We start from the raw sequence: 52,088 nt of genomic DNA, 5'->3' as shown, positions 1-52,088 counted from the left end.
GGCTGCGCTTCGCTCCGCCACCATTTTTCCTGTGCTTTTGGCGTTAAGTGCCCAATGTAGTTCGGAGATCTCATGGGAAAAATGAGTGAGCAAACATGGAAAGTCATTCAGGCATTCCAAAAATATATCAAAGGCGATGACTCCGCCATTGACGGCTTTAGCGCGACAGAGATCCGCCGCGCTGATGAAGAGCTTGGCTGGCGCGATAAAGACGCTGGCTGGCGTTTGGCCATGAAAAATCGAATAGATGATTTACTCAAATCAGAAGAAAAAGAGGAAAATCGCAAAGAGCAAAGTCATATTCGAGCATGGCAGGTTGTGGTGGGCATTCTTGCAGCATTATTAGTGGCGGCCGTCTCAGCATGGTTGTTCTAGCACTTAACAAGGTGGTCAAGTTCACTCCGGCCCTGCGGGCCTGCGCGGGACAAATTAAGCTTCGCTCAATTTGCCCCTTACCACGGCGTTATGTGCAAGGATTACACTTGAAGCTAATCAGTATTTTCTTACTTATTATCATTTCTTCATTGGCTCTGGCACATGTTGACACAAAGCTAGTTCCTTCAGATGAGGGTGTTATTTACGATCTGCCGCCAGAATACTCTCCGGCATCTTTTGATTCTGAAGCGCTTAAATTAACCATCGGCGGCAGAACTCTAAAATTCCCGCCTTGCGTGGCAAAGTACTTCGGCGCCCCTAACTCAAAGATAGATATTGCCGCGTCTTGGTATCACGACTCATATGCTCTGCCTCCATATATATTTTTTGATATCTACCCACCAAAAATGGGTTTCAAATATCATTTGCTCTTTAATTTAAATACACTAATGCCTATTGAGTTTCGCATTGATGCAGAGCTCAAGAAAAATGAAACATATATGCATGAACTGGTCATTGATGATGAATGCCAAGTATCTATAAGTGAGGCCATGCAAAGTGGCAAGTAAACACATAACAAGTGCAGCCAACACCGCCCCTATGGGGCTGGACCTCCATTTCGCAGCTTCGCTGCTACATTGCGGCCGTTGCTGCAGTCGTTATAGCTCTACGAGAGAATGGCACCATGGAACTGGTCGTTAAATTTAATTCCCCAGTCGATGGTGGAAGAAAAAATATACCCGACTTGCAGTGTGGCCTTTATAGACCTCACCTCGTAGTCGAGGAACGTCCGAATGATGAATATCTTGGTGTACAGTTTGTAGGTTGTAGAGGGCCCATAGAATTCGGGAAGGAAATTCCTGTAACGGTAAATTTGCCCTATAAAGAAATCGATTATTCAATGCTTCAGCCCGGTGTGTCATTTTTGGTGAAAGAAGGTGGTAAAACGGTAGGTAGTGGCCGCGTTGAAAAGCTATAACAATGCCAGGCAGCAAGGCTCCGGGCCTTAGGCCCTCCGCGGGACGTCTTACTTTATGCACGTTTTGCGCGGTCGCTGCGCTCCCATTTTCGCGCAAATCACGCACAAAGTAAGCCGCCCCTGCTGGCGGCGTTAGTCTAATGAGTATGAAATTTACCCTCTCTATTTTTGCATTTTTTATGTCTGTTTCTAGTTCGGCACTAAGTAGTAATACTTATCATGATCTAGCATTCAATAGCGGTTTCGTTGATATGTCTAGAAGTGACATTGTCAATCGTTTCAAGGATCGGAACGAAGAGTGTCGGGAAAAAATATTGGAAGTTTTTAACGTGGCTTACTTTTTAGACGCTTACTCAGAGGCTTTGAAAGTAAACTTCAATGAGAATGAAGTGTCAGAAATTAGTGAGTTCTATCGGTCTAAACCTGGCAGTTTATTTCGAGGTTTGTCCAAGGGGAGTATAGGTGTAAATGAAATTTCCAATGAGGATCTTCTGGAAATTAGCAAGTTTCTAGATTCAAATTTGGGTATTAAATTTGAAGATTTTTCAAGCGCATACCTACCTAAATTTCTTACTAATCATGCTCTTGAAAAACTAAGTATGCTGAAGTTGGTCGCCTGTAAGCAGGTACACCACTCTGAACACTAGACTAACAAAGCGCAGCAAAGGGACGGCTTACTTTATGCACGTCTTGCGCAGTCGCTACGCTCCTATTTTCGCGCAAAACGTGCATAAAGTAAGCCGCCCCTGTGCGCGGCGTTAGGCATTATGACTAAAAGAATAATCTGTTTTATTTCCGCTACATTTTTGTTGGTGGGGTGCGCGGTCTCCACCAAGAGAATTGCATCTGATTATTCGCGTGACTATTTCTTAGCATCCGATACAAGAGTATGGACAGATTGTGAAATCTGGACTGACTGGTACTCACTGAACTTTGGTGGGCTAGAAAATGTCAACTGCCTAGTTAGCGAACACTACAATTCACCGGCCGTGCTATCGTCGGAGAAACTAGAATCAGACAAGAAACGCATGATTGTTCTCAATAAAGGAAGCTTGGTGCGCATCAAACGCATATTTACAATCGTTCACACAGGCGTGACAAACGCAGAATTAATGATCACTGATTCGGAGTCGGGGAAAACGGAGCGAGTATTTGCAACATATTGGCCTAATGAAAACCCCAATTTGCTTGAAGCAAAGTGAATTGATCATGCCTAACAAGCGCAAGCAGGATGCTCCGGCCCTTCGGGCCTCCGTGGGACGCCAACGCTATGCACGTTTTGTGCGGGTCGCTTCGCTCCCAATTTCGCACAAAACCTGCATAGCATTGGTCGCCCCTGTTGCGGGCGTTAGGCTGCCGATAAGCATCGGCGAAAAAACGAATACATAATGAAAGCGAAAGCTTGTGCATAGAGTAGAAATCACCCAGAAAAATAAAGATTTATCTAACGTTAAGCTGAGTTGGGGGCGTCCGGCTTTCACTGCTGATGATGGCTTGGGGTCACTCGATAGTTTGCACCAAGCGAGTGATGCTATCGTATGCATCGCTGGTTATTTTGACGACAAGCTTACTTCGATAGGTAGTGGAATAATGATCGGCCCAGGCATGGTGTTAACAGCATCTCATGTCTTTGATGAGTTTCCTAAAACTGGGTCAGGCCCTGTCTTGCTTTCATTTTTGACCGATAATAAAGCGCGTGCTTGGCTCCCAACGGGAATAGTCACTTGTTCAGGCCCCAGCAAATATCGACCCGATGACCCAGAATGCAAGATAGTTTCTGACCTTACGATATTATCTTGTGATCTTCATTCAGATGCTCACCTAGCACACCCGCAGTCCCTAGTTCCGTTAGAATTATGTCTTCCATTACCGGGCTCTAGATTATGGGCTGTTGGCTATCGTCATGGCGCCTTTGATGAAGATACAGCTTTGGTATCTCCACTCGTCACTTCTGGTTTGGTCACTAACGTATTCCCCCATGGAAGGGGGGAAAGAATGCCTTCTTCTTGTATTGAGATTGATATGGAGTCTTTAGGAGGAATGAGTGGAGGCCCTGTATTTAATGAAGACGGACGAATAGTCGGCATTGTTTCATCGTCATTTGATGGAGGACCAACTTACGTGACACTTGTCTGGGATGCTATGAGGCTCTCAGTGGAAGGGCTACCACAAGAAATATGGGGGGCGGAGCATTCAGGAATATTGGAAGGGATTGAGCTTGGACTGGTTCGGGTAAAGGGTAGGTTTAAGGCGGGCCAAGGTAGAGATATTACACTGACCCTTTCTGACGCGGAGATGGCTTACTTGGTTCAAAGCGAATGATCGCACTATCAAGCCTAACAATACGCTGTTGTCGGACAATTTTTTCACCGCTTCGCGGCTCCAAAATTGCCGCAAAGCTCTGCGTTATACGGAGTATTAGATATGGCATTTCCAGTTGAAGAGAAATTTGTTGAAATAGCCGAGGCTGAATTGGATGCTAGGTTCCCCGAGTCGTTCAGAAATAAAATGATGAAGCTCAATGGGGGTTGCGTACAGCTTCCAAGTGACGACGAAGTGGATGAGGATGAGGTGGGTTATTATGAACTGAACCCTTTCTATGACACGTCAGACAAGAAAAGCATGAAAAGAACCTGTAATAGTATCGTTCATGAAACAAAAACATATCGTGACGATTACGGGTTACCTCAAAACTTGATTGTCCTCGCTGATGAGGACGGGGACTTGCTCGTATACAAAATTGATGAAACCGGGGAAATTGATCCTAAAGTTTATTGGCGAGATCGTGATACTGAGGATCTGATAATTGTCGCTAATGATTTTAGCGAACTAAAAGAGGACGTATAACAATTGGGTCAACTAGGATTCTCCTTACGTCGTACCCGTTACCCAAAGCGTTATGTGCTGCATCAAAGGAATAGTGATTTGCGAGAAAAACTTAGAGAAAAGATCATTGAAGTATGTGATCAGAAAATTGAGAAAAAAGGCGCGGATGTGGGACTATCCTTCTATGCGTTTTTTAAAAACAAGAACGATCAGCCCGAAGTTATTATGGAAGCAGCCCGGTGGTGGATTGAAACCCATAAATTAGATCATTTCGAAAAGGCCAGCAAAATTAAAGAAATGGTCAAAGCCGGTGTTTAATGTTATCCACCAACCACATAACAAGTTGCTGTTTTCGCCGCTTCGCGGCTGGGACCTCCGTTCCGCTATGCTTCACTTCGGCCCCAAAGCAAGGCGTTATGCTTTTAGGAGAAATCGATGAGCATGACTTACAATGAATTTATAATGAAACTATAGGGCTCAATATATGGTGCGTTTATTTTGGATTCTTTTCTTCATTATAAGTACTACTAGCTGCTCGACGACCCAAGTGAAATTGATTTCGGTTGGGGATATTCTTGATGTTACGGCATTAGAAAATCAACATGGCAAGTTCTTCGAAAATCCTTCTGCTCTAGAATTATTGTTGTACGTAAATGGGATGACTGCAAAGGATGTTGCTCGCGCCAGTATCGAGAAAATCGATTTGCAGTGTTTGACAGAAGGTCGGGTTGCCTATGTCGCTGATATTAGTGGAATGCCCAACATAATTTCCCATCTTGTTGCGGTGCCGCGCATGCGCGATTATCCCTACCCAATTTGGCTGGACTACGACGGTGCGAGCACCAAACAACTACCCGTTAAAGAAGGGAATGTCTCGGTGATAGATATCGAGCAGGGGAAAATTACCAATATGGAGTTTATCTCTGAGGAATCGATACTCACGAAACGCTTGATCAGTCGTTGCGGAAAAGGAATTAATAGAAATTAAAAGGCATAACAAAGCAAGGCAATGGATTCGGTTCGCTATCCACTGCTCGCGGCGTTATGTGCAATCCTGGCCTTAAGAACCAATTGTTAGTGGCAATATTTATGGGTGAAAAGCAGAATAATTTGCTAGTGCTAAGTTACCCAGGGATAGGATTAATACTTGGAGCTGTCATAGGTATTATTTTTGGCCCTGCGATTTTGGTGAAACAACTAAGGGGCTAGTCCTTGGTTCAAGTTTTGGTCTAATGGCAGGTGCGGTAGCATATAATGTCTCGAAGAGAAATGGCGCTGATAAAAATCAATAGCAATACAGTTCATGTGCCACATAACTAGGTCAGGTAGTACGCTCCGGCGCTGCGCGGGACGTCTTACTCTATGCGCTGCGCGCAACAGCAGCGTAGGCCGCCCCTGCTGGCGGCGTTTTATTTTCGCAAAAATTTGAGATTATGCCTCGAATAATATTGATCTCAACATTGATGATAATGGCAGGTGTAAACGTACTCCTCGATTTTCTACGCCACGCCTCTTTTTCAGATATACACACAAATGTTGTTGTTTCTGTCTTAATTGCTGGTTTCGCGACGGGCCTTCCGGCTGGCGTTACCTATCTAATGTCAGACAAAACATTTTTTACACTGGCTGGTATCAATATCTATCGTGCAGCATCTGATCTTGTGCTTGGGGTGGGACTGTTGGCTTGGTTTTATTTATTATTTATACGTGAGCGCCCAGAGTACTATGAGGGAGCGTCACATATGTATGTTGCTACTTGGCCCGCATTGCTTGGCATAATCGCAATAGTTTCGTATATAAGCTGTTTGTTGGCTCAAGGAGCGTACTGGACAATCAAACATAACAAGGTGCTGTAGTCGCTCTGCTGGAGCCTCCGTTCCGCTCCGCGTCACAACGGCGCCTAAACCGAAGTTATGATTCTCACTTATAGAGATGAATATAAAATTTGCATTATTGGGCTTGATTCTTGTTTTTGTGCCGTATGTAACAACTAAGATTATGCTTAAGTTTTGGCCAAAGGCCGGCAAGTTAGGGATCAATCCAAGTGAAGTCAAATGCCCTAAATGCGCTGCAATTCAACCTAAAATTAGAACTCCCCAAAATTTTAGGCAAGCCTTATGGGGTGGCTGGAACTGCGAGACCTGTAAAGCTGAAATGGACAAATACGGAAATCCAATCAACTCATAACAAGATGGCGTTATCGCCTTCGACTGGGATTGCCATTCCGCTGACGCCAAATGCCAGCTCTAATCCACGACATTAGAAATTCATGAACAAAATTATTTTTTTTTCAGAATTCAGTGGTGAGCCTGGTATGGAAGCTGATCGCGTTGCAATTGAAATCGACGGCAAGCCAATCTATGAAGTCTTAGATCCTGAATCAACCAAGCTCAATTATAGTTATATCGAAATTCCACATGATCTTGAGGCTTACTTCATGGGGGATTACTTTCCAGATTGGACGCTACATGGAAATATTCTCGTAGTCTTGGATTGCGCTTGTGGCTATACAGGATGTCGACCCATCGGATGTTCCATAAGTCTATCGGGAGATTCTGTTATTTGGAGTAACTTCATGAATTTGCAAACTGAGGATTGTCTAGAAGGGGCCCCCAGTAAGTTAGAGTTTACTTTTGGGCAATATAAGCAAGCTATAGACGACTTTGAAGTTTCTCACAAGCGGTTTTAGTCGCCGCTAACAGCGCGGCCGGGCGGTCTACGCTAAGCTCCAGCCCCCCTAAACCGAGCGTTATATCGGATTATATTTTTATGAGTAAAAAAGAAGAAGTTAAAGTTCTTGAATCTGTATTAAGAAAATTCACGAATTCCCACCAGCCCATGATTCAAAAATGGTGGTTTCAAATTGTATTGTGGATTGTTTTTTCGTCCTTCATCGCCGTAGGTATCGCACTTTACAAAAATAATTATATATCTGATTTTGTGTATATGATTTGGGTCATGATATCGGGGGCAGCGGTAGGCTTCGCTACATTGCTCAGAGTGTCAGCTCGGCAGTGGCCAATGTTGCTTCCACATATTTCAAAAGTGAGTATTGAGTCACGGTTAAAGGAGCTAAATACATAACAATAGGCCATTATCACCCTTTTGGGTCAAGGGCGGCCTAGCCGCTGTTGCGTATCTCCAATACCGCCCCAAAGCCGGGCGTTATATGGAAACAGAGAAAGAATATTATTATGGCGGTCATTCTAAGAAATATATTGGCAATTGCATTCCTCAGCATGATAGCAGGCTATTCAAACGCCCAGCCGGGGGGCCAAGATAGCTGGGGCGGTTTCACAGAAACCGGGCAAGCATCATATTATGCGGATAGGTTTCAGCACAGGAAGACAGCCAGTGGCGCAATTTATAAACATGAGCTCCATACGGCCGCACATAAAAAGTTACCGTTTGGTTCAAGGGTAAAAGTGACGAACATAAAGAATGGCAAAAGTGTCGTTGTGAAGATCAATGATCGTGGGCCATTTGTCAAAGGTCGCATAATTGATCTCTCAAAAGCTGCGTTCAATAGTATTGGTAGTCCATCATTGGGTTTGCTCAGCGTAAAAATCGAAGTGCTAAGGTAATGCATAATAAGTCGCTCAAGCCGGCGGCACTACCCGCCGCACGTTAACTCGCGCGTTGGTTTCATCATGAGTATGCCCCAGTACATTGAAATAGTAGTTGTTGGAGCAACTGAAGAGAAGCTCAGTGAGATGGTTAAAGGTGCTTCCATGCCAAACGCAGGCATTGCGCCCAAATATCACCTGGTTTCACTTGCTGCTTCGAATGAAGCAACGTATCAATTATTCGCTGATCTGGACTATGATCGCGTTTTGTATTGGATTGCTCTGGATGATGAATCCCTCATTCATTGCAACAGGGCAAACGCAGAGAACTGTAACAGAGAAACGTATGGTCGCGGGTTTTACGACCAATACCTGCCTAATAGTGTTGTTCAGGTCTATAGCAACCAAGAGTTTATTGAAGAAACACATAGAATAGCTGGCGCATTCTGTGCGACGTCATAGCCAAAACCCAATACGTAAAGGCAGCATCGTCCTGCGGGCTGGAAGCGATAAAACGTGCTCCCGCTGTTGGCGCTAGATTCACTAGGAGGAAACGGGATGCCTACATACCCGCTCGAAGGCGGCTGCGATTGTCAGTTTGTTCGGTACCGAATGGAAACCAATCCAATAATCGTTCATTGTTGTCATTGTCGCTGGTGCCAAAGAGAAACGGGCTCATCATTCGCATTGAACGCTATGATCGAAGCGGATCGTATAAATCTATTATGTGGGGATGTTGAGATTGTCGACACACCATCTGCGAGTGGTAACGGCCAGAAGGTTGCCCGGTGCCCCCGATGCCGAATAGCTGTTTGGAGTAATTATTCTGGCGCTGGTCCAGCCGTACGGTTTGTTAAAATTGGTACTCTGGATGATCCTGACACCTTGCCCCCGGACATTCATATCTTCACTGCTTCAAAGCAACCGTGGGTTGTTATTCCGGATGGTGTGCCCGCGGTAGAGGAGTATTATGACCGGGAAAAATACTGGTCAGCAGAGAGTCTCCATAGACGAAAGGCGATCTTATCTGAGGCATAGTCAAGCCAGACGGGTATTCGTTATACGCTGTTTCGCTCGCCTTTTGTTTGCGACGTTATATACAAGACTTACCCGATAGCAAAGGGAAAGCCTGGAGAGCTCGCAGCGCCTTTGGTTTTCTCAGTAAATGGAAGCCTTGCAATAGGCCAATTTGCAATCACTGCTCCATTTTTAGAGGCTGAGATAATTGCAGCATATTCCATGAAAATATGCGGCCCGAGGCTGAAAGAAAGTATCAATATTTAGCAAAGCTGGGCGGTATGCTTGGGGCAGCTAGCCATCGCCGATTGTCCAATGCTGGCGAGGTCAGGGTGAATGTCGAGCTTCCGAACTTGAGGCAAGTAAGTTCTTTGTTGTTGGGCAATGCTCAAAGTCCAACAATCCTTGCGGTTGCTGGGCAAGCGTCGAGCTGGGCATGGTCAATAATGCAATTTGCTCCGACTAGATCTAACCATCACAGGCAGTTTGCGTCGCTAGCGATCATCCTGCTTGATAATTGTCAGCACGATTTCCCCCACGTTCAGTCCCCATTTGCTCAGCTGCGATTGGTTGATCAGTACGTGGTCGGATACCAGATACATACGGTCGTCCACTGAGACTTCGATGGTCTTGCCATTGTAGGGAACTGACAGGCGGTAACGAATAAACATGGCGTTGCCGGACACGTGCACCTTGGCATCGCCGATCACATCACCGGCGGTGGCGATATAACTTTTCACCGCGGGCGCCCCGTTCTCGATGATCGGTATCAGCCGCCAGTCCCGCAATTGGGTTTCGCCGTCATTAAATACGAAGTGTTCGGCGAGCAGGCCCTGCCCATTTTCCCATTCGCCCACGAGTTCTGCATTGAAGGTGCGGGTGACGGCACCGGAGCGGTTCTTGATGATGCCGTGGGCCGTCAGCGGGCCGTTGAAGAAATCTTCTGGCACGAGCATTGGGGTTCTGTCGCGATAGTGTTCAATGCCCGGGCTGCTGCAGGCTGCGAACAGTAGCGTCAGCAGGCCGAATACGAGGGTCCGGGCCCCTGTGATGTAGCGCATGGTGGAATCCTGGTCACTGGCAGTCATCCGAGTATACGTGCGTGCAGGCGGGCTGGATTAGTTTGGTGGGAATGTAGCGCTGCCAGCGCCTTTCAAAAATAATCAGACGCTAGTTGTGAAATCGGGCGTGGAAAAATCCCCTCCAGCTTTGCTTGCCGGGAGGCTTTCAACACGCCCAGTTTAAAGGCTCTTTCAGCTCTGCACACCGAGGAGGGACGCTTCCTCGCCGGGCAGCGGTAGCTGGGGGAGATCCGTTACTGCCAGCATAAGGCCGTCTTTATACAGTTTGGCCGCATGCTCTTTTTCTCCCAGTGCATGCAGTAGGCGCGCCAGCTCTGCGGAGGTGGCGGGATCCGAGCGCAATGTCAGGCTCTTTTCGAAATACTGTCGCGCCTTGCCCCAGAGTTCGTTGCGCAGTGCCAGGCGGCCGAGGCAGGTGAGCAGGTCGGCGTTATCGCCGTATTCCTTCTGCCAGCCGTCGGCGACGGTGAGCTGCGCGGCCGCGTCGGCGCCGGTCAGGCAGCCATAGAGGCGCGCCATATCCGGTCGCCACTCGCGGTTCAGTACCCAGCGCAGGTGTTTTTCCGCTTCCACGTCGTCGCCGATTTCGTGCTGGAGCTGTGCATACAGGCAGCGGAGATCCATATGGCGCTGCCAGCGGCCACTCAAGCCCTGCCAGGTCTCGCGCAGCTTTTCCACATCCCGGCGGCTGGTGGCGTCGCGCAGCTGGTGCTGGTAAACCTCTAGCTCCAGCTGCTGCAGGTCTTCCTCGCGCATGTTGGAGTGTTTTTCCAGTTCCGGCAGCAGTTCGCGCAGCCCGTTCCAGTCGCCCAGGCGGTAGTAGGCCTGTCGCAGCAACTGCAGCAGCGCGGGGTGCTTGGGTTCAACCTGCTTGGCGCGCTCGAGACTGGCAATACATTGCTCGTAATGCTTGTCGAGCAGCTGCATGCGCGCCTGGCTCAGGGCTACGGCCAGTTGTGTGTCTTCGCCGCTGGCCTCGGCCTTGGCCAACAGCTCGTTGGCCTCGTCGCGATAGCCAAGTTCGAAGGCGCTGCGCGCGGCGGCGAGATAATTGATCAGCGGTGCATCGGAGCGCGGTGCACTCTTCAAGAGCTGGCGGCGGGCACGGGCCCAGTTGCCCTCCATAAACTCCACCAGGCCATTGGTCAGGCGGCGGCGCGCGACGCGGGTGCGGCCAAAACGGATACGGCTGACACCGCCTTCGATACCGCGGAACAGGCTGCGCAGCAGCCAGATGGCGAGGAACAGCAGTAATACCGCGAAGGTCACCGCGCCGATCGCAACCCACAGATTCATCTCGATGCGCTTGCCACCCACGGCCAGCAGCATGTAGCCGGGATAGCTGCGGATCATCTCCGTGAGGAATGCGCCGAACAGCAGGAAAGCGATGGCGGAAAAGACGAAGCGCTTCACTGGGGTTCACTCCCCGGTGCATCGTTTGCATCCGGTTCACTGGGCTCCGGGAACTGTACCTGCGGAGTCTCGTTGCCGCTGTTATCCGGGACCGATGACAGGTCGCCGTCGGTTTTATGCAGGCGTTCGATGTAATTGCGCAGGGCGCTCTGCGAGGCGGCGAGGCTGGGCAGGTCGGCTTCGATGGGCTGCTCAGAGAGGTCCTTCAGTTCCCGCGCCAGCACCTCGCGCTGGCGGTTTTCGATACCGTATTCCAGCAGCAACTGCCGGGCCCGGTTGAGAGAGTCCTTGAACACGGTGGAGTCTTCACGCAACAGGGCCAGCTCCGCCTGTTCCATGTTCAGCCGCAGGCTCTGGCGGAAGCGCGCTTCGCTCTGCGGCGACAAGAGCACCGGGTCTATATTGCCGTCGCGGATGCGCACGGAATCGTGCAGGAATTGTGTGAAATTGTTCCAGCTGCGTTTCCAGGGGGAGGCATTGCTGTCCTCCTCGCTCGGCTTTTGTTCGGCAGCCTGCAGTGTCGGCAGGTCGAACTGTGGCTGGATATCGGTGCGCAGCAGTTGCTCTTCCAGCGCGCGCAGGCGCAGGTAGATACCCTCCCGGTCGATATTGTCGACGAGCTTCAGCGCAGTGATATCGCGGGCCAATTGCTGACGCACACCGTAGAGATCCGGCAGGTCCACCTGGCGCACGATATTGTCGACTTCCTCGAGCAGGCCCAGGGCCGCGCGGCTGTCCCGTTCCAGTATCAGGCGTTGGTTGGCCAGTCGCAGCAGGTAGTCAGCCTCGGCCAGTTGCCAGTCTTCGCGGCTGGCATTGCCCAGTTCGCCGAGACGGTTGCCCTGTGCGGTGACACTCCGCTGCAATTGCGCCAGCTGTCCCTGCAGTTCTGCGATGGTGCTGCGCTGCTGGCTCAACTGACCGCGCAGCTCGGTAAGCGCCTGTCGTTGCGCTTCGCTGGCAACGCCGTTTGCCGGCTGTACCGGGGTAGTTGCTGGCGTTTGCGATTGCGTGGGCGGTGCGCCGGCAGTGGGCTGCGCGTTTTCGGTGGGTGTCACTGTGGTCTCCGCGCGCTGGGCGGTGCCGCTATCGCTCCCGACCCCGGGCAGAAAATCCAGATGTCTGGCGAGTGTTGCCTGAACCTGTGGCCAGTTGAACCATACCCAGGCGCCGCCGCCACCGACGATCAGCGCGGCGATGAGCAGCCACAGCCAGCCGCGGCCGCCGCGGGCCGGTTTGGCGACTTTGTCGGTTTTCCCGCCACTCTTCCCGTCACTGCCCTGTGCAGCCTTGGCAAAATTACTTTTGGTCTCGGCCTGCTCGGTGAGCTTGGGCGCGTCTGGCGATTTTCCGGAGTCTTTGGCTTTTTTGTCTGTCATGGGCGTGGAAGCGGCCAGTGGAAAATGTCGTCAAATTATAGCGACTGGCGGCACGCTTTATATGGGGTGTGGCGCGGTTTTGAAAAATTTTACTCGAATCGGGCGGCAAAAGCGGCTCAGGGGAGCGACAGCGCGGTTTCGAGCGCCGCCAGCATGGCGCGATCGCCGGCGTTATCGGCGGCCACCGGCCGCGCGAATGCCAGCGCCGCGGCCTGATCGGCGACGCGCTGGCTGGGGCAGATCAGCGGCAGCTTTCTGAGGGCCTGCAGGCCGCAGGCATCGATACAGCGGGACAGGTTCGCGAGGGTTTCGCCGCTGTGCACGGCAATGGCATCGGCATCGCCGCGGTACTCGGCCAGATGTCGCGCGGCGTCGTCCGGTAGTGCGCGCCGGTATAGCTCGCAATAGTCCACTCGCGCACCGCGCGCGGCCAGAGTGTCGCCGATCAGTGTGCGGCCGCCGCTGCCGCGGAAGATCAGCACCCGCTCGCCGGTGACGCTGTGCAATTCGGCCAGTGCCAGCAGCGCCTCGGAATCCATGGTATCGCCGCCGCTCGTGCAGGGCAGGCCGCGGCTTTCCAGCGCGCGCGCCGTCGCCGCACCGATCGCATAGTAGCGGGGGCCCTGGGGCAACTGTGGCCAGTAATCGTCGAGCCAGTCGCAGCCCAGTTGTACGGCATTCTGGGAGACGAAGATGGCGTGGTCGACCTGGTCGAAATCGAGAATCTGGTTCTTGATTGCCTGCAGCGGTGCACCGCTGTCGATCGGCACGATGGCCAGCATCGGGATGCAGTCCGCCTCGGCACCGCTGCGACGCAGCTGCGCGCACCAGGCCTGCGCCTGGTGCGCGGGCCGGGTGACCAGGATGCGTTTACGGGCGAGGGGCGAGGAGGCCACGGCTCAGAGGGCGGCGAGAATCTTGTCGGCGCCGGAGGACAGCAGTTCCTCGGCCAGCGCAATGCCCATGGCCTCGCCATCGGCTGCGGTGCCGCGGGCTTCGGCGCGGATCAGTTTGTTGCCGTCGGGGCTGCCGACCAGTCCGCGCAGCCACAGCTGGTCGCCGTCCAGTTCGGAATAGCAGCCGATGGGCACCTGGCAGCTGCCATTGAGGCGCTTGACCACGGCGCGCTCGGCCGTCAGGCGTGCGGTGGTGGCGGCGCAGTGCAGTGGTTCGAGCAGAGCTTCCAGCTCCGGATCGCGCCTGCACTCGATGCCCACGGCGCCCTGACCGCCCGCCGGCAGCAGAATTTCCGGGGCGAGGAAGTCGCGAATACGCTCGCGCATCTCCAGGCGCAGCAGGCCGGCAGCGGCGAGAATGATGGCGTCAAATTCTCCCGCGTCGAGTTTGGCCAGGCGCGTGTTGACGTTGCCACGCAGGAACTTCACTTCCAGGTCCGGGCGGCGGGCCAGCACCTGGCACTGGCGGCGCAGGCTGGAGGTACCGACCACGGCTCCCTGCGGCAGCGCGTCTATGTCGGCGTAGTGATTGCTTACAAACGCGTCGCGCGGATCCTCGCGCTCACAGATGACCGGCAGGTGAAGGCCTTCGGGAAATTCCATCGGCACATCTTTCATGGAGTGCACGGCGATATCTGCCTCGTCGTCCAGCATCGCCCGCTCCAGCTCCTTGACGAACAGGCCTTTGCCGCCAACCTTGGCCAGCGGAATATCCAGCAACTGGTCACCGCGGCTGGTGAGCGGCAGCAGCTCGATATCGAGTTGCGGGTGTAGCTGCTGCAGGCGGTCCTTGACGTAGTTGGCCTGCCAGAGGGCGAGTGCGCTTTCGCGGGTCGCGATGCGGATGCGGGAAATGGGCATACAGCGTCGATCGGTTGGGAATTGGGTGGGCAATTCTACCAGAGACACGCGGCGTGCGCGGGCCTCAGCTGGCGGGATGGGCGCGCAGCCAGTCTTCCAGAATGATGCGCGCGGCGATGGAGTCCACCGGGTCCTGCGCATAGTTGCCCCGGTGGCCGCGATCGAAGGCCTCTTCCTTGGCGGCGCGGGTGCTGAGGCGCTCGTCGACAAACTCTACCGGCAGTCCGGTGCGGCCGTGCAGGCGCTGGCCGAACTTGCGTGCGCGCGCGCCGAATTCGCTCTCGCTACCGTCCATGTTCAGTGGCAGGCCTACCAGCAGTGTGTGCGGCTGCCACTCGTCGAGCAGTTTCTGCAGCTGGGTCCAGTCCGGTTGCCCGTCCTTCGCCGGCAATGGCGCCAATTCCCGGGCGGTACCGGTCAGGCTCTGGCCGAACGCGATGCCGATGGAGCGGGTGCCGAAGTCGAAGGCAAGGGCGGTGACGGGCTTGTTTTTGCTCAAAGGGGGCCTCTGAAAAGCGTGACGGACGGGTGGCTGGCGCTGGTACGCCGGAGCGGAGCAAGCGGAGTGTACACGCAGTACATGGGTATTTGGACCGTGCTGGCGCACCGGTAGCCGTCTTACAGAGGCTTCCTAGGCGTGGCCGGCCTGGGAGCCGAGCCCGCTCATATCGATGCCGTGGCGCGCGGCGGCGGTCTGCCAGCGTTTCTGCCACGGTGTGGCGAAGAGGATTTCCGGCTCTGCGGGCAGGGTCAGCCAGGAGTTTTCCGCAAGCTCCTGCTCTAGTTGACCGGCGCCCCAGCCGGAGTAACCCAGGGCCAGCAGGACGTCGTCGGGCCCGCGGCCGGCGGCGAGTGACTCGAGAATGTCCTTGGACGCGGTCAGGCTGATATCCCGGTTGACCTGCATGGTCGAATCGAACAGGGCGCCGGCGCCGTGCAGTACAAAGCCCTGTTCCGGTGCTACCGGTCCACCCAGCAGCACGGTTTCGTCGCTGCGCAGGCTGAAGTCCTCCAGCGACAGCTGGTCGAACACTTCCTTCCAGTGCACTTTGCTCGGCGTGTTGATGACAATGGCCATGGCGCCTTCGCGATTGTGCTCGCAGACAAAGGCGATGGTCTGGTGGAAGCGCGGATCCTGCATGCCGGGCATGGCCAGCAGGAATTGCCCGCGCAGGCTGGAGTGGGTCAGGTCGCTGTCGATATTCGTATGGTGCATACGCCAAGTTTAATGGGATGTGGCAGTTTTGCTGCGGATTAATTGTCAGCCGTTGTCGGGGCGGCCCTCGGCGGCGGTGGAGAAACCGGTCATTTCGAAGCGCCAGGTGCGAATGATCTCCAGGCGATCGGCCTCTTTGCGGATTTCTGCCGGGAAGGGGGCGAATGGGGCCGCGAGACGCACTATCTGCTGGGCGGCGTCATCGAGTACGCGTTCGCCGGAAGACTGCAGAATGACCACGTCTTCAACCGCGCCGGTGGGCAACAGCCGCACCATCATGCGCAGGCTGCCGGTAATCTGTCGTTGCAGGGCCTCTTCGGGGAAATTGTCATTGCCGACCGCTTCCACCTTTTGCCGCCAGGCATGCAGGTAGGCGGCGTCCGCTGAGGCTTTGGTCGCCACTGAGGTCAAGCGGCGCACGCGCGGGCGCTGCGCGATGGTTTGCCGGATCTTGTCGAGGCGCGCCTGCAGGCTCGCGATTTCGGGGTTGGACAGGGGCAGGTCGTTGGGCGCATCGCCGCGCTTTTCCTTCGAGGGCTTGTCTTCGGCGGGCAATTCCGGTGCCTGCTGTGGACTCTGGCCGATCGTTGTCACCAGCTGACGGCGCTGGTCCGCGGGGCGCGCGGAGCGCTGTTGGGGCAGGGGGTTGACCTCGCGAATGGCGGTATCGGCGATTTCGGCGCGCCGGTTGGTCGACAGCTCTTTGGGGGTGTCGGCGCTACCGCTGGCTTGCTGGTTGTGCTGGGCCAGGTAGTCGGCATCCTCCGGCGCCTGGGCCGAGCGGTGCTGCGCCAGGGTCACTTCCAGCGTTGGCGGAGCCTGGTGGCCCTTGGGCGCGGTGAAGGCCACGCCGAATATCACCATGGCGTGAAAGGCGCAGGCGACAAACAGGGCGAACACGAAGCGGTCGTGCTGGGCGGCCTGATGTTGTGAGCTGGCGGTCGGGTTCATTGTTGTTTATTGGTTACTGCTTATATTCCGCTCAGTCCGATCCCTGACTGCGTGCCTGTGTTCCCGCTCTTTCAATTGGCCGGTCCGGGTATGACCCGGGCCGCTCAATTGCGGGTAAAGGGAGGAGTTTACCCTTTTTGCGGCAGTCGGTCTGTGATCGCGCTCATCAGTAGGCCGCCGATATCGGTGCCGTACGCCGCATCGATTTCGCGTACACAGGTGGGGCTGGTCACATTGATTTCGGTCAGATAATCACCGATTACGTCCAGCCCGACAAACAGGAGGCCCTTTTCTTTCAGTGTCGGGGCAACCTGTTCGACGATCCAGCGGTCGCGGTCGTTAAGGGGGCGGGCTTCGCCGCGGCCCCCGGCGGCAAGATTGCCGCGGGTCTCGCCCGCTTCCGGGATGCGGGCGAGGCAATAGGGTACGGCTTCGCCGTCGACGATCAGGATGCGTTTGTCACCGGTTTTGATTTCCGGGATATAGCGCTGGCCCATGATCTGGCGGCGCCCGTTGTCGGTCAGCATTTCCAGAATCGCGCCGAGATTGGCTCCGTCGGCTTTGCAGTGAAAGACGCCGGTACCGCCCATGCCGTCGAGGGGCTTGAAGATTATATCCTTATGGCTGGCGTGGAAGGCACGCAGTTTGACCATATCCTTGCTGACGATCAGCGGCGGGCAGCACTGGGGAAAACTGGTGGCGAAGATTTTCTCGTTGCAGTCGCGCAAAGCCTGCGGCTTGTTGACTACCAGCGTGCCCTCGCGCTCTGCTGCCTCGAGAATATAAGTGGAATAGATGTACTCGTTGTCGAATGGAGGATCGACGCGCATCAGCATGGTGTCGAGTTGCCCGAGCGGCATCTCGGTATCCTCGCCCAGTTCGAACCAGCGCTGTGGATCATCGAATACTTTCAGCGGGCGCGCGCGGCCCATGGCGCGTCCATCTGCCAGGTACAGGTCGCCCTGCTCGAAATAAAACAAATCAAATCCGCTGCGCTGCGCGGCCAGCAGCATTGCCAGCGTAGTGTCTTTCTTGAAACTGATCCGGGTGATGGGATCCATCACCACACCGAGGGAATAACTCATTACCGGTTACCATGCTGGGGTTGAAGCGGACGGCCACTGCAGGCGGTTGTCAGCGGGGTAAGGTAAGAGTTGCCCGGCGGTGGTGCAACCACTTCGCGAGGAAACTGCCTGGCGATTTTATGATCAGTGCACGTTGAGTTTATCTGCAATAGCGAACTTTGCTGACATTTTGTCCAGACGCTGTACGATGGTGCTGTCCGCGCCCCGGCTTCGGTAGATTCACTGGTGCTTCTGTGATAAAAGTTGAATCGTGCGCGACCTTGGCGACAACCGAGGCGCCCAGACCCTGCAAGTGGTTGAAGAAAGGGCACTTCCTACAACTTCCAGCGCAGTGCCCGCAAATAAGTAAACAGGGGATTCAAAAACACTATGGAGCTCAACTGGGAAAGCCTGACAGTGATGGTGATTGACGATAGTAAGACTATCCGTCGCACCGCCGAGACCCTGCTGCAAAAAGCCGGGTGTACGGTGGTTACCGCCACTGACGGTTTCGATGCACTGGCCAAGATTGCCGATACCCGTCCGGACATCATTTTTGTCGATATCATGATGCCGCGGCTGGATGGCTACCAAACCTGCGCACTGATCAAGAACAACAGCGAATTCCGCGCCACGCCCGTTATCATGCTGTCGAGTAAGGACGGTTTGTTCGACAAGGCCAAGGGGCGTGTGGTCGGTTGCGATCAATATCTAACCAAGCCGTTTAGCAAGAGCGAACTGCTCGGTGCAATTTCTGCGCACGCCAAGCCGCATCATGCGGCCTGAGTCAACGGATCACTGTGACTTTGTCGAGGTGACTGGCGTAGAATGAGAAACGCTGTCGGCGGGAGTGCCGGTGGCTCGGCCCGATTGTTCGAAAACCGTACGACCCTGTCGGGGGCAGGCGGCATCGAAAGGCGGGCAAAAAGCAAGGGTGTGCGAGCAAATCCGGACGGATTCCGGCGCTCGCCAAATAGGACAACAAGTTTCCGTGCCGGTTCGCTGAACAGCGGTGTGCGGAAGCCGATACCAAATGTCGCGGGGAACAAATGGCAAGAGTATTAATTGTTGACGACTCGCCAACAGAAACGCACAAGCTGACCACCATTCTGGAAAAAAATGGCCACGCGGTGATTGCCGCCACAAACGGTGAAAACGGTGTCGATGTGGCGCGCGACCAGAAGCCGGATGTGATCCTGATGGATATTGTCATGCCGGGTCTGAATGGCTTCCAGGCGACGCGTCAGCTGAGCAAGAACGGCGATACCAGTGGTATCCCGATTATCATCGTGACGACAAAAGACCAGGATACCGACCGTGTCTGGGGTATGCGCCAGGGTGCGCGTGCCTATCTGACCAAGCCGGTGGAAGAAGGTAAATTGCTCGGCACCATCGAGGAGGTGTTGGCCTAGGCCAGCGACGCTCTCAGTGCCGTCAAAACAGAGTCCCTATCTCGCGCTGGTCGATATCGCCAACCGCGCCAAAGCGCAGGCCGTCGGTCTGCCCGGTCGCCAGGAGGTCAAGCCTTACTGGACCGGCATCGGCTTTTCCCTGCTGGGTCACCGCTTCGTCTCATCGATGGATGAAGTGGTGGAACTGCTCGAAGTGCCACAGTACACCTTTATTCCGGGGGGGCAGCCCTGGGTGCGCGGTGTAGCCAACGTGCGTGGCCGCCTGTTGCCACTGTTTGACCTGGCTGCATTTTTCGGCGGTCACCTCAGTGGGCCACGCCAGCGTCGCCGGGTTCTGGTCGTCGAGTACGACAAGATCTATGCCGGGTTGATTGTCGATGAATTGCACGGAATGCAGCACCTTGCGCTGGAGTATGCGCGGCGGGCACCGGGTGACCTGCTCGAGCCATTTGCGCCGATGGTCAATGGTCAGTTTGAACAGCAGGAGCGTTGGCTGGTGTTCGACATGCAGGCGCTGATCAACGATTTCCAATTCATGGATGCCGCGGCTCACTGAGCGCGGCATTCTGATTTCCCAGTCCGGGAAAATCTTGCGCGCGGCTCTGCCGGCGTGTGAAAAAGCGCACCGGGACAGTGAGGACTGTGTTGGGTCATGCGTTAATAATTGTGGTGATAAAAAGAATTGGCCTGAAGAACAGGTCCGCCAGGAGTAAACTATGAAAACAGGCTCCCAGAGTTCATTTTCCGCGCTGCGCAGCAACCCCGCGGCGTTGTTTATGGGTCTACTGGTACTCGCCACACTGGCGGGGCTGATTGTCAGTATCTACCTGGTGCAGACCCAGGGTGACCGCGATAAGGAATACCTGCAGGAGGTGGCCGAACTGCGCGCCCTTTCCTACCAGGTTGTATCCCACGCCCCGTCGGCGACCGCCGGTGACGAGCAGGCATTCTCCGAACTGCAGAACGTAATCAACCAGATGAGTGAAATCTGGAAGCAGCTGCAGGGTGCGGATCCCAGTACCCGTCGCGCGCTCGATGCCCAGCTGACCAATTACGGGCAGATTTGGCGTCAGGTGCGGGCGCAGGCCGACACCATTCTCGGTAACAAAGACAAGATCATCTTCCTGAACGATGTGGCGAGTACCCTGAACGACTCGCTGCCCGAGCTGCAGGCAGAGCACAACAACATCGTGGAAATCCTGCTGGCCAACAACGCCCCGGCCAACCAGGTAGAGCAGGCCCAGCTGCAGGTATGGCGCGCGGAGCGTATTGGCCGGAACATCGATAAGATGCTGCAGGGCGGCGACGACGCGGAAGCCGCGGCCGACCAGTTCAATACCGACGCGAGCCTGTTCGGTAAAGTGGTTGAAGGCATGAAGAGCGGTGACGTGGTGATGGGTATCTCCCGCGTAACCGATCCTGAGGCCCGTGAGTCCCTCGACGAAATTACCGAGCTGTTTGAGTTTGTAAGCTCCTCAGTGCGGGAAATCTTTGAATCCACCCCGGCCCTGTTCGCTACCCGCCAGGCGGCGGACGGCATCTCCGCTTCCGCGCCGCAGCTGCTGGAAGCCCTGAGCTCCCTGAACGACCGCATTGTTAACCTGTCCGGCGAGCGCCAGCCCAACAACCAGACAATTGCCATCATCGCCGGTGTGTTCGTACTGTTGATCTTCGGCATGATGATCGCAGCCTTCTCCGGTACCCGCCGCAGTCTGAAAGAAGAATCCGATACCAATGAGCGTAACCAGCAGGCGATTATGCAGCTGCTGGACGAACTCGCCGACCTCGCCGACGGTGACCTGACAACCTCGGCCACGGTGACCGAGGCCTTCACCGGTGCGATTGCCGACTCCATCAACTACACCATTGACCAGCTGCGGGTGCTGGTATCGCGGATTAACGGCGCGGCCCAGGAAGTATCCGGCCTGTCGCAGGAAACCCAGCAGACCGCCTTGCACCTGGCCGAGGCCTCCGAGCACCAGGCGCAGGAAATTGCCGGTGCCTCCGCGGCCGTGAATGAAATGGCCGTGACCATTGATCAGGTATCTGCTAACGCCGCCGAATCGGCGCAGGTAGCGGAACGCTCGGTACACATTGCGAGCAACGGTGCCAAGGTGGTACAGAACACCATCAAGGGCATGGATACCATTCGTGAGCAGATTCAGGACACCTCCAAGCGGATCAAACGCCTGGGTGAGTCGTCGCAGGAAATTGGTGACATCGTAAGCCTGATTAACGACATTGCCGACCAGACCAACATCCTCGCCTTGAACGCCGCGATCCAGGCGAGCATGGCCGGTGACGCGGGCCGCGGCTTCGCGGTGGTTGCGGACGAAGTACAGCGCCTCGCGGAACGTTCCGCTGCAGCGACCAAACAGATTGAAGGCCTGGTTAAGGCGATTCAGTCAGACACCAACGAGGCGGTTGTCTCGATGGAGCAGACTACCACCGAGGTGGTGCGCGGTGCCCGCCTGGCCCAGGACGCCGGTGTTGCCCTGGAAGAGATTGAGGGCGTATCCACCAACCTGGCCGCCTTGATTCAGAACATCTCGAACGCCGCCCGCCAGCAGGCTTCGTCCGCGGGTCACATCTCCAATACGATGAACGTGATTCAGGAGATTACCTCGCAGACCTCAGCGGGTACCCAGGCCACGGCCCAGTCCATTGGTAACCTGGCCAAAACCGCCAACGCCCTGCGCGATTCCGTTGCCGGCTTCAAACTGCCGAGCGAAGAGGGCGTGGAAGACAGTGGCGACCTGTACGACGTGGAGCTGCCGGAAATGGGTGACGAAGAGTTCTCGCTGCTCGACGGTGACGAGGCCGATGCACTGGAAGGCCGCGAGGACCGGGCTCTGGCCTGATCCCGCTAGCTCACTGCCCGGCGCCCGACGCGCCGGGCCGATCGCGACGGCTCCGGGTCGCCAACCGACACGGAATCCCGTTGGGCGCTCTCCGACCGGCGCGCGCCCGCGGCATGCACCGGCGTACAGAATGAATTACTGAGGACTTGGCGTGAGTCACGACAATCCGAACTTCCTGGCCCTGGACTGGCTGACGGGTGAAATCAACGAGACACTGGCGCAGGCGCGACAGCACCTGGAAACCTTTGCCTCGGATTCCACTGCTCCCGATAAAAGCCTGCTGGCCAGCTGCCTTGAGCTTATCCACCAGGTGCACGGCAGTCTGCATATGGCGGAGCTCACTGGTGCGGCCATGCTCGCCGAAGAAATGGAGCAGCTGGTGCAGGCGCTCGCTGCCGGCGAGGTGGAAAACAGTGATGAAACGCGCGAATTCCTGATGCGCGCGCTGCTCGAGCTCCCCCTTTACCTGGAGAAAGTTGCTTACCAGCGCCGCGATAATGCGGTGCTGCTGCTTCCGCTTTTGAACGACCTGCGCGCTGTACGCCGCGAACGCCTGATTACCGAAGGTGCACTGTTCGCTCCGGATCTGTCTGCACTCAAAAGTGTCTCCGGCAAGCGCCAACCGCTGACAGCCGACAAGGCCAAGCTCGATGAGCTGGTCGGCAAGTTGCGCAAAATGTATCACGTGGCCGGTGCCGGCCTGATCAGGGATGTGAACAGCGGCGAGAGCCTCGCCTATCTGGTGAAAGTCACCGAAAAGATGTCGCTGTTGTACAGCGGCAGTGTGCGCCAGCCGCTGTGGCAGATTCTCCTGGGCCTGTTCGAGGCTATCGGTGAGCACCGCATCAATGTGATGCCGGCACTGCGCCAGTTGCTGCGCCGTATCGATGTGGAGTTCCGCCTGCTGCAAGGGCGCGGCGCTGCGGTACTGGATGCTGGCCTCGACCGGGACCTGGTGCGTAACCTGCTGTTCTACGTCTACCTCGCCGGCCCCAATGGTCCCCGCTGCAAAGCCCTCTACAAAACCTTCGCGCTGGATCGTGCCGTGCCCGGCACGCCGCGACCGGATACCGAAGATGCGCTGGCCATGGGCCCGGAAGCATTGGGTACCGCCGTAGTCGCCCTGCGCGAAGAGTTGAATACCGTGCGCGAGGCACTGGAGCCCAGTATCGCCGGCGGTGAAAGCCAGCCCCTTAGCGAAACGGCGGGCATTGCCAAACGCCTGGCGGATACGCTCGGCGTCCTCGGCCTGGAAAATCAGCGCACGCGCGCCCGCGGCATCTACGAAAGCCTGCGCGATGCGGCCCGTAGTGACGATGCCGAAAACCTGCTGATGCAGGCGGCCGGTGAACTGGTGCAGCTGGATTCCGCCCTGGCGGCAACGGTTGCCCGCAATAAGCAGGTCGACAGCGAACAGCCCCTGATGGGCGATGCGACTGAAACTGTACTGCGCGAGGCGCGCCTGGGTCTGGAGTCGGTCAAAGAGGCCGTAGTCGAGTACATCGCCAGCCACTGGGATATCAGTTATCTGAACCGCGTGCCGGAGCGGCTGCAGGAAGTCTGTGGTGGCCTCGACATGGTCGGATATCGCCGCGCCGGCGAAATCGTCAGCGCCTGCAGGCGATACATCAATGAATACCTGATCGACGGGGCCGAACAGCCCGAGTGGAAGCTGCTCGACACCCTGGCCGATGCCATTACCAGCGTGGAGTACTACCTCGAGCGCCGCGCCGACGGTATCGAGGACGCCGACATGTTGCTGGCGCTGGCGGAAGACAGTGTTGCGACGCTCGGCTTTGCCGTGACTGGTGACAGTGAGATTGCTGCGGAAGCCACCGAAGATACGCCACAGGTCGAGACCGCAGAAGCCGATGAAGAGATGATCCTCGACGGCTTTGAATTTGCCAGCGAGTCCGATGACGAGCCCGTCGCTGCCGATAGCGAGGAAGAGACCTGGTTTGCCGCAGCCGAACAGAATCGGGAGGCGGACGAACCCAGCGAGCGTGAAGCTGACGTGCCTGTGGCTGCGCCGGTCGAGACTGCGCCGGCCGCTAAGGTGCCCGAAGCTGCACCGGCAACGTTGGCCGACGATGACGACGAGAGCCTGATTGACGACGAGATCATCGAGATTTTCCTCGAGGAAGCAGCCGAGGTCCTCGAAACCATCGGGCAATATTTCCCCGAGTGGGCGGCCAACCTGGCCAACCGCGACGCCCTGGTGGAATTCCGCCGCGGTTTCCACACCCTGAAAGGCTCCGGCCGTATGGTCGAAGCGCTGGAAGTCGGCGAGCTGGCGTGGGCGGTCGAGAACATGCTCAACCGCGTGATCGACGATACGGTCAAGCCACAGCGCGCCCACGCGGATCTGGTGGAACTGGTGCGCCAGAAGTTGCCATCGATGATCGATGGATTCCGCCACGGCAGTGGCGACCCGGATCCCGCGCGCACCGCGCAACTCGAGCAATGGGCGCGGCAGCTGGCGAGCGGTGAAGTGCCCGCGGAAATGTCTACGGCCTCCGCCGAACAACCGGCAGTGCCGCCGACAGCGCCGGCCGCGGACAGTGCAGATACCAGCGATGAAAACGACCAGTTGTGGGAAATTTTTGCCCAGGAGGCCGAGACCCATCTCGCCACCGTGGAAGAGTTCCTCACCGATATGCGCGATGCCGCACCGCTGTACGGTGTGCCCTCGGATCCGCTGCACCGGGCCCTGCACACGCTCAAGGGCTCTGCCCATATGGCGGACATTACGGCCGTCGCCCAGTTGGTGGCTCCGCTGGAGCGCTTCGCCAAAGAGCTGCGGACCTACCAGGTCGCCATCGATGTAGATATCTTCGAGCTGATTTGCGACGGCGCCAATTACGTGCGCGATGCACTGGTGCAGATACGTACCGGCGCCTCCCCGGTAATCGAAAAATCGGAGCAGTTCCTGGCTCGCGTTGCCGAGTTACAGGAGCGTGCCGTCGGCCACTTGATTCGCGAGCGCGAGGCCAATGAACCCCGGGCGGTTGATCCTCAACTGCTGGCGGTGATTATGGCCGACGGTATGAAAGTGCTGCTGGATGCCGACCAGATGCTCAATCAGTGGCGTGCCAATCCCGGTGACAAGGGGTTGCTGACGCCGGTAGCGGACGAGCTCGACATACTGCAGGAGGCGGCCAGTCGCGCGCAGTTGCCGACCCTGGCGGAACTGGCGCAACTGCTGCTGGATGTCTACCGCAAGGTTATCGACGGCTCGCTCGAGGAAGAGCCGGCGCTCTGGGCCGCCCTGGAGCAGGGACACAATGAATTGCTCGACCTGGTGGATGCTGTCGCCGCTGCGCAGGACCTGCCCGAAGTCAGTGAAGCTGTCGGCGAAGCACTGCGCTACCTGGCGCAGGACGAGGGCGGCAATGCGTCCGAAGAGGATTACGACTGGTCGGAGCTCGGCATCGATAGCGCCGACCTGCCCACAACCGATGACGAGCGCGCGGAAGAGTACAGTGCCGTCGGCAGCGAAGATTTCGGCGACCTGAGCTTTGACGACCTGCTCGCAGCGGAAAAGCGCGAGAGTGTCGAAACTAGCGCTGAAGCTGCGCCGGTGGTGCCTGAGACTGAGGGCGCAACTCCAACAGATCCAGTGGCCAGCGCCACGCTGCTCGACGATACGCTGGGCTTTGATGAAGCGATTCTGGCGGCCGATGAACCCGAGCACAGCGCCGCAGTGGCGGCGGATACGCCGTCCATCTCGGAAGCCGCAACGGCTCCACGGGAAGAAAGTGCGGAGCCTCCGGTCGCGGCATCCGCGAAAGACAACGCCGCACTGCTGGCCGATATCGATCCGGATGTGGTCGAGGTCTTTATGGAAGAGGCCGGCGACCTCGTGGACGAGCTCGAAGAGTTGATTCAGGGCTGGGAGCAGGATCCGTCCGACCGCAGTCAGGCCGAAGCGCTCAAGCGCGTTTTGCACACCTTCAAGGGTGGTGCGCGCATGGCCGGGTTGATGGGGCTCGGTGAGGTTGCGCACCGCTTTGAGACCGTTATCGAGGGCATGCAGGGCAGCGCCGAGCCGTCGGCGGAGTTCTTTGCCGATGCCCACGCGATCTACGACCGGCTGGCTGCCGGTGTCGAAACCGTGCGAGCCTGGATGGCCGGCGATCAGCTCGAAGCCTTTATAGAATTGCTTGCCACCAGCTGGGCCGATGGCCAGCTGGCCGAAGATGCCAACCCGGTCGATTACGGTATCGAATCCCGCGAGCTGCCCACCGCCGAGGTAATTGAGCCCGAACCAGAGCCCGAAGTGGAACCTGAACTGGTAGCGCCACAGGAGACGCCCGTAGAGCCGGCCGCAGACTTGCCAGCGGTGGCGGATAAGAAGCCGGCTCAGGATGCTGGCGGCAACGTACTGCCATTCATCCGCAAGAAAGGCGGTGTGCGCGATCGCGATTCCGGTGGCACCAACCGGGGCCAGCCACAGGAGATGGTGCGGGTTGCCGCAGAGCTGCTGGAGGAGCTGGTTAACCTCGCCGGTGAAACCTCGATTTCCCGCGGTCGCCTCGAAGAGCAGGTGAGTGAATTCGGCCTGGCGCTGGACGAGATGGACGCGACTCTGTCGCGACTGAACGAACAGTTGCGGCGCCTGGACCTGGAAACCGAAGCCCAGATTCTCTTCCGCCAGGAACAGCTGGCCGAACAGGACGGCGACTTCGATCCGCTGGAAATGGACCGCTACTCGTCGATTCAGCAACTCTCCCGCTCGCTGCTGGAATCCACGTCGGATTTGATGGAGTTACGCAGCACGCTCGGCAACAAGACCCGCGACACCGAAACGCTGCTGCTGCAGCAGTCGCGGGTGAATACCGAACTGCAGGAAGGCCTGATGCGCAGCCGCATGGTGCCATTCTCGCGTCTGGTGCCGCGCCTGCGCCGCATCGTGCGGCAGGTGAGCGCCGAGCTGGGTAAGCAGGTGGATCTGGTCTTCTCCAACGTAGAGGGCGAGCTGGACAGATCCATGCTCGAGCGCATGGTGGCGCCGCTGGAACATATGCTGCGCAACGCGGTCGACCACGGCATTGAAATGCCGGGCGAGCGCGCCGCGACTGGTAAGGCCGAGCGTGGTCGCATCAGTGTCGCGCTGGAGCGCGAAGGCAGTGAAGTGGTGCTCACCATCAGCGATGACGGTGCGGGCATCAATTTGATGAAGGTGCGCGAAAAAGCCGTGGAACGTGGGCTGATGCGTGCCGATGCCGAGCTGACCAACAACGAAATTTTGCAGTTCATTCTGCAGGCCGGTTTCAGTACTGCCGACAAGGTCACGCAAATTTCTGGCCGCGGCGTGGGGATGGACGTGGTGTCCGCCGAGATCAAGCAAATCGGCGGTACCGTGCACATCAGTTCGCGGGCTGGCGAGGGTACCGAGTTCGTCGTGCGCCTGCCGTTTACCGTATCGGTTAACCGGGCCCTGATGGTGCGGGTTGGCGATGATCTGTTCGCGCTGCCGCTGAATACCATTGAGGGCATTGTGCGACTGAGCCCGTTTGAGCTGGAACACTATTACCGCTCGAGCGATGCGCGCTTTGAATACGCCGGTGAACCCTACCAGGTGAATTACTTCGGTACGTTGCTGCAATCTGAGGCGCAGCCGAAACTGAATGTGGAAGAAATGCAGTTGCCGGTACTGCTGGTGCGTTCCGAAGGGCACGCGATGGCACTACAGGTCGATGCGATCATGGGCAGCCGCGAGATCGTGGTGAAGAGCCTGGGACCGCAGTTCGCCAGTGTGCAGGGGGTATCCGGTGCGACGGTAACCGGTGACGGTACCGTGGTGGTGATTCTCGACGCCCACGCGTTGCTGCGCCGCCAGGCCGCACAACTGGCCCGCCCGGAGGTGCCCCAGCTGTCGCCACAGGTTGCTACATCGCAGCCGGAACCCGAGGAGCGCCAGCAGACCATCATGGTGGTGGATGACTCGGTGACCGTGCGCAAAGTGACATCGCGCTTTCTCGAGCGCGAGGGCTTTCTGGTCAGTACGGCCAAAGATGGTCAGGATGCGGTGATCCAGCTGCAGGACACCATTCCCGACCTGATCCTGCTGGATATCGAAATGCCCCGTATGGATGGCTTCGAGGTGGCGCGTCATATCCGCTCCAGCAACCGCCTGCGGGATATACCGATCATCATGATTACCTCGCGGACCGGTAAGAAGCACCGCGATCACGCACTTTCCCTCGGGGTGAACCACTATCTGGGTAAGCCCTATCAGGAAGAGGTGCTACTGGCGGCGATTCGCGATTACACCGAAGAGCCGGCGAGCGTGTAAGCGGGACGACATAATAAATTGAACGTGGCAAAAGAGTGGCGAAGAGGGTGTGGCGATGAGTGGAGTTGAGGCGCTGCCGGTGGATGTTCCGCGAGAGGTGAGTAGCCTGCTGCTGCAGCTGGCCGATGGCCTGCTGCTGGTGCCCGTGGACACCCTGTCGGAAGTGATTGCGATCCAGACGCCAGTGGCAGCCTACGATGCGCCGGACTGGTATCTCGGTGAGCTCAACTGGCGGGAGCAGCGCCTGCCTCTGGTGTCCTTTGAGGTAATGCGCGGCAAGCCGCTTTCCATTACCAATGACGCGGGGCGTATCGCCGTACTGAACACCGGCAATCCCCAGGGGGATCTACCATTTTTGGCACTGGTCCTGCAGGGTACCCCGCGCCTTGTGCGGGTTACTGCCGAGGAGCTTGCCGGGCGTGAGCAGGCCTGCCAGCAGGGGGAGCTGATGCACGTTTCCCTGTCCGGAGAGGCGGCAGTGATCCCGGATCTGGCAGAGCTGGAGCGCGCCTGCCTGGAGTACCGCAACGGGCGCTGACACGCTGAAAGCAGATAGCTGCCATAAAAAAACGGGGCCAAGGCCCCGTTTTTTTATGGCAGCTCGCCGGGGCGGGCTGCCTTTACGCAGCTCGTGATCAGAAGATCTCGTCCGGCAGCGACTCGGTCGCTTCTTGCTGCTGGGTATCGCCGTCGTCGCTTCGATAGCGGGGTTGCTGGTAGGTGTTATATGACTGGCGACCGGGTACGTGGTCGGCGCGAAAAATCTCAAACATACCGCCGCTGGATGTGCGCCGTCCGGTGCGCGGATCTATGCGAACGGTGACAATATCGTCCGGTTGGGGCAGGTGACGCTCAGGCAGACCCTTCAGCGCGGCGCTCATAAAATCGATCCAGATCGGCAGTGCCGCGGAACCGCCATACTCGTTCTTGCCGAGTTCACCGTTGGAGTCGAAGCCCACCCAGGCACTGGTGGCCAGGTAGGGGCTGTAACCGGAGAACCATGCGTCGCGGGGACCGTTAGTGGTACCGGTCTTGCCGGCAATGTCGCCGCGCTTCATCACCAGCGCGCGTTTACCGGTGCCCTTCTTGATCACATCCTTGAGGATGGAATCCATGATATAGGCGGTTTCCGCGGAAATGGCGCGGGGCGCACGCGGGCGCGCCTCACTCGCCGCGTCGTCCTGCACCGGGTTGACCTGCAGAGAGCGCAGTTCTATCGGCTCTTCATTTGCCGCCACGGCCTTGGCCTCCATCTGCGCGTCCTCCAGATTGAGGGGCTCGCTGGAGACCTGGGCCTCATCCCCGGGTTCCGGGCAATCGTGACAGACAGTCAGGGGGAGTGCCTCGTAGATGTTCTTGCCATTTACGTCGAGCACCTTGTCGACCAGGTAAGGCTCTACTCGGTAACCACCGTTGGCAAAAGCCGCATAGCCGCGGGCAATCTCCAGTGGCGTCAGTGCCGAGCTGCCCAGGGCGATGGTCAGGTTGCGGGCCAGCTTGCTGCGCTCGAAACCAAAGCGCTGCACGAAATCCAGTGCGTAGTCGATGCCGATTGCCTGCAGCAGGCGGATCGATACCAGGTTGCGCGACAGGTACAGCGCTCTGCGCAGCCGGATGGGGCCGAGAAACTTGCCGCTGTCGTTTTCCGGGCGCCAGACATCCTGCAGGTTGGTTTCTTCGAAGATGATCGGGGCGTCGTTGATGATGCTCGCCGCCGTATAGCCCTTTTCGATGGCGGACGAATAGATGAACGGCTTGAAGTTGGAGCCAGGCTGCCGCGCGGCCTGGGTTACCCGGTTGAAGTGGCTCTGGCGGAAGTCGTAGCCGCCGACCAGCGCGCGGATGGCGCCGTCGTCAGGATTCAGCGAGACCAGTGCGCCCTGCGCCGCCGGAACCTGGGCCAGGTGCCATTCTTCGCGAACCTGGGGCTCACTAACCGGGGGGGCGGGATCGCCCGGATCGGCAAATGGGTCGGGTGCCGCTGTCTCGCCGTCTGCGACCGCGTCATCGGCGTTGTCGGCAGCTTCCTTCTCTCCGGGGGTGACCTCGACGCGGCGCAGGCGGATGACGTCGCCGGGTGCAAACATCTCGTCGGCAGATTTGAGGCGCGGGCCCCGCGCGTTCTCCGACAGGTAGGGGCGAATGGAGTCGAGCCCGTTCTCCCATTGCACCTCCACCACACGGCGGTCGCGCAATTGCACCTGCAGCCGGTGGGGCTCGACGGCGGTGACCACCGCCGGCTCGAGTCCGCCGAGTACCGGGATTTCGTTCAGCAGGTCCACCAGCTGATCGTTGTCTTGCATCAGCGCCGGGTCGAGACGCTGTTCCGGTCCGCGATAGCCGTGGCGGGCGTCGTAGGTCTCCAGGCCGTGCTGCATTGCCTCGAGAGCTGCCTTCTGCAGTTTGCTATCGACGGTGGTGATGACCTGGTAGCCATCGGTATAGGCCGCATCACCGAACAGCTCCACGGCTTCCTTGCGAGCCATCTCAGCGATATAGGGCGCGTCCATATCCAGGTCGCGACCGTGATAGCTGGCCGTGACCGGCGCGGTGATAGAGTTCTTGTAATCGTCCTGGCCGATAAAGCCGAGCTCCAGCATCCGCTTGAGGATCCAGTTGCGCCGCAGCAGGGCGCGGGTGGGGTTGGCTATCGGATTATAAGTGGATGGCGCCTTGGGCAGGCCTGCCATCATGGCCCACTGGGCCAGATTCAGTTCATTGATATCGCGACCGTAATAGACATGAGCGGCCGCCTGGAAGCCGTAAGCGCGATTGCCGAGGAAAATTTTATTGATATAAAGCTCGAGAATATCGTCTTTAGAGAGTTCCCGTTCGATTTGTAATGAAAGCAGGATCTCGTTGAATTTGCGCACGAAGCGCTGTTCGCGGCTCAGGAAGAAGTTCCGCGCTACCTGCATTGTCAACGTGCTGCCGCCGGATTGAATCGAGCCCGTTTGCAATATTTGTGAAGCGGCTCTCATTAAGCCTTTAATGGATACACCGTTGTGGGAGTAGAATCCCGCATCCTCGGCGGCCAGGATGGCCTTGACGAAGAGCTCCGGAGTGTGGTCAATCGTGATTGGATTGCGCCGCTTCTCACCGAATTCACCGATCAGCTTCATATCCCGGGAATAGACGCGCAGCGGGGTCTGCAGGCGGATATCGCGCAGGCTGTCTACCGAGGGGAGTCCCGGTTTCAGGTACATATAGATGCTGGACAGGGCCATGGCGGCGGCAGCGGCCCCCGCCAATCCGAGCCACAGTAGGGAAAGCAGGCGGTTTCGGGCTTTTTCGGTCATGCAAATGCTTCTAATTTGACGTCTTGAATGGATCCGGTGAGTAATTATACGAAGATTGTGCGCTGATACCTATGCAATTGCCGGTTGCAGCTGTAATTTAAAGTGCTATAACATCAAACCTTCATAACCCACGGAAAAGATAAGAAAAATGGGGATGCTCCCTTTTCTAAACAAAGGCCCGAAGGCCCTGCTGGGTCTGGATATTAGCTCCACTGCGGTCAAGTTGCTGGAGCTAAGTCGCAATGGCGACAAATACCGGGTCGAATGTTACGCCGTCGAGCCCCTGCCGCCCAACGCGGTTGTGGACAAGAATATCAATGACGTGGGCGCCACCGCGGAGGCCATCCGCAAGGTGCTGAGGCGTTCCAAGAGCCGCCTGCGCCAGGCTGCCGTGGCTGTATCCGGCTCCGCAGTGATCACCAAGACCCTCGAAATGGCTGCCGATCTGTCGGATGACGCGCTCGAGGCGGCGATCGCCCTGGAAGCCGACCAATATATCCCCTATCCGCTGGATGAGGTAAACCTGGACTTTGAGGTCCAGGGGCCGTCTGACAAGGGAGAGGGCCAGGTAGAGGTCCTGTTGGCTGCCTGCCGCAGCGAGAACATTGAACAGCGCGTGACGGCACTGAGCGAAGCCGATATGCAGGCCGCCGTGGTGGATGTGGAGGCCTATGCGATCGAGCGCGCATTCACGCTGCTCGAACGCCAGTTCCCGCCCCAGGAACAGCTGGTGGTTGCCGTCATCGATATCGGCGCGACCATGAGTGCCCTGTCAGTTCTGGTGGATGGTAAGACCGTCTACACCCGCGAGCAGCTGTTTGGCGGGCGCCAACTCACAGACGAGATCCAGCGCCGCTACGGCCTGTCTGCCGAAGAGGCCGGGCTGGCCAAGCGCCAGGGCGGCAGCGGTCTGCCCGACGACTACTACCCGGAAGTGCTCGAACCCTTCCGCGACGCGGTCATCCAGCAGGTTACCCGCTCACTGCAGTTCTTCTATTCGTCCACTTCCTACAACGATGTGGATTACATCCTACTGGGTGGTGGCGTCGCTGCGATGGAAGGCCTGGCAGATCTGGTAAGCCAGAAGCTCGACAAGCCGACCCTGGTGGCCAACCCGTTCCACGATATGGCGGTGGCGTCCCGGGTCAATCGCCAGGCACTGGCCAGTGAGGCCCCATCCCTGATGATTGCCGCCGGCCTGGCGATGCGCGAGAAGGAGTACTGACATGGCCAAGATTAACCTCTTGCCCTGGCGCCAGGAGTTCCGCGCACAGAAGCAGAAAGAGTTCCAGCAAGTCGCAGCCCTGGTGGTTATCGCCGCCGGGATTTCCGCATTTTTGTGGATGAAAACCGTCGATGGCCAGATTTCCTTTCAGAATGAACGCAATCAGATACTGCAGACGGAAATCAACGCGCTGAACAAGCAGGTGAAAGAGATCCAGGATCTCAAGAAGCGGCGGCAGCAGCTGATCGACCGTATGCGCGTGATTCAGGAATTGCAGGGCAACCGTCCGCTGTCGGTGCGCTATTTCGACGAAATGGTGCGGGCAACACCGGAGGGGCTGTGGCTCACCAATCTCAAGCGCTCTGGCAATACCGTACAGATTGCGGGGGTCGCGGAGTCCAACAACCGGGTTTCCTCATTCATGCGCAACCTGGATCAATCCGAGTGGTATGAGTCACCCAATCTCACCGGCGTAACGGCCAAGCCTGAATTCGGCGAGCAGGCCAGCGCCTTCCAGATGACCGTGCAAGTCAGCGGCCGCAAAAAAGAAGACCAAGAACTGGCAGACGCCGGTAAGTAAAGGATCCTGACCATGGCATTGGAGGATACGCTTAAAAAGCTCAACGAGTTCGATATCAACGATATCGATTTCTCGCGCGTGGGGGTATGGCCACTGGCAGGACGCATAGTGCTGCTGGTGGTGATCGCTGCCGTTCTGATGGCCGGGGGCTACTACCTGTTTATTAAAGACCGCTATCAACAGCTTGAGTTCGCTGCCAATAAGGAAAATGAGCTTTTCACGCAGTTTGAAAAGAAATCATTCGAAGCGGCCAACCTGGATGCCTATCGCGAACAGCTGGCGGAAATGGAAGAGACTTTTGGTGCGCTGCTGAAGCAGTTGCCGAAAGATACCGAGGTTCCCGGCCTGCTCGACGATATCGACGAATATGGTCGCGGAAGTGGTCTCACCATCAAGAAGGTTCAGCTCGAAGACGAGCAGGTTGGCGAATTTTATGTAGAGCTGCCGATCCGCATCGAGGTGCAGGGCGGCTATCACGAATTCGGCGCATTCATCAGTGGCATCGCTGGCATGCCGCGTATCGTCACTCTGCACGATTTTAATATCGAGGCCAGCAAGGACGGCGGTGCGCTGCTCAATATGGTGATCAACGCCAAGACCTACCGCTACAAAGAGCAGGGGGGGGACGAGGGATGAAAAACTACCTAGCCCTGACTACTGCAATACTGGCACTGACCGGTTGTAGCCTGAATGGTGATCACAGTGATCTGCGCCAGAAAATGGCGGCGGTAAAGCACAAGCCGAAAGGTCAGATCGAGCCGATCCCGACGTTCACTCCTTACAGCCCCTATGTCTACAGTGCTGCGGCCCTGCGCAGCCCGTTTGCCCGCCCGGTGCTGGAATCCGACCAGCGCATAGTGGGGCGCAAACTGGATGTGGCGCCGGACCTGAACCGCCAGCCGGAGCTACTCGAGCGTTTTCCGTTCGATGCGCTGTCGATGGTCGGCACATTGTCCCGCGCCGGACAGCTCTGGGCGCTGATCAATGATGGCGATGGCGGTATCCACCGCATTACGGTGGGCAACCATCTGGGTAAGAATCACGGGCGCGTGGTCAATGCGACCCCGACGCAGCTGGATATTCTGGAAATCGTACCGGATGGCACCGGTGGCTGGATTGAGCGGCCGCGGGCGCTGACTTTGGAAGAGAAGGACAACCAATAATGATCAACAAGCAACTCGCCAAAGTGTTGGCTCCGTTACGGGTTGTGTTGCTGGGTCTGGCAATGATGCCTGGGATTTTGCTGGCACAGACCAATCAGCTCAACGACATTCAGTTTTCCGAATTGCCGGGTGGCCGCGTGCAGCTGCGCCTGACTTTCAGTGACGTTCCGCCGGAGCCGACGGGCTACACCATCGAGAAGCCCGCGCGTATCGTGATGGACTTCGCCGGTGTGGAAAGCTCACTGCCGAAAAAGAAATATTCGCTCGGTATCGGTGGTGCGCGCAGCGCTGTGGTGGTCTCCAATGACGACCGCACCCGCCTGATCGTCAATCTCGACCAGCTGCCGGTATACACCAGTGAGCGACAGGGCAACCAGGTCGTGATGGAGATCGGCGCCGACTCCGCGACCACTGCTTCCATGGCCGCTGCGCCGGTGAAGTCCGGTCACGACAATGGCCTGAGCTTGGGTGGCCAGCAGAAATTCCAGGCGGCGAGCAATGTTGCGATCAGCAATGTGGACTTCCGCCGCGGTGAGGCGGGTGAGGGCAAGGTCATCGTCAGCCTGACCGACCCGGCTGTGAATATCGATGTGGAACGCACCAAGGGCAAGATCCTGCTGACATTCCTCGGTGCAGAGCTGCCCGCTGCATTGCGCCAGCGCCTGGATGTGACCGACTTCGCCACACCGGTGAATTCCATCACCGTGGACTACGATGGCCGCAACACTGTTATCTCCGTCGATCCCAAGGGTTCGGATTACGATTACCTGGCCTACCAGGCGGACAACCAGTATGTCCTCAGCGTCAAACCGCTGACCACCGCCGAGGTGCAGGAGAAGAAGAAGGAGTTCCAGTTCAGCGGCGAGAAGCTGTCCCTGAACTTTCAGGACATTGAAGTGCGCTCGGTGCTGCAGTTGATCGCCGACTTCACCGATCTCAACCTGGTGGCCAGCGACACTGTAGAGGGCCGGATTACCCTGCGCCTCGACGGTGTGCCCTGGGACCAGGCGCTGGAGCTGATCCTGAAGGCGAAAGGCCTGGACAAGCGCCAGGAGGGCAATGTGATCATGGTGGCGCCCGCAGCGGAGATCGCCGAGCGCGAGCGCCAGGAGCTGGAGACGCGCAAGCAGTTGCAGGAGCTGGCGCCGCTGCGCACCGAGTACATCCAGGTGCGCTACGCCGACGCGAAGGAGCTGTTTACGCTGTTTTCCGGCAGGCAGCAGCAGGGCGGAGCGAGTCAGGGCAACTTCGCCGGCGGCCAGCAGAATGCTAATGACAATCGACAGCAGGGCATCCTCTCCGCCCGCGGCAGCGCTATTGTCGACGAACGCACTAATACCATCATCCTCACGGATACCGAAGAGAAGATTGCCCAGTTCCGCGATTTGATCGCTGCGGTCGATGTGCCGATCCGCCAGGTGATGATCGAGGCGCGGATCGTTAATGCCAACACTGACTTTATGAAAGAGCTGGGCGTGCGCTGGAATTACGGTGAGCACCACAATCTCAACAATGGTATTGGTGAAGGTGTCGGTTCCCTGGACGGTTCCTACCTATTGGGGGATAACCAGACCCAAGGGGACGCTTACGATATCCAGACGGGTCAGCAGATCCTCGATGCCAACGGTGATCCGGTCAAAGTGCAAACCTGGACGCCCAATCTTAACGATACCCTGCTGGTTGATCTTGGCGTGCAGAATGCCGCCGGTAACATCGCCTACTCCATCCTGAAGAACAACTTCTTTGTCGGCCTGGAACTGTCCGCGCTGGAAGATGTGGGCAAGGCGGAAATCGTCTCCCAGCCGAAGGTGGTGACCGGGGACAAGCAGGAAGCCAATATCCAGTCCGGTGTGGAAATTCCATACCTGGAAGCCACTTCCTCCGGTGCCGCGTCCGTGACTTTCCGTGAAGCGGTGCTGCAGTTGAACGTGACCCCGCAGATTACGCCGGACGACAACATCATTATGGATCTGGATATCAACCAGGACAGTGTCGGCCAGCTGGCGGGTACCACCGGAGTTCCGACCATCAATGTGAACTCGCTGCAGACCAAGGTGCTGGTGCGCAACGGTGAGACCATTGTGCTGGGTGGTATTTTCGAGAGTCAGAAAATCGAGGGCGAAACCAAGATCCCGCTGCTCGGCGACATCCCCTACCTGGGCAACCTGTTCAAGAAAAAGACCCGCAGCGATGACAAGCGCGAACTGCTGATCTTCATCACGCCGCGGATCATGGAGAACGATCTTTTCCTGAGCAAGTGAGCCAGATAAACCGTTCTATCTTTCTGGTCGGCCCCATGGGGGCCGGCAAGTCCACCATCGGCAAATTGCTGGCAGCGCAGTTGCAGCTGCCATTTGCCGATTCCGACAAGGTGCTGGAAGAGCGCACTGGCGCCGATATCCCCTGGATTTTCGATGTCGAGGGTGAGGCGGGTTTCCGCCGTCGCGAGAGCGAGGTCCTGCGCGATCTGTGTGCTGGCCCTACCCAGGTAGTGGCGACTGGTGGTGGCATTGTCTTGCTGGAGGAAAACCGCCAGCTGCTGTCGCAGCAGGGCCAGGTGGTCTATCTGCAGGCCAGTATCGAGCAGTTGCTCGAGCGCACCTCCAAGAACAGCAACCGGCCGCTACTGCAGGTTCCCAATCCGCGTACACGCATCGTCGAGCTGGTCGAAGAGCGCGATCCCCTCTATCGACAGGTCGCGGATATTATCTGCGATACCGACTACTGTACGCCCAAGCAGGCGGCACAGATGGTCGCCGATAAACTGATGTCGGGTGTCTCCCCGTAGGTAAGCTTCCTCTCTGTGCTACAGTGCGCTTCCCGCAAAAGCGCAAACTAGCCAATCGGAGGGCGCCGTGCACTGTCTGAATGTGGAGCTGGGAGAACGCAGTTATCCCATCGTCATTGGCTCAAAGTTACTGGGTGATTCGCAGCAGCTGCTGCCCTATATTCGCGGCAAACAGGTCTGCGTGGTCACCAACGAGACCGTTGGGCCCCGCTATCTCGCCAGGCTGCTGCAGGGGCTGCCCGGCTTCGACAAGCTGGATGTGGTAGAACTGCCGGACGGCGAAGCGTTCAAGACGCTCGAGACCGTCAATCGCATCTTTGACCTCCTGCTTGAAAAGCGCCACAACCGCAGCACGACGCTGATTGCGCTCGGCGGCGGTGTCGTCGGCGATATGACGGGCTTTGCCGCCGCCTGCTACCAGCGCGGCGTCGATTTCATTCAGATTCCCACCACCCTGCTCTCGCAGGTAGATTCCTCCGTCGGCGGCAAGACCGGCGTCAATCACCCCCTGGGCAAGAACATGATCGGCGCCTTCCATCAGCCGAAACTGGTCCTTGCGGATATGGATACACTGGCGACTCTGCCCGAACGAGAGCTGGCGGCCGGAATCGCCGAAGTGATCAAGTACGGCCTGATTTGCGATGCGCCATTTTTCGGCTGGCTGGAAACCAATATGCTGCGGCTGCTCGAGCGGGATCCCGAGGCGCTGGCCTATGCCGTGGAGCGCAGCTGTCGAGATAAGGCGGCGGTTGTCGCCGAAGACGAGCGCGAATCCGGTCGCCGCGCTATTTTGAATTTTGGTCACACCTTTGGCCATGCGATTGAGGCGGTACAGGGCTATGGCAGCTGGTTGCACGGCGAGGCAGTTGCTGCGGGCATGGTGATGGCGGCGGAGCTGTCGGCGTTGCGCGGCAGTATCGATATGGCCCTGGTGGGACGGATTCGGGCGCTGCTTGAGGTTGCCGGCTTGCCCTGTGGGGCGCCCGAGGGTATGACGGTGGCGCAGTTTGTCGACGCCATGGCCGTCGATAAAAAAGTGCTCGATGGTCGCCTGCGCCTGGTATTGCTCGGGGCGCTCGGCGATGCGGAAATCGTCGACGACACTCCAGAGAACCAGCTCGTCGAGGCGCTGCAGCGCTGTGGCGCGGTATGACCGTCAGCCCAAAAATACAGGCAAGCTGAGGACTATTTCGCGATACTGTTCCCAAAAAGAAGATAAGCCTGTTTCTTGGGTTATTGGCAGAAGATAAATCTGCCAAACCTTGCAATTCCAGGGGGGCGCAAGTAACATTGCGCGCCCCCGAGGAAAACCCGGGATATAACAAATTCAATAAAAAAAGCCCGCCAGCGGGCTTTTTTTGTCCGTGGGGTATGGTGGCGCCAACGGCACGTCTGGCTAGTTTGCGACGCAGCGGTCGCGCTGCATGTCGCGAGCTTCAAACGATAACGATGAGGAATTCTATGGGTAGCGGTCTGTATCGGTTGGATGAGTTCAAGGACAACTGCGGTTTTGGCCTCATCGCGCATTTGAAAGGCAAGACCAGTCACAAGCTCGTGCAGACGGCCATCGAGTCGCTGACCTGCATGACGCACCGCGGCGGTATCGCCGCTGACGGCAAGACCGGTGACGGCTGCGGCCTGCTGCTGCAGAAACCGGACGCTTTCTTGCGCGCGGAAGCCCGGGACCTGTTCGGCGCCGAGCTGACCGATGCCTACGCCGTGGGTGCCATCATGCTGCCCCTGGACGAGGCGGCTGCGCAGGCTGCCCGCGACATTCTCGCCGGCGAGCTGGAGGCCCAGGGCATGTGCGTCGTCGGCTGGCGACCGGTGCCCACCAATAACGAGTGTCTCGGCCCGATTGCCAAAGAATCTCTGCCCCGATTCGAGCACTTGCTGATCAATGACGCCGCGGAACCGCTCGGCGAGGCCCGCTTCAATGCGCGCCTGTTTGTCGCCCGCCGCAAGGCCGAGCAGCAGCTGGGTGAGGGCGTCTACATCGCCAGCCTGTCCACCAGTGTGCTCTCGTATAAGGGATTGATGATTCCGGCAGACCTGCCAAAGTTCTTTCCGGAGCTGGCGGATCCGCGCCTGGAAACTGCCATCTGCGTTTTCCACCAGCGCTTTTCCACCAATACCATGCCGCGCTGGCCGCTGGCGCAGCCGTTCCGCCTGCTGGCGCACAATGGCGAGATCAACACCATCACCGGCAACCGCAACTGGTCCGTGGCCCGCACACCGAAGTTTGCCAGCGAGCTGTTGCCGGAGCTTTCCGAGCTGGCCCCGCTGGTCAACCGCGAGGGATCCGATTCCTCCAGCCTCGACAACATGCTGGAAATGCTGATCGCCGGCGGTATGGAGCTGCACCGCGCCGTGCGCATGCTGGTGCCGCCGGCCTGGCAGAATGTCGAGAGCATGGATCCGGATCTACGCGGGTTTTACGAATATATCTCCATGCATATGGAGCCCTGGGATGGCCCCGCCGGCCTGGTCATGACCGACGGCCGCTACGCCGTCTGTACCCTGGATCGCAACGGCCTGCGGCCGTCGCGCTGGGTCATTACCAAAGACGACATCATTACGGTCGCGTCGGAGATCGGTACCTACGACTATGCACCGGAAGACGTGGTCGCCAAGGGGCGTCTGGGTCCCGGCCAAATGCTGTCGGTGGATACCCGCGAGGGCAAGCTGCTGCACACCGCCGATATCGACGACAAGCTCAAGCGCTCACAGCCCTACAAGCGCTGGCTGAAAGATAAGGCGCGGCGCATTCGCTCGACTCTGGTCACTGCGCCGGTCGACAACAATTTTTCCTACGAGCAGTTCAAGGTCTACCAGAAGCTGTTCAGTTCCTCGATGGAAGAGCGGGACTCGGTCGTGCGTCCGATGGCCGAAGCCGGCCAGGAGGCCGTCGGCTCCATGGGCGATGACACGCCGATGGCGGTACTGTCCCGTCACAACCGCTCACTGTACGACTACTTCCGCCAGCAGTTCGCCCAGGTCACCAACCCGCCGATCGACCCGCTGCGGGAAACCGTGGTGATGTCACTGGAGACCTGCCTCGGCCGCGAGAAGTCGGTATTCGAGGAGACACCGGAGCATGCCGACCGGGTGATCCTGTCGTCACCGGTGCTGTCGCATATGAAGTACACCGCCCTGCTGGAGCTCGACCGCCCCGGTTTCGAGGCGAAAATATTCGACCTGAACTACGACCCGGCGCAGCTTGATCTGAAGGCGGCGATCGAGAAACTCTGCGCCGATGTCGAAGCCTCGGTGCGCGCGGGTAGCGTCATCGTTGTGCTGTCCGACCGGCATATCCGCGAGGATCGCCTACCGATCGATGCCCTGCTGGCCACCGGCGCCGTGCACCATCACCTGGTGCATGCCGGCCTGCGCTGCGATTCCAATATCGTGGTCGACACCGCCAGCGCCCGCGACTCGCACCAGCTTGCCTGTCTGGTCGGCGTCGGTGCCACCGCGGTGCACCCGTATTTTTCCTACAGCATCATCAACCACCTGATCGAAACCGGCGAGCTGTTGCTGGACGCCGCCGAGGCGCAGAAGAACTACCGCAACGGCATCATCAAGGGCCTGCTGAAAATCCTGTCGAAGATGGGGATTTCCACCGTCGCTTCCTATCGCGGCGCGCTGCTGTTCGAACTGGTGGGCCTCGACCGCGATGTGGTGGATCTATGCTTTCCCGGTGCGCCCAGCCGCATCCAGGGGGCAGGCTTCGCCGACCTGCAGGAGGACGCCGCCGCCCGCGCCAAACTCGCGTGGAAGCCGCGCAAGCCGGTATCGCCGGGCGGGCTGCACAAATTTGTCTACGGCCAGGAGTACCACGCGTTTAACCCGGACGTGGTGAAGTCCCTGCAGCAGGCAGTGCGCACCGGCGACTACTCGGCCTGGCGCGACTACGCCGAACTCGTCAACAAGCGCCCGGTGGCGACCCTGCGCGACTTGCTGGCACTGAAAGACGACCTGCAGCCGATCCCGCTGGAAGAAGTGGAGCCGGCGGAAAAAATCCTGCGTCGTTTCGACTCCGCGGCCATGTCCCTTGGCGCCCTGTCGCCGGAGGCTCACGAATCCCTGGCCCAGGCGATGAACCGCCTCGGCGGACGCTCCAACAGCGGTGAGGGCGGCGAAGATCCGGCTCGCTTCGGCACCGACAAGGTGTCCAAGATCAAGCAGGTGGCCTCCGGCCGCTTCGGGGTGACGCCGCACTATCTGGTGAATGCCGAAGTGCTGCAGATCAAGGTGGCCCAGGGCGCCAAGCCGGGCGAGGGCGGCCAGCTGCCCGGTGGCAAGGTCAACGAGCTGATCGCGCGACTGCGCTACTCGGTACCCGGCGTGACCCTGATCTCGCCGCCGCCGCACCACGACATCTACTCCATCGAGGATCTGGCGCAGCTGATCTATGACCTGAAGCAGGTCAACCCGGACGCGCTGGTGTCGGTTAAGCTGGTGTCGCGGCCGGGTGTCGGCACTATCGCCGCAGGGGTGGCCAAGGCCTACGCGGACCTGATCACCATTTCCGGCTACGACGGCGGCACTGCCGCCAGCCCGATCACCTCGATCCGCTACGCCGGCTCCCCGTGGGAGCTGGGCCTGGCGGAAACCCACCAGACCCTGCGCGCCAATGACCTGCGCGACAAGGTGCGGGTACAGACCGATGGCGGCCTCAAGTCCGGCCTGGATGTGGTCAAGGCGGCGATGCTAGGTGCCGAAAGTTTCGGCTTCGGCACTGCGCCGATGGTGGCGCTGGGGTGTAAGTACTTGCGTATCTGCCACCTGAACAACTGCGCCACCGGTGTCGCCACCCAGAATAAGGACCTGCGCGACGAGCACTATATTGGCACCGTCGAGATGGCGATGAATTTCTTCAAGTTTGTCGCCGAGGAAACCCGCGAATGGATGGCCCGGCTGGGCGTGCGCACCATGGAAGAATTGGTGGGCCGTGTGGATCTGTTGCAGGCGCTCGAGGGAGAGACGGCGAAGCAGCAGAAGCTGGACCTGTCGCCGCTACTGCACACCGACGAACTGCTGCAGACCAAGCCGCAGACCTGCCAGATCCCGCACAACGATCCCTGGGACAAGGGTGCGCTGGCGGAGCGCATGGTCGAGGAGATGTTGCCGGCTATCGAGACGCTGTCCGGTGGCGAGTTCAGCTACCAGGTCACCAACTGCGACCGTTCGATCGGTGCGCGCCTCAGCGGTGAGATCGCCAGACGCCACGGTAACCAGGGTATGGTGGAAGCCCCGGTCAAGCTGCACCTGAAAGGGGTCGCCGGCCAGTCATTCGGTGTCTGGAATGCGGGCGGCCTGGAGATGTATCTGGAAGGGGATGCCAACGACTACGTGGGCAAGGGTATGGCCGGCGGCAAGCTGGTGATCCGCCCGCCACAGAACAGCGCCTTCGCCTCGCAAGACACGAGCATTGTCGGCAACACCTGCCTGTACGGTGCGACCGGCGGCAAGCTGTTTGCCGCGGGCCGGGCCGGCGAGCGCTTCGGTGTGCGCAACTCCGGAGCCTTCGCCGTCGTGGAAGGGGCCGGCGATCACTGCTGCGAATACATGACCGGCGGTATGGTCGCCGTACTCGGCGACACCGGGGTCAACTTCGGCGCGGGCATGACCGGCGGTTTTGCCTATGTACTGGACTTAGAGCGGAACTTCTTCGACAAGTGCAATCACGAGTTGATCGAGCTGCGCCGTATCAGCAGCGAGTCACTCGAGCCCTACCAGAGCCATCTGCGCGAGGTGATCGAGGAATATGCCGCGGAGACCCGCAGCGAATGGGGTGCGGAGTTGCTGGATAACTTCGACGATTACCTGAGCCGCTTCTGGCTGGTAAAACCCAAGGCGGCGAGCCTCGCCGGTCTGCTGTCCGATGTACGCAAGCGCGGCGAGTAAGGGGGAACGAATATGACACAGCGACTCAATAACGACTTTCAGTTTGTCGACGTCGGCCGTATGGATCCGGCGAAAAAAGACATCATTACCCGCACCAACGAGTTCGTGGAAATCTACCAGCCGTTCAGCGAGCGGCAGGTGGCCAGCCAGGCGCACCGCTGCCTGGATTGTGGCAACCCTTATTGCGAGTGGAAGTGCCCGGTGCACAACTACATCCCGAACTGGCTGAAGCTGATCAGCGACGGCAACATCATGGAGGCGGCGGAGTTGTGTCACCAGACCAACACGCTGCCGGAAGTCTGTGGCCGCGTGTGCCCGCAGGATCGTTTGTGTGAGGGTGCCTGTACGCTCAATGACGGTTTCGGTGCGGTGACCATTGGCAACGCGGAAAAATACATCACCGATACTGCCTTTGCGCTCGGCTGGCGCCCGGACCTTAGTCACGTGAAGAAGACCGACAAGCGCGTGGCGGTGATCGGTGCCGGTCCGGCCGGACTGGGCTGTGCCGATGTGCTGATTCGCAACGGAGTGCAGCCGGTCGTATTTGACAAGTACCCGGAAATTGGTGGCCTGATTACTTTCGGCATCCCGGAATTCAAGCTGGAAAAATCCGTAATGCAGCAGCGTCGCGAGATTTTTACCGAGATGGGGGTCGAGTTCTGCCTCAATACCGAGGTTGGCAAGGACATCGGTTTTGAAGAATTGCTGAACGATTACGATGCCGTATTTATGGGCATGGGTACCTACAACTACATGAAGGGTGGCTTCCCCGGGGAGGACCTGCCGGGCGTCCACGATGCCTTACCGTTCCTGGTGGGCAACGTAAACCGCAACATGGGTTGGGAGAAAAACCCGGAAGAATTTATCTCTGTCGAGGGCAAGCGCGTCGTGGTGCTGGGCGGCGGCGATACCGCCATGGACTGCAACCGGACTTCGATCCGCCAGGGTGCCCGCAGCGTCACCTGTGCCTATCGTCGCGACGAGGAAAATATGCCGGGTTCCCGCCGCGAGGTGGCCAATGCCAAGGAAGAGGGAGTGCGCTTCCTGTTCAATCGCCAGCCGGTGGAGATCGTCGGTGATGGCCAGGCGACTGGCGTCAAAGTGGTTACCACTGAGCTGGGTGAGGCGGACGAAAACGGTCGCCGCCGCCCGCAGGTGGTACCGGGCTCCGAAGAAATCATTCCCGCGGATATCGTGCTGGTGGCCTTCGGTTTCCGCCCGAGCCCGGCGGAGTGGTTTGGCGAGCACAATATTGATGTGGCCGACTGGGGTGGCGTCGTCGCACCGGAAGAGCAGCCATTCAAGTTCCAGACTACCAATGAAAAAGTCTTTGCCGGCGGCGATATGGTGCGCGGTTCCGATCTGGTGGTCACCGCCATCTGGGAAGGCCGACAGGCCGCCGAGGGCATACTCGACTTTCTGGATGTGTAACGCTTTAGTCGGGTAAGAGCGGTGGGCGTTTGCGCCCCCCCGGCTCCGTCCGGCTGGCCCCGACGCGTCTGCCCCCGTACAATAGCCGCCTTTTTGGCCAGCTCGTTGTACTCATTGCATGTCTGAATCCAAGCCCTCCGAACTAAAAAACGACCGTTTCCTACGCGCGCTGCTGCGTCAGCCCGTGGACCGCACGCCGGTGTGGATGATGCGCCAGGCCGGGCGCTACCTGCCCGAGTATCGCGCCAGCCGCGCCCAGGCCGGCAGCTTTATGGATTTGTGCCGCAATACCGAGCTGGCCTGCGAAGTGACGTTGCAGCCGCTTGAGCGCTACCCTCTGGATGCGGCGATTCTGTTTTCAGACATCCTCACCATTCCCGACGCCATGGGCCTGGGCCTCTATTTTGAAGAGGGCGAAGGTCCCAAATTCCGCAAACCGCTGCGCAGCGCCGCCGATATCGAGCGGCTCGAGGTGGTGAATACCGAGCGTGATCTCGACTATGTGACCAATGCTGTATCCACAATTCGCCGTGAGCTGAATGGGCGTGTACCGCTGATCGGTTTTTCTGGCAGCCCCTGGACACTGGCCACCTATATGATCGAAGGTGGTTCCAGCCGCGATTTCGCTCGCTGCAAGGAAATGCTCTACAACCAGCCGGAGCTGATGCACCAGCTGTTGGGGGTATTGGCGGATTCGGTAACCGCATATCTGAATGCACAGATTCGCGCCGGCGCCCAAGCGGTACAGATTTTCGATACCTGGGGTGGTGCGCTGAGTCATGGCGCCTACCGTGAGTTCTCGCTGCAGTACATGGCGCGCATCGTCGCCGGGTTGATCAAGGAGGCCGATGGCCGCTCGGTGCCGGCCATCCTGTTTACCAAGGGCGGGGGGCAGTGGTTGGAGGCGATGGCTGAAAGCGGCGCCAGCGCGCTGGGTCTCGACTGGACTACCGATATCGGCGTGGCGCGGGCGAGGGTTGGAGATCGGGTAGCCCTGCAGGGCAATCTCGATCCGGCGGTGCTGTATGCTAAGCCGGAGCGCATCCGCGCCGAGGTGGGTGCCATCCTGCAGGCCTTCGGCCATGGCAGCGGGCATATTTTCAATCTCGGCCACGGTATCACACCGAAAGTGGATCCAGAGCATGCGCGAGCGATGATCGAGGCTGTTATCGAACTTTCGCCTCAATATCACGCATGATCGAGGGTTGGGCGAGTCTGCCGAAAATTCCGTGACGCAGTTCACAAAATTGCTGTGTTATAGCAGGTAGACTAGCGTGCTATAAATGAATGCCTGCGCCCGTCGAATTTCCCATACCGAGGCGCAGTTCAAAAAAGCAAGAACAAACGGCGGCACACTAATCCAACGTGGCGATTGAACAGGCAAAAGTCTCTGTAGAAGACCTTCAGCGCGGTATGTTTGTGTCCAGGCTCGACCGACCCTGGACACGAACGCCGTTTGCGCTGCAGGGCTTCTATATCCGCGATCTGGAAGAAATCCGCCAGCTGCAGAAATATTGCCGCTTCGTCTACATCGATGTGGTCAAGACCGTCGGCGACGCCGGTGTGCAGTTGCGCCGTCTTACCCGCGCTGGTGCCTCCCTCCCCGGTACTGGTACCTCCCGCCAGCGTCGCGCCGCGCGCGAAGTCGTGGCAATCCCCTGCCGCCCGGTGCAGGTGAGCCACCAGGCCTATCCGCCACCGGAGCCGGCGCGCAAAGAAGCCGGCAAGGCGCGCAAGCTCTACGGAGATATCGCGAAAGGCCTGCGCGAGGTCATGGTGCAGATCGGTAGTGAAAAACCGCTTCCGGTGCGCCAGATCAATGGTGCGGTCGAGCATCTGGTCGACAGCGTGCTGCGCTGCCCCGACGCTTTCGCCTGGCTGGCGCGAGTGCGGGAAAAAGACGAACACACCTACAGTCATTCCATTCGTGCCAGTATCTGGGCGGTGGTGTTTGGCCGTCATATCGGCCTGCGGCGCGATGCGCTGGTGCAGCTGGGCGTAGCAACGCTGCTGAAGGATGTCGGCAAGCTGATGTTGCCGGACGAAGTGTTGCAGGCAGCCAAGCGCGATCCGCGCACCGAGCTGGAATACCGCAAGTTTGTCGAGCACAGCGTGCGGCTACTAGCCGCCGATCCGCAGCTGGACCCGCAGGTCGTCAATATTGTCCGCTGTCACCGCGAACAGCACGACGGCAGCGGTTACCCGCACGGCCTCCGCGGCGACAAGATCCCGGTGCTTGCGCGCATGTGCGGTATCGTGACTTTCTATGATGAAGCCACCAATCCCCGCGGTGTCGAGTATCCGGTGGCCCCGTCGCGGGCGGTGGCGAAGCTCTACGACCTGCGTGGAATCGCCTACCAGGAGCAGCTGGTGGTTGAGTTCATCCAGTCCATCGGACTCTATCCGACCGGCACCCAGGTAGAGCTATCCACCGGTGAGGTGGCCGTGGTGCTGGAGCAGACCCATGCGCGTCGCCTGAAACCGAGGGTCATGGTGGTATTGGATAGTGACAAGCAGTTGCTACTAGAGCCCAGGCTACTGGATATGGCCGAGGACGACGATCGCAAGGACAAGCTGATCGAGCGCGGCAAGCTCGCGCCGCAGGACAAGATCACCATTCTCAAGGATGTGGAGCCCGGCCGTTATCCCCAGGTGGATGTGGCGGCAGTGCGCGACAGCTACCTGTTCAGCCGTCAGCGGCTGCCTTCCTTCTTTGCAGGTCTGTTGAAACGCTGATTCCCACCCCGGTCGGGTGACTTCCCTCCCTTTCAGTTTCTTCTCACCGCAGGTGCGACAGTGAGGGCCATTACTGCCGCCAGCAGCACCAGTGCGGCCAGCATCGTCGCCAGGGTGCCGACGCCGATCCCCCTATCCAGCAGCAGCCCCGCCAGCAGCGGGGATATCGCCGTCGACAGTACCATCGCGGCCTGTGACAGCGCGCGGATGGCGCCTAGGTGCCGGCTGCCGTACCGCTCCGGCCACATGGCGCTGGCGGCGGTGCCGCTGCCGGCCTGGGTAATGCCGATCAGGGGCAGGTAGGCATAGGGAACCCAGTCCCCCCGGCACAGAGCGAGCAACATCAGACCGGCGATCATCGGCAGCAGGGCCAGCGGCAGGCTGCGCTGGGCGCCAAGGCGATCCACCAGTACGCCGGCGAGAAACAGCATCAGCAGGTGGCCAAGTGCGTAGCCGCCGAAAGCGCCTGCCATCAGGGTCAGTGACCAGCCGCGATACTCGCCGATAGCGCCCTGGTGAAACAGTAGGGCGGTGACCACGAAGGGCGTCATCAGCGCCGCAGGTAGCAGCAGGTAAAAGCCCGGGTCGCGCAGTACGCGCGCGCGGGTAAAGTCGCCGTCGCTATCGGAGCTCTCGACGGTGCCACTGTTCTGCCGGTCTGGTGTTCGTGCCAGGGATAGCAGGGTTGGCAGCACCAGCAGCAGGAGAATGGCCGCCGCGGCGAGCCAGGCCGTGCGCCAGCCGCTCCAGTGAATCAGCTGCGCGCCACCGGTGGGCAGCAGTGCCTCGGCCAGCGGAAACCCGAGTGCCGCCATCGCGATGACCTTGCCGCGGTTGTCGCTGAAATAGCGGCCTGCTGTCGTCATGCCCAGATGGGTCATAAAGCCCTGGCCGGCAAAACGCAGCAGGAAAAAACCGGGTAACAGCATCCAGGCGGCGGAAGCGCTGGCCATCGCCAGGCAGGCGGCGGTCAACAGCAGTACGATTCCGGCGGTAACGGGGCGCAGCGGCCAGCGATCCACCAGTCCGCCGCAAAACAGTAATGCCAGTGCCGACGCCAGGGTTGCGCCACTGTAAATGGCGCCGTATTGGGCATTGCTGAGGGCAAATTCGGCGCGCAGCGCGCCGCCAAAAATGGAGATGAAAAACGTCTGTCCGAACCCGGATGCGGCCACGGCGAAGAGGGCGTAGAAGGCGAGGTTCGCGTTGTGGCGAATAAAAGCGGGAAACATTGGAAGCCGTTCAGGTGAAGGGATTGCCGGGCGGACAAGTGCTCCGCCCGGTATCGGGGAGTTATACGGTCAGCTGCGTATCGCCGAAGTGCTCGCCCATGGTCACGGCACTTTCGGCCCCCAGCGATTCGAGCCAGCGCACTTTGTCGGCGCCGAACAGCATGATAACCGTCGACCCGAGTTTGAAGCGGCCCATTTCCGCACCTTTCTCCAGGTGAATGGGGGCGGCGTCGCCGTACTCGGTGGTGCGCACGCGGCGCTGGTGAGGTGTCACCAGTCCGGCCCAGACGGTTTCGATGCTGGCGACAATCATTGCGCCGACCAGAATCATTGCCATCGGGCCTGCGGCGGTCTCGAAAATACAGACCACGCGCTCGTTGCGGGCGAACAGCCGCGGCACATTTTCCGCAGTCACGGTATTGACCGAGAACAACTGGCCGGGAACATGGGTCATGCTCTTCAGGGTGCCGGCAATGGGCATATGCACGCGGTGATAGTCCTTCGGCGACAGGTACACGGTGGCGAAGTGACCGCCGGTGAACTGCGCCGCAACCTGCGGGTCGCCGCCCACCAATTCCAGCAGGCTGTAGTCGTGACCCTTGGCCTGAAAAACCCTGCCGTTGTGAATTTCTCCCAGCTGGCTGATGGCACCATCGGCCGGACAGGCGAGGGTGTGATTGCCGTCGACGATTGGGCGGGCGTCATCTTTCAGCGCGCGAGTGAAAAAGTCGTTAAAGGTCGCGAAGGCGGTGCAGTCGGATTGCTCGGCCTCGTCCATATTGACTTCGTATTTGTCCACGAACCAGCGCGTGAACGGATCCTTGATCCACTTGATGCGCGTTTCTGCCAGCCAGCCGGCGGCGCGCGACAGCGCCCGTTGCGGGGTCAGGTACTGTAGTGCGATAAATAATTTAGGGTGCATAGATTTCGCCAGAATTCAGGCGCCTTAATATTGGATTGGTAGAGATTATTGTTCGACCGGAGTATCGAGCAGGTTGCCCCATTCACTCCAGGAGCCGGGGTAGGCCGCGATATCGAATCCCAGGGATTTGCCCACCAGCCAGGTAAAGCCCGAGCGGTGGTGGCTCTGGCAATGGGTGACGATTTTCTGGTTTTCATTGATACCGAGCGCGGCGAGGAATTCGCGCGCATCGGTGCGGATGCGCAGGTCCCGTTGCGGATCCATCAACTGGGTCCACTCGCAGTTCACTGCGCCGGGAATATGGCCCGCTTTCATCGCAGTGATTCTCTCGCCGGTGTATTCCTGCGGCGAGCGCGCATCCCAGACCAGGAAGTTTCCTTCGCCCAGGTGCTGCTGGATAGCGTCGGCATCCATCGTCGGCGCTGAGTCGACGGTAATATCGATATCGCTGGGCGTCGGCGTCGCCGCTTCCGTCGTCAGCGGCAGTCCCGCACCGCGCCAGGCGTGCATGCCGCCATTCAGGTAGCTGTAATTCTTGTGTCCGATGACTTCGAGGGTCCACAGGAAGCGACCGGCCCAGCCGCCGCCCTCGTCGTCGCAGGCGACCACGTGATGTTCCGGGCGCAGGCCGATCGCGCGGAACACTTCGGTCAGCCTTTCAGTACTCGGCAGTTTGCCCGGTGCCGGCGGGGTGCCCGCGAGCAGTGCCTGGAATGGCAGATGCAGGGCGCCGGGGATATGGCCGCTGGCATAGTTCTGCGGGCTGCTGAGGTCGACAATTAAAAGGTCTTCGCGCTCGAGCTGCGCGGCCAGCGCTTCCGGTTCAATAATCAAATCCAAAATCAATTCTCCGATTCCAGGCTGTTGCGCAGGTGCAAAAAGCTGTTCATGCGGCGCTGGCTGATATCGCCGCGGGCCAGTGCCTCGTTGATGGCGCAGCCGGGTTCTCCCTGGTGGCGGCAGTCGCGGAAGCGGCAGTGGCCGATAAACGGACGGAACTCGACAAACCCTTCCAGCAGGGCCTGCTCTTCCATGTGCCAGAGGCCGAACTCGCGAATGCCGGGGGAGTCTATCAGATCGCCGCCGCTGGGCAGGTGAAAGAGTTCCGCTGCCGTAGTCGTATGGGTGCCTTTCTGGGTGGCTTCCGACAGGGCGCCGGTGCGCGCGCCGGCACTGGGCAACAGTGCATTGACCAGTGACGATTTGCCGACACCGGATTGGCCCACGAAAACACTGGCGCCTTGGGCGAGGGTTTCGAGCAGCTGCGGCAGGCCTTCCCCGGTTTTGGTCGATAGGCGCAATACCGGGTAACCCAGTCGCGGGTAGGGTTCGAGCAGGTCTTCTAACGCCGCGCGATTGCTGTCGTCGATCAGGTCGATTTTGTTCAGCAGCAGCAGCGGCGGTATTTCCGTCGTCTCGGCGGCGACCAGGTAGCGGTCGATGGCATTGGCGAAGGGTTCCGGATAGGGCGCGATGACGATCAGGATGCGGTCGATATTGGCGGCCACAGTCTTCAGATCGCCGTAGCGGTCCGGACGCTGCAGCTCCGAGTGGCGCTCGAGGCGCGCACCGACCACGCCGTAGCCGCCGCTGCTCTCGCCGACGGCTGGCCGCCAGGCGACGCGGTCGCCGGTTACCAGGGTGTCGATATTGGCGCGCAGGTGGCAGCGCTGGCGCAGTTCGGCGTCACTCTCGCTCTCAATCAGCACCTGGCTGCCGTAGTTGGCGATCACCAGCCCGGTCTGCTCGGCGCCGAGGTCGCCTTCCTCCAGCGCCTGCTCGGCCGACTCGGCGCGCTTGCGCGCACGGGCTTCGCGTTCCTGCTGGATTTTCTCGACGCGCCACTGCTGGCGCCGGTTCAGTTTGCGTTTGCTCATTCGGGGGCTCTGACAGCCCCTTTAGCATGGGGCGGTACGTTGTTCGCGGCGGATTATAGCTTGCAACGATGGTCCAATGCGGTAACTTGCCACGAAAGCCTAAGGAGACGACCCGCCGTGGATCAGAACAACCTGGTCTGGATCGACCTGGAGATGACCGGTCTCGATCCCGAAAAAGAGCGCATTATCGAGATCGCCACCATCGTGACGGATTCGAAGCTCAATATTCTCGCCGAGGGGCCGACCATGGCCGTGCACCAGAGCGACGCCCTGCTGAATGCCATGGACGACTGGAATACCGAGCAGCACGGTGGATCCGGGCTGGTGGCGCGGGTGCGTGAGTCCAATATTTCCGAGCGCGAGGCGGAGCGGGAGACTATCGATTTCCTGCGCCAGTGGGTGCCGGAGGGCGCGTCGCCCATGTGCGGCAATTCCATCGGCCAGGACCGCCGCTTCCTGGTGCGCTATATGCCCCAGCTGGAGGCCTATTTCCATTACCGCAACCTGGATGTCAGCTCGGTCAAAGAGCTGGCGCGGCGCTGGCGCCCGGATGTGCTGGATGGAGTGAAAAAACACAGCAGCCATCTGGCGCTGGACGATATCCGCGACTCCATCAATGAACTGAAGCACTACCGCGAGCACTTCTTCCGCGTGTGACCTCTGGGGTGT

The 52,088-nt window shown here is 58.6% G+C and carries 47 protein-coding genes; 33 read left to right on the top strand and 14 right to left on the bottom strand.

Annotated features, from left to right (window positions below; translation table 11 throughout):
- Positions 1–72 precede the first annotated feature (72 nt).
- The 15 genes from IG168_RS17280 (at position 73) to IG168_RS21030 (ending at position 8,784) form a co-directional block, all read left to right on the top strand.
- A complete protein-coding gene (locus IG168_RS17280) occupies positions 73–375 on the top strand; it encodes a hypothetical protein (protein WP_193165850.1) in 303 nt (100 codons plus the stop codon).
- Between the two features lie 107 nt (positions 376–482).
- Positions 483–944 (top strand): hypothetical protein, encoded by a 462-nt coding sequence (locus tag IG168_RS17275; protein ID WP_193165849.1) that lies wholly within the window; start codon positions 483–485, stop codon positions 942–944.
- A gap of 116 nt (positions 945–1,060) precedes the next feature.
- Complete coding sequence (locus IG168_RS17270; RefSeq protein WP_193165848.1) at positions 1,061–1,354, top strand: hypothetical protein; 294 nt, start codon at positions 1,061–1,063, stop codon at positions 1,352–1,354.
- A gap of 140 nt (positions 1,355–1,494) precedes the next feature.
- Positions 1,495–2,001 carry a hypothetical protein gene (locus tag IG168_RS17265; RefSeq protein WP_193165847.1) on the top strand — a complete coding sequence of 169 codons (507 nt, stop codon included), beginning with the start codon at positions 1,495–1,497 and terminating at the stop codon, positions 1,999–2,001.
- Between the two features lie 120 nt (positions 2,002–2,121).
- Complete coding sequence (locus tag IG168_RS17260; protein WP_193165846.1) at positions 2,122–2,556, top strand: hypothetical protein; 435 nt, start codon at positions 2,122–2,124, stop codon at positions 2,554–2,556.
- A 202-nt stretch (positions 2,557–2,758) separates the two neighbouring features.
- Positions 2,759–3,676 (top strand): S1 family peptidase, encoded by a 918-nt coding sequence (locus IG168_RS17255; protein ID WP_193165845.1) that lies wholly within the window; start codon positions 2,759–2,761, stop codon positions 3,674–3,676.
- 102 nt (positions 3,677–3,778) lie between these two features.
- Complete coding sequence (locus IG168_RS17250) at positions 3,779–4,201, top strand: SMI1/KNR4 family protein (protein ID WP_193165844.1); 423 nt, start codon at positions 3,779–3,781, stop codon at positions 4,199–4,201.
- A gap of 78 nt (positions 4,202–4,279) precedes the next feature.
- On the top strand, positions 4,280–4,498 hold the full coding sequence (locus tag IG168_RS17245; protein ID WP_193165843.1) for a DUF6500 family protein: 219 nt from the start codon (positions 4,280–4,282) through the stop codon (positions 4,496–4,498).
- A 229-nt stretch (positions 4,499–4,727) separates the two neighbouring features.
- Positions 4,728–5,168: a hypothetical protein gene (locus IG168_RS17240; protein WP_193165842.1), complete on the top strand. Its 441-nt coding sequence runs from the start codon at positions 4,728–4,730 to the stop codon at positions 5,166–5,168.
- 481 nt (positions 5,169–5,649) lie between these two features.
- Positions 5,650–6,036 (top strand): hypothetical protein, encoded by a 387-nt coding sequence (locus IG168_RS17235; RefSeq protein ID WP_226877094.1) that lies wholly within the window; start codon positions 5,650–5,652, stop codon positions 6,034–6,036.
- Between the two features lie 413 nt (positions 6,037–6,449).
- Complete coding sequence (locus IG168_RS17230) at positions 6,450–6,869, top strand: hypothetical protein (RefSeq protein ID WP_193165840.1); 420 nt, start codon at positions 6,450–6,452, stop codon at positions 6,867–6,869.
- Between the two features lie 80 nt (positions 6,870–6,949).
- On the top strand, positions 6,950–7,264 hold the full coding sequence (locus IG168_RS17225) for a hypothetical protein (RefSeq protein WP_193165839.1): 315 nt from the start codon (positions 6,950–6,952) through the stop codon (positions 7,262–7,264).
- A 110-nt stretch (positions 7,265–7,374) separates the two neighbouring features.
- On the top strand, positions 7,375–7,764 hold the full coding sequence (locus tag IG168_RS17220) for a septal ring lytic transglycosylase RlpA family protein (RefSeq protein ID WP_193165838.1): 390 nt from the start codon (positions 7,375–7,377) through the stop codon (positions 7,762–7,764).
- 66 nt (positions 7,765–7,830) lie between these two features.
- Positions 7,831–8,208, top strand: coding sequence for a hypothetical protein (locus IG168_RS17215; RefSeq protein ID WP_193165837.1), 378 nt, complete (start codon positions 7,831–7,833; stop codon positions 8,206–8,208).
- A gap of 96 nt (positions 8,209–8,304) precedes the next feature.
- Entirely contained in the window at positions 8,305–8,784 is a 480-nt protein-coding gene (locus IG168_RS21030) for a GFA family protein (RefSeq protein WP_193165836.1), read from the top strand.
- A gap of 473 nt (positions 8,785–9,257) precedes the next feature.
- Here IG168_RS21030 and IG168_RS17205 read toward each other — a convergent pair whose 3' ends face one another.
- The 9 genes from IG168_RS17205 to gshB all read right to left on the bottom strand — a co-directional run bounded on the left by IG168_RS17205 (position 9,258) and on the right by gshB (position 17,706).
- A complete protein-coding gene (locus IG168_RS17205; protein WP_193165835.1) occupies positions 9,258–9,824 on the bottom strand; it encodes a DUF3833 domain-containing protein in 567 nt (188 codons plus the stop codon).
- A 192-nt stretch (positions 9,825–10,016) separates the two neighbouring features.
- The gene (locus tag IG168_RS17200) at positions 10,017–11,258 is read right to left on the bottom strand and encodes a heme biosynthesis HemY N-terminal domain-containing protein (protein WP_193165834.1); all 1,242 of its coding nucleotides are present in this window, start codon (positions 11,256–11,258) and stop codon (positions 10,017–10,019) included.
- Complete coding sequence (locus tag IG168_RS17195; RefSeq protein WP_193165833.1) at positions 11,255–12,637, bottom strand: uroporphyrinogen-III C-methyltransferase; 1,383 nt, start codon at positions 12,635–12,637, stop codon at positions 11,255–11,257. Before IG168_RS17195 ends, IG168_RS17200 begins: the two co-directional genes overlap by 4 nt.
- A gap of 116 nt (positions 12,638–12,753) precedes the next feature.
- Complete coding sequence (locus tag IG168_RS17190; protein ID WP_193165832.1) at positions 12,754–13,533, bottom strand: uroporphyrinogen-III synthase; 780 nt, start codon at positions 13,531–13,533, stop codon at positions 12,754–12,756.
- A 3-nt stretch (positions 13,534–13,536) separates the two neighbouring features.
- On the bottom strand, positions 13,537–14,454 hold the full coding sequence (hemC, locus tag IG168_RS17185; RefSeq protein ID WP_193165831.1) for a hydroxymethylbilane synthase: 918 nt from the start codon (positions 14,452–14,454) through the stop codon (positions 13,537–13,539).
- Positions 14,455–14,518: 64 nt separating this feature from the next.
- Complete coding sequence (ruvX, locus tag IG168_RS17180; protein ID WP_193165830.1) at positions 14,519–14,953, bottom strand: Holliday junction resolvase RuvX; 435 nt, start codon at positions 14,951–14,953, stop codon at positions 14,519–14,521.
- A 132-nt stretch (positions 14,954–15,085) separates the two neighbouring features.
- On the bottom strand, positions 15,086–15,670 hold the full coding sequence (locus IG168_RS17175) for a YqgE/AlgH family protein (RefSeq protein WP_193165829.1): 585 nt from the start codon (positions 15,668–15,670) through the stop codon (positions 15,086–15,088).
- A 45-nt stretch (positions 15,671–15,715) separates the two neighbouring features.
- Positions 15,716–16,621: an energy transducer TonB gene (locus IG168_RS17170; RefSeq protein WP_193165828.1), complete on the bottom strand. Its 906-nt coding sequence runs from the start codon at positions 16,619–16,621 to the stop codon at positions 15,716–15,718.
- 128 nt (positions 16,622–16,749) lie between these two features.
- Positions 16,750–17,706 (bottom strand): glutathione synthase, encoded by a 957-nt coding sequence (gene gshB / locus IG168_RS17165; RefSeq protein ID WP_193165827.1) that lies wholly within the window; start codon positions 17,704–17,706, stop codon positions 16,750–16,752.
- Between the two features lie 369 nt (positions 17,707–18,075).
- Here gshB and pilG point away from each other — a divergent pair, with 369 nt between their 5' ends.
- The 6 genes from pilG (at position 18,076) to IG168_RS17135 (ending at position 28,794) form a co-directional block, all read left to right on the top strand.
- The gene (gene pilG / locus IG168_RS17160) at positions 18,076–18,471 is read left to right on the top strand and encodes a twitching motility response regulator PilG (RefSeq protein ID WP_193165826.1); all 396 of its coding nucleotides are present in this window, start codon (positions 18,076–18,078) and stop codon (positions 18,469–18,471) included.
- Positions 18,472–18,734: 263 nt separating this feature from the next.
- Positions 18,735–19,097, top strand: a complete 363-nt coding sequence (pilH, locus tag IG168_RS17155) for a twitching motility response regulator PilH (RefSeq protein WP_193165825.1) — start codon at positions 18,735–18,737, stop codon at positions 19,095–19,097.
- A gap of 16 nt (positions 19,098–19,113) precedes the next feature.
- Entirely contained in the window at positions 19,114–19,653 is a 540-nt protein-coding gene (locus IG168_RS17150) for a chemotaxis protein CheW (RefSeq protein ID WP_193165824.1), read from the top strand.
- Between the two features lie 160 nt (positions 19,654–19,813).
- A complete protein-coding gene (locus IG168_RS17145; protein WP_193165823.1) occupies positions 19,814–21,958 on the top strand; it encodes a methyl-accepting chemotaxis protein in 2,145 nt (714 codons plus the stop codon).
- A 151-nt stretch (positions 21,959–22,109) separates the two neighbouring features.
- Entirely contained in the window at positions 22,110–28,256 is a 6,147-nt protein-coding gene (locus IG168_RS17140; protein ID WP_319024745.1) for a hybrid sensor histidine kinase/response regulator, read from the top strand.
- A gap of 55 nt (positions 28,257–28,311) precedes the next feature.
- Positions 28,312–28,794: a chemotaxis protein CheW gene (locus IG168_RS17135; protein ID WP_193165822.1), complete on the top strand. Its 483-nt coding sequence runs from the start codon at positions 28,312–28,314 to the stop codon at positions 28,792–28,794.
- Positions 28,795–28,891: 97 nt separating this feature from the next.
- Here the strand turns inward: IG168_RS17135 and IG168_RS17130 are convergent, their stop codons facing one another.
- Positions 28,892–31,555 (bottom strand): penicillin-binding protein 1A, encoded by a 2,664-nt coding sequence (locus tag IG168_RS17130; protein WP_193165821.1) that lies wholly within the window; start codon positions 31,553–31,555, stop codon positions 28,892–28,894.
- A 148-nt stretch (positions 31,556–31,703) separates the two neighbouring features.
- Here IG168_RS17130 and IG168_RS17125 point away from each other — a divergent pair, with 148 nt between their 5' ends.
- The 11 genes from IG168_RS17125 (at position 31,704) to IG168_RS17075 (ending at position 47,388) form a co-directional block, all read left to right on the top strand.
- Positions 31,704–32,780, top strand: a complete 1,077-nt coding sequence (locus IG168_RS17125) for a pilus assembly protein PilM (protein WP_193165820.1) — start codon at positions 31,704–31,706, stop codon at positions 32,778–32,780.
- 1 nt (position 32,781) lies between these two features.
- Positions 32,782–33,360 (top strand): PilN domain-containing protein, encoded by a 579-nt coding sequence (locus tag IG168_RS17120; RefSeq protein WP_193165819.1) that lies wholly within the window; start codon positions 32,782–32,784, stop codon positions 33,358–33,360.
- Positions 33,361–33,372: 12 nt separating this feature from the next.
- Entirely contained in the window at positions 33,373–33,996 is a 624-nt protein-coding gene (pilO, locus tag IG168_RS17115) for a type IV pilus inner membrane component PilO (protein ID WP_193165818.1), read from the top strand.
- The gene (locus IG168_RS17110; protein ID WP_193165817.1) at positions 33,993–34,523 is read left to right on the top strand and encodes a pilus assembly protein PilP; all 531 of its coding nucleotides are present in this window, start codon (positions 33,993–33,995) and stop codon (positions 34,521–34,523) included. Before pilO ends, IG168_RS17110 begins: the two co-directional genes overlap by 4 nt.
- Entirely contained in the window at positions 34,523–36,784 is a 2,262-nt protein-coding gene (pilQ, locus tag IG168_RS17105; protein ID WP_193165816.1) for a type IV pilus secretin PilQ, read from the top strand. The genes IG168_RS17110 and pilQ overlap by 1 nt, the downstream gene beginning before the upstream one ends.
- Positions 36,785–36,789: 5 nt before the next feature.
- A complete protein-coding gene (gene aroK, locus IG168_RS17100) occupies positions 36,790–37,311 on the top strand; it encodes a shikimate kinase AroK (RefSeq protein ID WP_193165851.1) in 522 nt (173 codons plus the stop codon).
- A gap of 67 nt (positions 37,312–37,378) precedes the next feature.
- The gene (aroB, locus tag IG168_RS17095) at positions 37,379–38,464 is read left to right on the top strand and encodes a 3-dehydroquinate synthase (protein ID WP_193165815.1); all 1,086 of its coding nucleotides are present in this window, start codon (positions 37,379–37,381) and stop codon (positions 38,462–38,464) included.
- Between the two features lie 308 nt (positions 38,465–38,772).
- On the top strand, positions 38,773–43,221 hold the full coding sequence (gene gltB / locus IG168_RS17090; protein ID WP_193165814.1) for a glutamate synthase large subunit: 4,449 nt from the start codon (positions 38,773–38,775) through the stop codon (positions 43,219–43,221).
- Positions 43,222–43,233: 12 nt separating this feature from the next.
- Positions 43,234–44,652, top strand: a complete 1,419-nt coding sequence (locus tag IG168_RS17085) for an FAD-dependent oxidoreductase (RefSeq protein ID WP_193165813.1) — start codon at positions 43,234–43,236, stop codon at positions 44,650–44,652.
- Positions 44,653–44,770: 118 nt separating this feature from the next.
- A complete protein-coding gene (hemE, locus tag IG168_RS17080; protein WP_193165812.1) occupies positions 44,771–45,850 on the top strand; it encodes a uroporphyrinogen decarboxylase in 1,080 nt (359 codons plus the stop codon).
- Between the two features lie 167 nt (positions 45,851–46,017).
- Positions 46,018–47,388 carry an HD-GYP domain-containing protein gene (locus IG168_RS17075; RefSeq protein WP_193165811.1) on the top strand — a complete coding sequence of 457 codons (1,371 nt, stop codon included), beginning with the start codon at positions 46,018–46,020 and terminating at the stop codon, positions 47,386–47,388.
- A 32-nt stretch (positions 47,389–47,420) separates the two neighbouring features.
- On the opposite strand, the gene IG168_RS17070 is transcribed toward IG168_RS17075, so the two are convergent.
- The 4 genes from IG168_RS17070 to rsgA all read right to left on the bottom strand — a co-directional run bounded on the left by IG168_RS17070 (position 47,421) and on the right by rsgA (position 51,419).
- Positions 47,421–48,620, bottom strand: coding sequence for an MFS transporter (locus IG168_RS17070; RefSeq protein ID WP_193165810.1), 1,200 nt, complete (start codon positions 48,618–48,620; stop codon positions 47,421–47,423).
- A 61-nt stretch (positions 48,621–48,681) separates the two neighbouring features.
- Positions 48,682–49,542 carry an archaetidylserine decarboxylase gene (asd, locus tag IG168_RS17065; protein ID WP_193165809.1) on the bottom strand — a complete coding sequence of 287 codons (861 nt, stop codon included), beginning with the start codon at positions 49,540–49,542 and terminating at the stop codon, positions 48,682–48,684.
- A gap of 45 nt (positions 49,543–49,587) precedes the next feature.
- On the bottom strand, positions 49,588–50,382 hold the full coding sequence (locus tag IG168_RS17060; protein ID WP_193165808.1) for a sulfurtransferase: 795 nt from the start codon (positions 50,380–50,382) through the stop codon (positions 49,588–49,590).
- A 2-nt stretch (positions 50,383–50,384) separates the two neighbouring features.
- Positions 50,385–51,419 (bottom strand): small ribosomal subunit biogenesis GTPase RsgA, encoded by a 1,035-nt coding sequence (gene rsgA / locus IG168_RS17055; protein ID WP_193165807.1) that lies wholly within the window; start codon positions 51,417–51,419, stop codon positions 50,385–50,387.
- Positions 51,420–51,536: 117 nt separating this feature from the next.
- Here rsgA and orn point away from each other — a divergent pair, with 117 nt between their 5' ends.
- Positions 51,537–52,076 (top strand): oligoribonuclease, encoded by a 540-nt coding sequence (gene orn / locus IG168_RS17050; RefSeq protein ID WP_193165806.1) that lies wholly within the window; start codon positions 51,537–51,539, stop codon positions 52,074–52,076.
- Positions 52,077–52,088 lie beyond the last annotated feature (12 nt).

Source organism: Microbulbifer hainanensis (assembly GCF_014904735.1).
Lineage (GTDB): Bacteria > Pseudomonadota > Gammaproteobacteria > Pseudomonadales > Cellvibrionaceae > Microbulbifer > Microbulbifer hainanensis.
Note: the sequence above shows the minus strand (reverse complement) of the source record. Positions and strands in the feature narration are given on the sequence as shown.

What these genes read in the sequence shown, in the direction of transcription:
- IG168_RS17280 (WP_193165850.1), top strand. Translation starts at nt 73, where the DNA reads ATGGGAAAAATGAGTGAGCAAACATGGAAAGTCATTCAGGCATTCCAA.
- IG168_RS17270 (WP_193165848.1), top strand. Translation starts at nt 1,061, where the DNA reads ATGGAACTGGTCGTTAAATTTAATTCCCCAGTCGATGGTGGAAGAAAA.
- IG168_RS17265 (WP_193165847.1), top strand. Translation starts at nt 1,495, where the DNA reads ATGAGTATGAAATTTACCCTCTCTATTTTTGCATTTTTTATGTCTGTT.
- IG168_RS17260 (WP_193165846.1), top strand. Translation starts at nt 2,122, where the DNA reads ATGACTAAAAGAATAATCTGTTTTATTTCCGCTACATTTTTGTTGGTG.
- IG168_RS17250 (WP_193165844.1), top strand. Translation starts at nt 3,779, where the DNA reads ATGGCATTTCCAGTTGAAGAGAAATTTGTTGAAATAGCCGAGGCTGAA.
- IG168_RS17235 (WP_226877094.1), top strand. Translation starts at nt 5,650, where the DNA reads ATGGCAGGTGTAAACGTACTCCTCGATTTTCTACGCCACGCCTCTTTT.
- IG168_RS17230 (WP_193165840.1), top strand. Translation starts at nt 6,450, where the DNA reads ATGAACAAAATTATTTTTTTTTCAGAATTCAGTGGTGAGCCTGGTATG.
- IG168_RS17225 (WP_193165839.1), top strand. Translation starts at nt 6,950, where the DNA reads ATGAGTAAAAAAGAAGAAGTTAAAGTTCTTGAATCTGTATTAAGAAAA.
- IG168_RS17220 (WP_193165838.1), top strand. Translation starts at nt 7,375, where the DNA reads ATGGCGGTCATTCTAAGAAATATATTGGCAATTGCATTCCTCAGCATG.
- IG168_RS17215 (WP_193165837.1), top strand. Translation starts at nt 7,831, where the DNA reads ATGAGTATGCCCCAGTACATTGAAATAGTAGTTGTTGGAGCAACTGAA.
- IG168_RS21030 (WP_193165836.1), top strand. Translation starts at nt 8,305, where the DNA reads ATGCCTACATACCCGCTCGAAGGCGGCTGCGATTGTCAGTTTGTTCGG.
- IG168_RS17205 (WP_193165835.1), bottom strand. Translation starts at nt 9,824, where the DNA reads ATGCGCTACATCACAGGGGCCCGGACCCTCGTATTCGGCCTGCTGACG.
- IG168_RS17195 (WP_193165833.1), bottom strand. Translation starts at nt 12,637, where the DNA reads ATGACAGACAAAAAAGCCAAAGACTCCGGAAAATCGCCAGACGCGCCC.
- hemC (WP_193165831.1), bottom strand. Translation starts at nt 14,454, where the DNA reads ATGCCCATTTCCCGCATCCGCATCGCGACCCGCGAAAGCGCACTCGCC.
- IG168_RS17175 (WP_193165829.1), bottom strand. Translation starts at nt 15,670, where the DNA reads ATGCACCATACGAATATCGACAGCGACCTGACCCACTCCAGCCTGCGC.
- IG168_RS17170 (WP_193165828.1), bottom strand. Translation starts at nt 16,621, where the DNA reads ATGAACCCGACCGCCAGCTCACAACATCAGGCCGCCCAGCACGACCGC.
- gshB (WP_193165827.1), bottom strand. Translation starts at nt 17,706, where the DNA reads ATGAGTTATTCCCTCGGTGTGGTGATGGATCCCATCACCCGGATCAGT.
- pilG (WP_193165826.1), top strand. Translation starts at nt 18,076, where the DNA reads ATGGAGCTCAACTGGGAAAGCCTGACAGTGATGGTGATTGACGATAGT.
- pilH (WP_193165825.1), top strand. Translation starts at nt 18,735, where the DNA reads ATGGCAAGAGTATTAATTGTTGACGACTCGCCAACAGAAACGCACAAG.
- IG168_RS17145 (WP_193165823.1), top strand. Translation starts at nt 19,814, where the DNA reads ATGAAAACAGGCTCCCAGAGTTCATTTTCCGCGCTGCGCAGCAACCCC.
- IG168_RS17135 (WP_193165822.1), top strand. Translation starts at nt 28,312, where the DNA reads ATGAGTGGAGTTGAGGCGCTGCCGGTGGATGTTCCGCGAGAGGTGAGT.
- IG168_RS17130 (WP_193165821.1), bottom strand. Translation starts at nt 31,555, where the DNA reads ATGACCGAAAAAGCCCGAAACCGCCTGCTTTCCCTACTGTGGCTCGGA.
- IG168_RS17125 (WP_193165820.1), top strand. Translation starts at nt 31,704, where the DNA reads ATGGGGATGCTCCCTTTTCTAAACAAAGGCCCGAAGGCCCTGCTGGGT.
- IG168_RS17120 (WP_193165819.1), top strand. Translation starts at nt 32,782, where the DNA reads ATGGCCAAGATTAACCTCTTGCCCTGGCGCCAGGAGTTCCGCGCACAG.
- pilO (WP_193165818.1), top strand. Translation starts at nt 33,373, where the DNA reads ATGGCATTGGAGGATACGCTTAAAAAGCTCAACGAGTTCGATATCAAC.
- IG168_RS17110 (WP_193165817.1), top strand. Translation starts at nt 33,993, where the DNA reads ATGAAAAACTACCTAGCCCTGACTACTGCAATACTGGCACTGACCGGT.
- pilQ (WP_193165816.1), top strand. Translation starts at nt 34,523, where the DNA reads ATGATCAACAAGCAACTCGCCAAAGTGTTGGCTCCGTTACGGGTTGTG.
- gltB (WP_193165814.1), top strand. Translation starts at nt 38,773, where the DNA reads ATGGGTAGCGGTCTGTATCGGTTGGATGAGTTCAAGGACAACTGCGGT.
- IG168_RS17085 (WP_193165813.1), top strand. Translation starts at nt 43,234, where the DNA reads ATGACACAGCGACTCAATAACGACTTTCAGTTTGTCGACGTCGGCCGT.
- hemE (WP_193165812.1), top strand. Translation starts at nt 44,771, where the DNA reads ATGTCTGAATCCAAGCCCTCCGAACTAAAAAACGACCGTTTCCTACGC.
- IG168_RS17070 (WP_193165810.1), bottom strand. Translation starts at nt 48,620, where the DNA reads ATGTTTCCCGCTTTTATTCGCCACAACGCGAACCTCGCCTTCTACGCC.
- asd (WP_193165809.1), bottom strand. Translation starts at nt 49,542, where the DNA reads ATGCACCCTAAATTATTTATCGCACTACAGTACCTGACCCCGCAACGG.
- rsgA (WP_193165807.1), bottom strand. Translation starts at nt 51,419, where the DNA reads ATGAGCAAACGCAAACTGAACCGGCGCCAGCAGTGGCGCGTCGAGAAA.